The 57,671-nt window shown below is 40.9% G+C and carries 62 protein-coding genes and 4 tRNA genes (1 of these 66 only partly in view); 41 read left to right on the top strand and 25 right to left on the bottom strand.

Going from position 1 to position 57,671, the window contains the following annotated elements:
- The first annotated feature begins 41 nt into the window (after positions 1-41).
- Together QXR92_06505 and QXR92_06500 are read left to right on the top strand one after the other, a co-directional pair.
- On the top strand, positions 42-1,298 hold the full coding sequence (locus QXR92_06505) for an ABC transporter substrate-binding protein (protein MEM0319648.1): 1,257 nt from the start codon (positions 42-44) through the stop codon (positions 1,296-1,298).
- A gap of 58 nt (positions 1,299-1,356) precedes the next feature.
- On the top strand, positions 1,357-1,818 hold the full coding sequence (locus tag QXR92_06500) for a hypothetical protein (GenBank protein ID MEM0319647.1): 462 nt from the start codon (positions 1,357-1,359) through the stop codon (positions 1,816-1,818).
- Here QXR92_06500 and QXR92_06495 read toward each other — a convergent pair whose 3' ends face one another.
- The 5 genes from QXR92_06495 to QXR92_06475 all read right to left on the bottom strand — a co-directional run bounded on the left by QXR92_06495 (position 1,819) and on the right by QXR92_06475 (position 6,206).
- Positions 1,819-2,253 (bottom strand): universal stress protein, encoded by a 435-nt coding sequence (locus QXR92_06495; GenBank protein MEM0319646.1) that lies wholly within the window; start codon positions 2,251-2,253, stop codon positions 1,819-1,821.
- 16 nt (positions 2,254-2,269) lie between these two features.
- Positions 2,270-3,514: a phosphoglycerate kinase gene (gene pgk / locus QXR92_06490; protein ID MEM0319645.1), complete on the bottom strand. Its 1,245-nt coding sequence runs from the start codon at positions 3,512-3,514 to the stop codon at positions 2,270-2,272.
- A 113-nt stretch (positions 3,515-3,627) separates the two neighbouring features.
- Positions 3,628-5,178 (bottom strand): hypothetical protein, encoded by a 1,551-nt coding sequence (locus QXR92_06485; GenBank protein ID MEM0319644.1) that lies wholly within the window; start codon positions 5,176-5,178, stop codon positions 3,628-3,630.
- A gap of 112 nt (positions 5,179-5,290) precedes the next feature.
- Positions 5,291-5,566, bottom strand: coding sequence for a winged helix-turn-helix transcriptional regulator (locus QXR92_06480; protein ID MEM0319643.1), 276 nt, complete (start codon positions 5,564-5,566; stop codon positions 5,291-5,293).
- A complete protein-coding gene (locus tag QXR92_06475) occupies positions 5,523-6,206 on the bottom strand; it encodes a hypothetical protein (GenBank protein MEM0319642.1) in 684 nt (227 codons plus the stop codon). Before QXR92_06475 ends, QXR92_06480 begins: the two co-directional genes overlap by 44 nt.
- 109 nt (positions 6,207-6,315) lie before the next feature.
- Between QXR92_06475 and QXR92_06470 the strand changes: the two genes are divergently transcribed.
- The 9 genes from QXR92_06470 to QXR92_06430 all read left to right on the top strand — a co-directional run bounded on the left by QXR92_06470 (position 6,316) and on the right by QXR92_06430 (position 16,174).
- Positions 6,316-8,715 (top strand): DNA polymerase II, encoded by a 2,400-nt coding sequence (locus QXR92_06470; protein ID MEM0319641.1) that lies wholly within the window; start codon positions 6,316-6,318, stop codon positions 8,713-8,715.
- Positions 8,716-8,761: 46 nt separating this feature from the next.
- Positions 8,762-9,490 carry a purine-nucleoside phosphorylase gene (locus QXR92_06465; GenBank protein ID MEM0319640.1) on the top strand — a complete coding sequence of 243 codons (729 nt, stop codon included), beginning with the start codon at positions 8,762-8,764 and terminating at the stop codon, positions 9,488-9,490.
- 10 nt (positions 9,491-9,500) lie between these two features.
- On the top strand, positions 9,501-10,685 hold the full coding sequence (locus tag QXR92_06460) for a class I SAM-dependent rRNA methyltransferase (protein ID MEM0319639.1): 1,185 nt from the start codon (positions 9,501-9,503) through the stop codon (positions 10,683-10,685).
- 144 nt (positions 10,686-10,829) lie between these two features.
- On the top strand, positions 10,830-11,717 hold the full coding sequence (locus QXR92_06455) for a RimK family alpha-L-glutamate ligase (GenBank protein ID MEM0319638.1): 888 nt from the start codon (positions 10,830-10,832) through the stop codon (positions 11,715-11,717).
- A gap of 49 nt (positions 11,718-11,766) precedes the next feature.
- Positions 11,767-12,747, top strand: coding sequence for a hypothetical protein (locus tag QXR92_06450; protein MEM0319637.1), 981 nt, complete (start codon positions 11,767-11,769; stop codon positions 12,745-12,747).
- Between the two features lie 240 nt (positions 12,748-12,987).
- On the top strand, positions 12,988-13,845 hold the full coding sequence (locus QXR92_06445; GenBank protein ID MEM0319636.1) for a phosphoenolpyruvate hydrolase family protein: 858 nt from the start codon (positions 12,988-12,990) through the stop codon (positions 13,843-13,845).
- A 2-nt stretch (positions 13,846-13,847) separates the two neighbouring features.
- The gene (locus QXR92_06440) at positions 13,848-15,272 is read left to right on the top strand and encodes a Tm-1-like ATP-binding domain-containing protein (protein ID MEM0319635.1); all 1,425 of its coding nucleotides are present in this window, start codon (positions 13,848-13,850) and stop codon (positions 15,270-15,272) included.
- A gap of 114 nt (positions 15,273-15,386) precedes the next feature.
- Entirely contained in the window at positions 15,387-15,980 is a 594-nt protein-coding gene (locus tag QXR92_06435; GenBank protein MEM0319634.1) for a hypothetical protein, read from the top strand.
- Between the two features lie 119 nt (positions 15,981-16,099).
- Positions 16,100-16,174, top strand: a tRNA-Val gene (locus QXR92_06430).
- 85 nt (positions 16,175-16,259) lie between these two features.
- Here QXR92_06430 and QXR92_06425 read toward each other — a convergent pair.
- From QXR92_06425 to QXR92_06415, 3 genes are all read right to left on the bottom strand, one after another.
- Complete coding sequence (locus QXR92_06425; GenBank protein ID MEM0319633.1) at positions 16,260-17,723, bottom strand: hypothetical protein; 1,464 nt, start codon at positions 17,721-17,723, stop codon at positions 16,260-16,262.
- Positions 17,720-19,282, bottom strand: coding sequence for a hypothetical protein (locus tag QXR92_06420; protein ID MEM0319632.1), 1,563 nt, complete (start codon positions 19,280-19,282; stop codon positions 17,720-17,722). The genes QXR92_06425 and QXR92_06420 overlap by 4 nt, the downstream gene beginning before the upstream one ends.
- Positions 19,283-19,381: 99 nt before the next feature.
- Positions 19,382-20,638 (bottom strand): M20 family metallo-hydrolase, encoded by a 1,257-nt coding sequence (locus QXR92_06415; protein ID MEM0319631.1) that lies wholly within the window; start codon positions 20,636-20,638, stop codon positions 19,382-19,384.
- Between the two features lie 210 nt (positions 20,639-20,848).
- On the opposite strand from QXR92_06415, the gene QXR92_06410 reads away from it, so the two are divergent.
- The 4 genes from QXR92_06410 (at position 20,849) to QXR92_06395 (ending at position 23,079) form a co-directional block, all read left to right on the top strand.
- Positions 20,849-21,265 carry a hypothetical protein gene (locus QXR92_06410; GenBank protein MEM0319630.1) on the top strand — a complete coding sequence of 139 codons (417 nt, stop codon included), beginning with the start codon at positions 20,849-20,851 and terminating at the stop codon, positions 21,263-21,265.
- Positions 21,258-22,034 (top strand): DUF72 domain-containing protein, encoded by a 777-nt coding sequence (locus QXR92_06405; GenBank protein ID MEM0319629.1) that lies wholly within the window; start codon positions 21,258-21,260, stop codon positions 22,032-22,034. Before QXR92_06410 ends, QXR92_06405 begins: the two co-directional genes overlap by 8 nt.
- A 1-nt stretch (position 22,035) precedes the next feature.
- Complete coding sequence (locus tag QXR92_06400) at positions 22,036-22,269, top strand: hypothetical protein (protein ID MEM0319628.1); 234 nt, start codon at positions 22,036-22,038, stop codon at positions 22,267-22,269.
- 66 nt (positions 22,270-22,335) lie between these two features.
- A complete protein-coding gene (locus QXR92_06395; protein MEM0319627.1) occupies positions 22,336-23,079 on the top strand; it encodes a hypothetical protein in 744 nt (247 codons plus the stop codon).
- 61 nt (positions 23,080-23,140) lie between these two features.
- Here the strand turns inward: QXR92_06395 and QXR92_06390 are convergent, their stop codons facing one another.
- The 4 genes from QXR92_06390 to QXR92_06375 form a co-directional block, all read right to left on the bottom strand.
- Positions 23,141-23,788 (bottom strand): 30S ribosomal protein S3ae, encoded by a 648-nt coding sequence (locus QXR92_06390; protein MEM0319626.1) that lies wholly within the window; start codon positions 23,786-23,788, stop codon positions 23,141-23,143.
- Between the two features lie 4 nt (positions 23,789-23,792).
- Positions 23,793-24,092, bottom strand: a complete 300-nt coding sequence (locus QXR92_06385; protein ID MEM0319625.1) for a KEOPS complex subunit Pcc1 — start codon at positions 24,090-24,092, stop codon at positions 23,793-23,795.
- A 16-nt stretch (positions 24,093-24,108) separates the two neighbouring features.
- Positions 24,109-25,284 (bottom strand): hypothetical protein, encoded by a 1,176-nt coding sequence (locus QXR92_06380; GenBank protein MEM0319624.1) that lies wholly within the window; start codon positions 25,282-25,284, stop codon positions 24,109-24,111.
- 85 nt (positions 25,285-25,369) lie between these two features.
- The gene (locus QXR92_06375) at positions 25,370-25,690 is read right to left on the bottom strand and encodes an NADH pyrophosphatase zinc ribbon domain-containing protein (protein ID MEM0319623.1); all 321 of its coding nucleotides are present in this window, start codon (positions 25,688-25,690) and stop codon (positions 25,370-25,372) included.
- Positions 25,691-25,869: 179 nt separating this feature from the next.
- Here QXR92_06375 and QXR92_06370 point away from each other — a divergent pair, with 179 nt between their 5' ends.
- From QXR92_06370 to QXR92_06355, 4 genes are all read left to right on the top strand, one after another.
- Entirely contained in the window at positions 25,870-26,817 is a 948-nt protein-coding gene (locus tag QXR92_06370; GenBank protein MEM0319622.1) for a sulfite oxidase-like oxidoreductase, read from the top strand.
- 66 nt (positions 26,818-26,883) lie between these two features.
- On the top strand, positions 26,884-28,161 hold the full coding sequence (locus tag QXR92_06365; GenBank protein MEM0319621.1) for a sugar phosphate nucleotidyltransferase: 1,278 nt from the start codon (positions 26,884-26,886) through the stop codon (positions 28,159-28,161).
- Positions 28,158-29,549, top strand: a complete 1,392-nt coding sequence (locus tag QXR92_06360) for a radical SAM protein (protein MEM0319620.1) — start codon at positions 28,158-28,160, stop codon at positions 29,547-29,549. The genes QXR92_06365 and QXR92_06360 overlap by 4 nt, the downstream gene beginning before the upstream one ends.
- 6 nt (positions 29,550-29,555) lie before the next feature.
- Complete coding sequence (locus QXR92_06355) at positions 29,556-30,779, top strand: redox-regulated ATPase YchF (GenBank protein ID MEM0319619.1); 1,224 nt, start codon at positions 29,556-29,558, stop codon at positions 30,777-30,779.
- Between the two features lie 3 nt (positions 30,780-30,782).
- Here QXR92_06355 and QXR92_06350 read toward each other — a convergent pair whose 3' ends face one another.
- The 6 genes from QXR92_06350 to QXR92_06325 form a co-directional block, all read right to left on the bottom strand.
- Positions 30,783-31,328, bottom strand: coding sequence for a DUF359 domain-containing protein (locus QXR92_06350; protein MEM0319618.1), 546 nt, complete (start codon positions 31,326-31,328; stop codon positions 30,783-30,785).
- 8 nt (positions 31,329-31,336) lie between these two features.
- Complete coding sequence (gene spt4, locus QXR92_06345; protein ID MEM0319617.1) at positions 31,337-31,546, bottom strand: transcription elongation factor subunit Spt4; 210 nt, start codon at positions 31,544-31,546, stop codon at positions 31,337-31,339.
- 1 nt (position 31,547) lies between these two features.
- Positions 31,548-32,081, bottom strand: coding sequence for a DNA-directed RNA polymerase (locus QXR92_06340; protein MEM0319616.1), 534 nt, complete (start codon positions 32,079-32,081; stop codon positions 31,548-31,550).
- An 88-nt stretch (positions 32,082-32,169) separates the two neighbouring features.
- Entirely contained in the window at positions 32,170-32,601 is a 432-nt protein-coding gene (locus QXR92_06335; protein MEM0319615.1) for a hypothetical protein, read from the bottom strand.
- Positions 32,583-33,821 (bottom strand): translation initiation factor IF-2 subunit gamma, encoded by a 1,239-nt coding sequence (locus tag QXR92_06330; GenBank protein ID MEM0319614.1) that lies wholly within the window; start codon positions 33,819-33,821, stop codon positions 32,583-32,585. Before QXR92_06330 ends, QXR92_06335 begins: the two co-directional genes overlap by 19 nt.
- Before the next feature lie 20 nt (positions 33,822-33,841).
- Positions 33,842-34,498 carry a S6e family ribosomal protein gene (locus tag QXR92_06325; GenBank protein ID MEM0319613.1) on the bottom strand — a complete coding sequence of 219 codons (657 nt, stop codon included), beginning with the start codon at positions 34,496-34,498 and terminating at the stop codon, positions 33,842-33,844.
- Between the two features lie 133 nt (positions 34,499-34,631).
- Here QXR92_06325 and infB point away from each other — a divergent pair, with 133 nt between their 5' ends.
- From infB to QXR92_06295, 6 genes are all read left to right on the top strand, one after another.
- Positions 34,632-36,431, top strand: coding sequence for a translation initiation factor IF-2 (gene infB, locus QXR92_06320; protein MEM0319612.1), 1,800 nt, complete (start codon positions 34,632-34,634; stop codon positions 36,429-36,431).
- Positions 36,432-36,757: 326 nt separating this feature from the next.
- The gene (gene rpl18a / locus QXR92_06315; GenBank protein ID MEM0319611.1) at positions 36,758-37,045 is read left to right on the top strand and encodes a 50S ribosomal protein L18Ae; all 288 of its coding nucleotides are present in this window, start codon (positions 36,758-36,760) and stop codon (positions 37,043-37,045) included.
- Complete coding sequence (gene pfdA, locus QXR92_06310; GenBank protein ID MEM0319610.1) at positions 37,042-37,464, top strand: prefoldin subunit alpha; 423 nt, start codon at positions 37,042-37,044, stop codon at positions 37,462-37,464. The genes rpl18a and pfdA overlap by 4 nt, the downstream gene beginning before the upstream one ends.
- A gap of 8 nt (positions 37,465-37,472) precedes the next feature.
- Positions 37,473-38,414 (top strand): signal recognition particle-docking protein FtsY, encoded by a 942-nt coding sequence (ftsY, locus tag QXR92_06305; GenBank protein MEM0319609.1) that lies wholly within the window; start codon positions 37,473-37,475, stop codon positions 38,412-38,414.
- On the top strand, positions 38,411-38,710 hold the full coding sequence (locus QXR92_06300; protein MEM0319608.1) for a ribonuclease P Rpr2/Rpp21/SNM1 subunit: 300 nt from the start codon (positions 38,411-38,413) through the stop codon (positions 38,708-38,710). The genes ftsY and QXR92_06300 overlap by 4 nt, the downstream gene beginning before the upstream one ends.
- A 2-nt stretch (positions 38,711-38,712) precedes the next feature.
- Positions 38,713-38,964, top strand: a complete 252-nt coding sequence (locus QXR92_06295) for a YhbY family RNA-binding protein (GenBank protein ID MEM0319607.1) — start codon at positions 38,713-38,715, stop codon at positions 38,962-38,964.
- On the opposite strand, the gene QXR92_06290 is transcribed toward QXR92_06295, so the two are convergent.
- Positions 38,933-39,829: an isoaspartyl peptidase/L-asparaginase gene (locus QXR92_06290; GenBank protein ID MEM0319606.1), complete on the bottom strand. Its 897-nt coding sequence runs from the start codon at positions 39,827-39,829 to the stop codon at positions 38,933-38,935. The two genes, QXR92_06295 and QXR92_06290, sit on opposite strands and share 32 nt — an antisense overlap.
- 180 nt (positions 39,830-40,009) lie before the next feature.
- On the opposite strand from QXR92_06290, the gene QXR92_06285 reads away from it, so the two are divergent.
- The 10 genes from QXR92_06285 to QXR92_06240 all read left to right on the top strand — a co-directional run bounded on the left by QXR92_06285 (position 40,010) and on the right by QXR92_06240 (position 45,007).
- Positions 40,010-40,690 carry a hypothetical protein gene (locus QXR92_06285; protein MEM0319605.1) on the top strand — a complete coding sequence of 227 codons (681 nt, stop codon included), beginning with the start codon at positions 40,010-40,012 and terminating at the stop codon, positions 40,688-40,690.
- 46 nt (positions 40,691-40,736) lie between these two features.
- The gene (locus tag QXR92_06280; protein ID MEM0319604.1) at positions 40,737-41,171 is read left to right on the top strand and encodes an archease; all 435 of its coding nucleotides are present in this window, start codon (positions 40,737-40,739) and stop codon (positions 41,169-41,171) included.
- A 209-nt stretch (positions 41,172-41,380) separates the two neighbouring features.
- Positions 41,381-41,456: transfer RNA gene (locus tag QXR92_06275), tRNA-Gly, on the top strand.
- Positions 41,457-41,487: 31 nt separating this feature from the next.
- Positions 41,488-41,799: a hypothetical protein gene (locus QXR92_06270; protein MEM0319603.1), complete on the top strand. Its 312-nt coding sequence runs from the start codon at positions 41,488-41,490 to the stop codon at positions 41,797-41,799.
- A 123-nt stretch (positions 41,800-41,922) separates the two neighbouring features.
- Positions 41,923-41,997: transfer RNA gene (locus tag QXR92_06265), tRNA-Glu, on the top strand.
- 46 nt (positions 41,998-42,043) lie between these two features.
- Positions 42,044-42,250 (top strand): protein translocase SEC61 complex subunit gamma, encoded by a 207-nt coding sequence (locus tag QXR92_06260; GenBank protein MEM0319602.1) that lies wholly within the window; start codon positions 42,044-42,046, stop codon positions 42,248-42,250.
- Positions 42,251-42,254: 4 nt separating this feature from the next.
- Positions 42,255-42,740, top strand: coding sequence for a transcription elongation factor Spt5 (locus tag QXR92_06255; GenBank protein MEM0319601.1), 486 nt, complete (start codon positions 42,255-42,257; stop codon positions 42,738-42,740).
- Positions 42,733-43,239 carry a hypothetical protein gene (locus tag QXR92_06250; protein ID MEM0319600.1) on the top strand — a complete coding sequence of 169 codons (507 nt, stop codon included), beginning with the start codon at positions 42,733-42,735 and terminating at the stop codon, positions 43,237-43,239. The genes QXR92_06255 and QXR92_06250 overlap by 8 nt, the downstream gene beginning before the upstream one ends.
- 58 nt (positions 43,240-43,297) lie before the next feature.
- Positions 43,298-43,957, top strand: a complete 660-nt coding sequence (locus QXR92_06245) for a 50S ribosomal protein L1 (protein MEM0319599.1) — start codon at positions 43,298-43,300, stop codon at positions 43,955-43,957.
- 6 nt (positions 43,958-43,963) lie between these two features.
- Positions 43,964-45,007 (top strand): 50S ribosomal protein L10, encoded by a 1,044-nt coding sequence (locus QXR92_06240; GenBank protein MEM0319598.1) that lies wholly within the window; start codon positions 43,964-43,966, stop codon positions 45,005-45,007.
- A 133-nt stretch (positions 45,008-45,140) separates the two neighbouring features.
- Here the strand turns inward: QXR92_06240 and QXR92_06235 are convergent.
- The 4 genes from QXR92_06235 to QXR92_06220 form a co-directional block, all read right to left on the bottom strand.
- Positions 45,141-45,241 (bottom strand) — tRNA-Arg (locus QXR92_06235).
- Positions 45,242-45,298: 57 nt separating this feature from the next.
- Positions 45,299-46,021: a DUF5616 domain-containing protein gene (locus QXR92_06230; GenBank protein MEM0319597.1), complete on the bottom strand. Its 723-nt coding sequence runs from the start codon at positions 46,019-46,021 to the stop codon at positions 45,299-45,301.
- A complete protein-coding gene (alaS, locus tag QXR92_06225) occupies positions 45,982-48,726 on the bottom strand; it encodes an alanine--tRNA ligase (GenBank protein ID MEM0319596.1) in 2,745 nt (914 codons plus the stop codon). Before alaS ends, QXR92_06230 begins: the two co-directional genes overlap by 40 nt.
- 53 nt (positions 48,727-48,779) lie before the next feature.
- A complete protein-coding gene (locus tag QXR92_06220) occupies positions 48,780-49,571 on the bottom strand; it encodes a metal ABC transporter ATP-binding protein (GenBank protein MEM0319595.1) in 792 nt (263 codons plus the stop codon).
- 85 nt (positions 49,572-49,656) lie between these two features.
- Here QXR92_06220 and QXR92_06215 point away from each other — a divergent pair, with 85 nt between their 5' ends.
- From QXR92_06215 to QXR92_06205, 3 genes are read left to right on the top strand one after another with little or no spacing between them, the layout of a single operon-like run.
- Entirely contained in the window at positions 49,657-50,661 is a 1,005-nt protein-coding gene (locus QXR92_06215) for a zinc ABC transporter substrate-binding protein (GenBank protein ID MEM0319594.1), read from the top strand.
- On the top strand, positions 50,658-51,539 hold the full coding sequence (locus tag QXR92_06210; protein MEM0319593.1) for a metal ABC transporter permease: 882 nt from the start codon (positions 50,658-50,660) through the stop codon (positions 51,537-51,539). The genes QXR92_06215 and QXR92_06210 overlap by 4 nt, the downstream gene beginning before the upstream one ends.
- 1 nt (position 51,540) lies before the next feature.
- Positions 51,541-51,966: a hypothetical protein gene (locus QXR92_06205; protein ID MEM0319592.1), complete on the top strand. Its 426-nt coding sequence runs from the start codon at positions 51,541-51,543 to the stop codon at positions 51,964-51,966.
- Here the strand turns inward: QXR92_06205 and QXR92_06200 are convergent.
- Positions 51,923-52,936 carry a hypothetical protein gene (locus QXR92_06200; protein MEM0319591.1) on the bottom strand — a complete coding sequence of 338 codons (1,014 nt, stop codon included), beginning with the start codon at positions 52,934-52,936 and terminating at the stop codon, positions 51,923-51,925. The two genes, QXR92_06205 and QXR92_06200, sit on opposite strands and share 44 nt — an antisense overlap.
- Positions 52,937-52,984: 48 nt before the next feature.
- Positions 52,985-54,010, bottom strand: a complete 1,026-nt coding sequence (locus QXR92_06195; protein ID MEM0319590.1) for a phosphate uptake regulator PhoU — start codon at positions 54,008-54,010, stop codon at positions 52,985-52,987.
- A 267-nt stretch (positions 54,011-54,277) separates the two neighbouring features.
- Here QXR92_06195 and QXR92_06190 point away from each other — a divergent pair, with 267 nt between their 5' ends.
- The 3 genes in view from QXR92_06190 to QXR92_06180 are tightly spaced (each overlapping or abutting the next) and all read left to right on the top strand, a layout consistent with a single transcriptional unit that may run on beyond the window.
- A complete protein-coding gene (locus tag QXR92_06190) occupies positions 54,278-55,633 on the top strand; it encodes a CoA-binding protein (GenBank protein ID MEM0319589.1) in 1,356 nt (451 codons plus the stop codon).
- On the top strand, positions 55,614-57,491 hold the full coding sequence (locus QXR92_06185; GenBank protein ID MEM0319588.1) for an indolepyruvate ferredoxin oxidoreductase subunit alpha: 1,878 nt from the start codon (positions 55,614-55,616) through the stop codon (positions 57,489-57,491). The genes QXR92_06190 and QXR92_06185 overlap by 20 nt, the downstream gene beginning before the upstream one ends.
- Positions 57,475-57,671 carry the 5' portion of a 2-oxoacid:acceptor oxidoreductase family protein gene (locus tag QXR92_06180; GenBank protein ID MEM0319587.1) on the top strand. Its footprint extends 445 nt past the window's final position, so 197 of the gene's 642 nt are visible here — the first part of the coding sequence; it begins with the start codon at positions 57,475-57,477; its stop codon lies off the right edge, out of view. Before QXR92_06185 ends, QXR92_06180 begins: the two co-directional genes overlap by 17 nt.

The raw sequence follows: 57,671 nt of genomic DNA, 5'->3' as shown, positions 1-57,671 counted from the left end.
CAATATTGTCTACTGTTCATCCTGTGGGGGAATGATTGATCATGAAGGGAATAACACTTGGAATAGTACTCCTCGTAGTAGGTCTGGTAGCTGGATTGGGAGTAGGTTATGCAGCTTTTTCACATCAAACTGCTTCGCCGACAAGTACAACAACATCAAATACTACAATAGAAATACCGATTGGTGTTGAAGTCTCTCTCTCGGGCTCATTGCAGGGATATGGTCCCCTCTACAGAACTGCTGCTCAGCTCGCAGAGAGCGATGTAAATTCCTATCTTTCACAGATAGGGAGCAAATACAGGGTAAAACTGTACTTCGAGGATGATAAATCAACGCCTGATGGGGCTCTGGCTGCTGCTCAGACACTGGCAGCTAGGGGAATAAAAATTCTCTTCACATACACAAGCTCTGCTACTTCAGCTGTAATGCAGTTCTCAAGGCAAAACGATATGATTGTGATATCATATGCTTCCACAGCTCCTCAGCTAGCAATTCCAGACAATGTTTTCAGATTGGAAACACCAGATACAGGACAAGCGAGAGCTATAGCCAGCCTTATGTGGCTACAGGGAATAAGAAATGTTGCTATTATATATAGAGGAGATGATTGGGGAGATGGACTATTCAATGCTACAAGACAGAACTTCGTTGCTCTTGGAGGAACTATTATTGGTTCAATTAGGTACGATCCCAATGCTAAAGATTATTCTGCTGAAGTTCAAAATCTAGCAAATCTCATATCTTCCTCTCAAAATAGGACTTCAACTGCCGTTCTAGCGCTGAGCTTTCCTGGAGACTTCATTGCCATATTTAATGCAGCCAAGAACTATCCAGTCCTCATGAGCGTCAGATGGTATGGTTCAGATGGAACTGTTAATGATGTACAGGTTAGAGATGTAATTGGCCAAGATATCGTAAACAGTGGAGTTGGATATATAAATGTAGCATATACTGTCCCTTACAACGAGCTTCAAGATAGCTTCATTGCCAGATATGAGAATTTGACCGGGAACAGACCAAGTGGAGCGACATTTGCTCTATACGATGGAATTTGGGCCATAGCACTCACAGTTGTGCAAACAGGAACCACAAGCGGAAGCGTGCTGACTAAGGCATTTCCTCTATTTGCCCAGCACTATTTCGGATTGAGCGGATGGCTGAAATTTGATCAGAACGGAGATAGGCAGTATGGAGCATACTCTTACGTTGAGCTCCAGAAAGATAATAGCGGGAAGGTAACTTGGAATGTTGTTGGAACCTTTGACCCAATCACTGGAACTGTAACTCTCAACTCTTAATTTTTTTCAATTGATAAGCTATATAATTGGGTTGTTTTAAGTTTAATTGGGGAAAGAAATGTCTGCGTCCGGCACACAGGAAAAGAAGAGCAAGGAAGTAAAATTTGAAACGAAGCAGGTAATAACAAGAGAACAGGTAATGCAGAACCAAAGATTGATGAAGCTACTTAAGATAATCGATATGGTTGGCGAAATTTCGGAAAAAGGATTGAACTTTCTGATGTATAAATTGAATGAAAAAGGAATTTCTTTTGGCTATAAGTTCTTTGCAGTTGGGAACTCCGTTGTGAGCAAGAATTTAAAAGATGATGTTATATCTCTGCTATATGTTGAGTTTCTAGAGACAGTGGGGAGATCTAAGAAACTGAAGCCAACAAGCATGGGTAAAGAGGCAATTTCAATGACACAATTTCATGAGGCCGAGATAGAGGAAATCAGAAAGGCTTTGGACGAGCTCAAGGGAGAGCTTGTAATGATCGAGGCAGAATCGGAGCTAGGAGGCATGCAGAGAAAGAAGTAGCTACTTCACGAACAGATAGCTTATATTAGTGTTGACGAAGAGGCTGGCTGCTACAGATCCCTTTTCAACTCCTTCATATTCTGTTTTCCCTCTTACACCTACAACAACAAGGTCATATGAATTGTTGTTCACTTCCTTAACTATTTCCGAAGCTTCACTGCTTTCCTCTGGATTATATTCTATTATTTTTGTTTCAATTTTAACCCCCCTGCTTTCTGCTATCTGCATTGCTCTTTTTAATAGCTGTTCGTCACATCTTCCTACTTCGCAAGCATAAGCTAAGGTTATTTTCGAGCCTAAAATGAGGGAAAGCTCCAAAGCCACTCTCAGTCCTTTTTCGCTATTTGCCGAACCATCATAGGGAACAAGTATTTTTCTGAACATGTAGCTTAACAGGAATGCTCTGTCTTGGAATTTTTCTGCTATGTTTCCCATTTTTGTTCTACCTCCTCTAGGGAAGTTCAATTCCACTCAAATTAAATCTTTCAGCTGAATAGGAGAGGGCATCAATTGCTGGAAGGTCTTCCCCTCCCAAAAAGAGAAGGAGAGCCCCTCCTCCGGTGCTGTTGTGAGCTTTTCTTCTTTCCTCTTCTGGGAGATCATCCAGCAATGAGCTAAGATGTCCTCCTCCTATTATTACTTTCGCATTTCCTCTGAGAGCTGCTCTCATTAAACTGATTGTTCCATTTCTAAATTCTTTTTCCTCTATGACACCTGCCGGACCCCTTATGACAATTATTTTTCCTTCCCGCATGATATCTTCATAGAAATTAACAGTTTCTGGCCCTATATCCTTGATCTGCTTTTCATCAGCCCTATTGCTGCCAACGCTTATCATACTTCCATCTTCCAGAACATAGTCAACAGGAAGATAAATTCTGTCTCTGTATTTTAGATAAAGTTCCCTGACATTGCCAATCAATGCAAGCGCACCTGCTTTTTCGAGCTTTTCCTTGCTTGATTTGCCGAGATATTTTCCAGCGGATAGATAGAAAAGCTCAGAGATAAGACCTGTTAGTAAAACTATTGACTCCTTGCTGTTACTTAGGATATTCTTGAGTATTCTTATACTATCAGACAATTTAGCTCCGCCTAGAACAAAGACTTTTGGTGAAATCGAGGGATCTTTTATACTGCTCAGTGCCAGAACCTCTTTTTCCATTATGTCTCCAGCAAACGAGGGAAGGACAAACGGAAAGCCGACCATACTGGCATGCTTTCTGTGGGCTGTAGCAAATGCATCGTTGATGAAGAAGTTGAAGTGGGGTGCAAGCTTTCTAACTAAGTACGACTTTGCGTGAAATTCACCTGAGGCCTCTATGCTTTCTTCAGCTAGAAATCTAACGTTATCCAGCATAAGTGCTTCTCCTGGCTCGAGCTTTTTTATCCTGGAAATGCTTTCAGGACCTATAATGTCATCCACAAACTGTATATCTGTGCCAACAATCCTGCTCATGATGGTGGAATGCTGAGAAAGGTCTATGAAGTCATCCATTCCTGGTCTGCCTTGATGCGCAAGGATTACGACAGCTGCATTTTCCTCAATGAGCCTCCTAACAGTACTCGAATGTATTCTTATTCGATAGTCGTCGAGGATTTTTCCATCTCTTGATATTGGACAATTTATATCGACTCTGAGAAGAACTTTCTTTCCAGAAACATCCTGATCTTTTGCTATTGCGATTCGCCTGCGCAATAGGATAACACCAGTAAAAAGTATTGGAAATGAATGTTCATATATAAATTGCTAGTTGATTAGAGAAGTAAAAAAGATTTTTAAAATTATAATAGAAAAATAGAGTTCTTGGTTTAGTCCTCATTGACTGATTCTTCTGCTAGGGTATTATTTATTGTAAATATCTTGCTGGCATAGATTACATGGTTTACTGAGTCAACTATTACTCCCTGCACTTTTATTGGAGCATATGTGGATAGCTCCCCACTTATCTTTGTTGTATTTGTCACTACTATCGTCCAGTTAGTAGGAAGCATTACTATACTTTGCTTATTGTATATTCCGTTCATATATCCTCCCATTACTAGAGAGCCTGGAGAAATGACCCCTAATACTGTTAGGTTATTGCCGTTTATTTCCAGTACTATTCCCTTCAGCAGAACATTCTTGCTAAGCATTTCCAGCGAAGTTGATATTCTCTGCAGTGAGGTCAACTCCCTAATGAGCTGCTGCAGTGAATTTACAATCAGAGCCTTCACGTTCTGAAGCTGCTGAGGAACCTTCATGTTATTGACTTGGCTAAGGAGCTGCTGGGCCTGGGTTATACTCTGGTTTATGATGGATATTGATGAGGCATTTCCTTCCATCAATCCAGTTGCGGCGCTTATTGATTGATTAATAATTGCTTTCTCCTGTTGAATCATGTCCTGCAGGCTTTGTATATATGACTGCATATCCTTGTTCATTTTTCCTGTCCTTTCGAGGCTCGCCTCAGCTGTTCTGAGAAGAACTGAAGATGTCACAAAGAACATTTCTGGTAGCTCCTTGGCCTTTCCTATCATCACGTCTCCCATCTGGTGCTTGAAAACATCCTCATCTGATGTGTTGAGCACCCAGGATATGTTCATATTAGCAAATGATTCCTTTACCTCTCTCTCGATCATCCCTAGCCCTCTGACTTTTAATGCCAACTTTGTTATTTCACTCTCGTTCAGCTCGAGCTTTCTCTCATCAATGATCTGCCTTCCGCTCAAATTGTTTATTTCATTCGCCCTCTCTATAGCCATGGTTGTCAGCATTGTCATGACTCTCTCTCTATTTAGAGCATTGCTCATCTCCCTCAACTGAACCATTACTCTCTCCATGAGCATGGCTGCTCCTGAATAGTTTCCACTTTGCAAAAGTTGTGAAGCTTGCTGCAACATTTGAGTTAGGTTTGTTCTAACTTCGGATGATAGGAATGTCATATTTGAAATGCTCTGATTCAGTTCAGCAATTCTGTTCTGTATTTGCTGCTGAACTCTGAGCATAAGCTCAGTCTGATTATATATGAGGGTCCCTGCCTCTAGCTTGTAAACATAGTCAACAGCCTTTATGAACAATGATCTTCCTAGAGCATAGTTTCCACTCTGTATTGCTTGAATCATCTGTGAAACTGTCTGCTCCAGCTGTGTTGTGTTATAACCCTGCTCCTTGAGTTTGGAAATTATTATTGAAAATGTATTGTTTATACTTTCTATGGAGAGCTGAACAGTGTCCTGAGAGCTGCTCTGAGTAGTTGTTATTGGGCTTGTTGTTGAAGTAGCAGTTGAAGCAGCATAGGCAATTCCGGAAAGAGGAGATACTAATATTACTAGTAATAGAGATAGCAGTCCTGCTGGGTATATGATTTTTCCTGGATTCATCAGGTTCACCATGAACCTTTTATCGACCACCATTTTCGTCGACCAAATATTCTTGAAATAAGACTGTTTTTAATAAACTACTCCGGAACATATTCGGAACAAGGGCGGGACGCTATTTCTCCTTCAGACGATAATATATCTTGCCAGCTATTGATATCTGCTCTATTATTCCCTCTTTCTTCAGCCTGTTTATCCTTCTGTAAAATGCCGATCTAGGTATCCCAGTTGCCTTTATCAGATCTCCTGGGGTCATTAGCCCCCTCTCTCTCAATAGAGATATTATGGCTCTATCTCTCTCGTCGAGGAACTCCTCTTTTATTACTTCTTTTTCCTCTGTATCCTCCTTATCCTTTGCTGCGAAAAAATCGCCCCCTAAGCAAAAGCACAATAGCTATGATAAGAGCAATTATTATGAAAAGAAGAGCATAGATGAATTGGGAGAAGATTCCGACGCCGCTTGTCTGTGCTTGAGTTGTTGTTTGAGTTGGGGGACTAGTTGTTGTCTGACCTGCGGCAAGAGTGTAACTAATTGAGATATTGCCTGGAGGGAACATTAAAGCTAACCTGTTGTTGTTTGTTATTGAGAAGTTGCTGGGGATGGGGTTTACATCGAGTGGGATGGCTCCTATGGGAAGAAGTACCGTGCAGTTCGTGAGGGCTGTGAAGTTGGATATCCATGCATTGCCAGAAGGAAAGGCAAGCTGTGAGACATAGTCGATCTCAGCTGTCCCAGTGAATCCAGAAGGGGGAACAAGAACTATGGTGTTATTTTCAACATAATAAGTTAGATTTGAAGGAGAGACTGCATTAATGTAGAGAAGCTTTCCTAGAGCTTCAACAATTTCAATATCATTTACATTTATCGTTTGCTTTACAGATGCTATACCAAACCCATTGAAATCTATGAGTATATATTGAGATGAATTTGCAGAGGACTGAGCGTTCACATTCGAAGCACTGAGGAAATAGAACAGTGTAAATATAAGTATTGATGCTATAAAAATCATTCGTAAATTTCTTTTACTCAAATTCATCAACCCTTCGCTGATTAAGCTTTTATATAGCTTTACTTTAAAAAAGTTATTTTGACAAGGTATTTATAGATTCTTTTTCTGAGTGCTAGGGAAGGGATTCGAATTGTCCCAGGAAAGTGAAATTGAGTTTCAACCGCTCGATGTGAGCTATGAAATTGAGGGAAAAAAGCCAAAGATAGTTATATGGTCAAAGCTCAGAGATGGAAAAAATGCGGTTATAGAAGATTGGAGATTTCGTCCATATTTCTATGCGCTTCCGGTGCAGAAAAGTGAAATCATAGAGAAAGTCAAAAAAGATATAGAGAGAATTTGCAATTCGAAGAGAATTTCCTCCAAGATTTCTATCGAGAAAAGAAAGTACTTTGGAAAAGAAATGGATGTGTTGAAAGTAGAAGTTGAAATTCCAGAACAAGTTAGGTTATTGAGAGACAGCATAAGGAGCATACCTAACATATATGATGTGCTAGAAGCAGATGTTAGATTCTCATTGAGATACATGATAGATCACGATATGAAGCCATTCAGATGGTACGCCGCAAAGGTGAGGGAAATTGAAAACAATGATTATAGAGTCGAAAAAGTTTTCGAAATGCTTGATGGCCCCAGAGAGCTTCAGGCTGAGGCAACTCCTCCTAAGCTGAAAATGCTGGCATTTGATATTGAGGTATATTCTCCAGCAGGCACTCCGAGGCCTTCTTCAGATCCTATTATAATTATAGGAACGATGGATGGAGGAGTAGCTCAGTTTTACTCGAGAGAGAAGGTTGATAGAGAGATTATTGAGAAATTTGCCTCGTATATTAGAGAGATCGATCCCGATCTAATTGTAGGATATAACACTAATTCATTCGACTGGCAATATTTGATGGAGCGAGCAAAGAACTTGAAAATTGACCTTGATTTAGGAAGGAAGAAGAACTCACCCCCTTCAATGAGCGTGATGGGGCATATAAGCATACAGGGAAGATTGAATGTTGATATCTTCAATTTCGTTGAGGAAATGACTGGCACGAAGAGAAAGACGCTGGACGAAATAGCAGAATATATGGGAGTTATGAAAAAGAGCGATAGAGTTTTGCTGGAGTGGTATGAAATACCAAAGCTCTGGGATTCCGGGGATAGGGAAGCAAACAAGGTTCTAGCATATAATAGAGATGATGTTGTTTCAACGTATAGATTGGCTGAGAAGTTCATTCCATTTGGAATACAGCTGTCTGGACTGACAGGAATTCCATTGGATCAAATAATGGCTGCCAGCGTTGGATTTCGTCTGGAATACTATCTAATGAGAAAGGCTTTCAGGTATGGAGAGCTTGTTCCAAACAGAGAGGAGAGAGGAAGAGAGAGCTACAAAGGAGCTATAGTGCTTTCGCCAAAGCCTGGAGTTCATGAAAATGTGGCAGTTCTGGACTTTGCTAGCATGTATCCCAACATAATGATAAAGTACAATGTTGGTCCAGACACGCTAGTAAAAGATGAGGATTGCTCCCCAGAAAAATGCTTCATAGCCCCTGATGTTGGGCACAAATTCAGGAAAGAGCCGCAGGGATTCTTCAAGAGTGTTCTCACAGAACTGCTTCAAGCAAGGAAAAAAATGAGAGATGAGATGAAGAAGCTCCAAATAGGTTCTCCCGAATATTCTATCTTAGATGAAAGGCAGAAGGCTGTGAAGGTGCTTGCTAATGCTACATATGGATACATGGGATGGCAGGCAGCTAGATGGTACTGCAGAGAATGTGCAGAGGCGATCACAGCGTGGGGGAGGGCAAACATTACCTCTGCAATTAATGAGGCCAAGAAAATTGGACTTAATGTGATCTATGGTGATACAGATAGCCTCTTCGTGGAAAACAAGCCAGAGCTTGTTGAGAAGCTAATTGGCTGGATAGATAAAGAGCTAGGACTTGAAATAAAGGTAGACAAGATTTACAAGAGGCTCTTCTTCACTGAAGCTAAAAAAAGGTATGTGGGACTCACTGTAGATGGAACAATTGATATTGTTGGGTTTGAGGCTATAAGAGGGGATTGGTCAGAGATTGCCAAGGACATACAGGTGGAAGTATCGCGAGTCATTCTGGAAGAAATGAGCACCAAGAAGGCGATAGCCTACGTGAAGGATGTAATAGCAAAACTTAAAGATAGAAAGATTCCTATGGATAAATTGATAATTTGGAAGACTATCACAAAGAAGATTGATGAATATGAAGTAGATGCTCCTCATGTCACAGCAGCAAGACTTTATGAGAGCTATGGGCTTAAAATTTCTCCGGGAGACAAAGTTGGTTATGTTGTAACAAAGGGTTCAGGAAAAATTAGTGAAAGAGTTAAGCCCTATTTTGCAGCATCAATAGATGAAGTAGATACTGAATATTACTCGGATCACCAAATAGTGCCAGCAGCAATGAGAATCTTAGAATACTTTGGGGTTAAAGAAGCGGAGTTGAAGGGATCTGGAAAGGATGCGCAAAAATCTCTGATGGATTTCCTCGGTAAGAAGTCTTGACATTTAAAAAGTGCTTTTCCTTTTCTTTTCTTTGGTGATGTTAGATTTGGAGATAAGGGAACCTGTTCATCTTAAGATTCAGAAGGGGCTATTGGCAGAAAAAGTGATAGCCGTTGGAGACCCAAACAGAGCCCAGATTTTCTCAGAAGCCTTTCTCTCGGAGGCAAGAGTAGTCAATACAAACAGAGGCTTACTTTCATTCACGGGAAAATATGGAGGAATTCCTCTGAGCATAGTTACTCATGGAATGGGGATGCCAAGTGCTATTATTGTATTCGAGGAGCTGAATATGCTGGGAGCAAGAACAATAGTTAGAGTTGGCACAACCGGATCCTTGAGAAAAGAAGTAAAAATTGGAGATGTGGTAGTGGCAACAGCGGCAGGACACTTCAATTCAAGTGCTCTGAAACAATATTATCCAAGAGACGTAATTCCACCGAACTCAACATCTCATGAGCTAACAGCTCCTCTTAGGGAAGAGCTGGAGAGAAGCGGATTTTCCGTCCATGTGGGACCAATAATTAGCAGTGACGCATTCTATGCTGAAAGCGAAGAACAAGCAGAAGAACTGGGTAGGCTGGGATTTATTTCAATAGAAATGGAATGCGCTGGATTGACGGCTCTCGGATGGATGAGAGGTTTCAGGACAGCTTGTGTTTTGTACGTGACAGATAGTCTAGTCAATGGAGCGAAGGGGCTCTTGGGAAGTGAGAAAGTCAATAGAGATATGGTAAAGATAGGGGAATCTGTGGCGAAGGTCCTTTCCACATATTGAGGAAATGAAAATGGATAAAGTTGTTCTCAAGGAAAAGGCTGAAAAGTTCCTTTCTAGAAGAGCTTATACAATATATTCGAAATGGATTAAGGAAGACCCAGCAGTTCCTCAGGGAAGCTTTGTTGAATTTGTACTAAGAGATGAAATCGTGGCAAGGGGTTTTTACGAGAGAATTGGCCCCATTGGAGGAAGAATTTTGGCATATGTCTCAGAGAATGACTCCAGAAGCCTCGAGGATATAATTGAATGGAGATTGGAAAAGGCATATAAGCTGAGAATGATGGGGGGAGAAAGGCCAGAAAAAGGATACAGGCTTCTTTATGCTGATAGCGATGGGACTCCAGGTTTGATTGCTGATGTTTTTGGAGACACTGCAGTCCTACAGAGCTCAAGCTTTGGATGGGATAGCAGCTCGTCTGTTTTAGCGAGAAAAATTGTAGAGCTTGGAATAAGCCAAAGAGTATACTTGAAGAATGATCAGCGAGGCAGAAAGGCGTTTGGTCTTCCTGTTTTCAGGGAGTTCTTAATCGGAGCACCCCCGCCTGAAGTAGTGATCGAGGAGAATGGATACAGAGTAATCGTAAATTATGGGGAGGGGCAAAAAACTGGCTTCTATATAGATCAGAGAGAAGCTAGAAGAAAGATAAGTGAGATGAACTTGAAGGACTTCAAAGTTCTTGATCTCTTCTCATATACGGGATCCTTTTCCCTGGCGGCCCTTACAGCTGGTGCTTCAAGTAGCATCCTTGTAGATGAAGATGAAATTGCTCTGGAGATTGCTAGAAGGAACATGATTGAAAATGGTTTTCAGGAAAGGTTTGAGATTATAAGAGGAAGAGTTGAAAAGATTCTGGAAAACTTAGTAGCGAAGAGAAGGAGATTCGACCTGATAATAGCAGATCCCCCTGCTTTCATACCAACTCTATCGCACAAGGAAAGAGGGATGAGGGCCTATGCTAATCTGTTTAGAAATTCAATGAAAATAATACAACCAGGCGGTCTACTATATGCCTCCAGCTGCAGCCATAGTTTAAGGGAAGAAGAGCTCTTGAAATTGCTGAGAGAAGCTGCCAGAAGCAACGGCTTCACCCTGAGGGTCATTTTTCATGCTTCAGAGTATAATGCTATTCCATATGTAAGAAGCGAAGACAGCGGGCTTCTTTACTTGAAGGGTTTTCTCATGAGGGTAGAGTGAATTTTCCAAGAAAGGAATATGTTGAACTTTAATTTATTCAAACTCTTCCTGATAAAATGAGGAAATTTTTTATTAGAGAAATAGGTTAGCTTATAAATGCTGAAATAAAGTATCATTCAATGGATTATGTGAAGTGACAAAAACATGAGAATAGCGGTGATGCATCCAAGCGCTACGCCACCTCCTTCATGCAGAGAGATATTGTTTGAGGCAAAGAAACTGGGTGTTGGGGGAACATACTTTAGACCACAGGATATTACAGTAGCATATAGCAACGGCTCGCTTGATATTTTCAAAAAAGGTAGGGAGCTGAATGCAGATATTGTGTTTGTGAGGGGGACAAGCTCTCCTTCCTCAATAGAGCAGTTCACCTGGATGACAAATATCGTTAGGATAATAGAATCAAAGGGAAGCATGACGATAAATAGCTATGATTCAATCATACTTGCTAGAGACAAGTCAATGCTGCCATCGATACTGCAAAAAAGAGGAATTAACTTCCCTAGAACTTATGTCACAAACGACCTCCAGGTTGCTCTAAATGTGGTTGGAAAGCTTGGAAAAACGGTTGTAAAGCCAATAATAGGCAGCCTGGGAAGGGGAATAATGCTTCTTGACAATGAGGACATTGCATATACTGTGCTGAAACAGCTCTTAGCGTGGGGACAGCCATTGCTCCTTCAAGAATACATTGAAAAAAAGGAGGGAAGAGATATTAGAGTTCTGGTGATCAATGGAGAAATCTATGCTGCTTATTATAGAAAAGCGCAGCCGGGGCACTTCAAAACAAATCTGGCTCAAGGTGGTGTACCTGAAAAGGCAGAAATTGATAGTGAAATTTCTGAGATAGCACTGTCTACAGCAGATGTTCTGAAGCTGTTCTATGGAGGCATAGACATTGCTGAATCCGTTGAGGGAGAAAGATTTGTGCTCGAGGCCAATGCTTCTCCTAATTGGAAAGGAGCACTATATCTTGGATTGAATCCAGCAAGAAAGCTTGTGGAAGAGGCCATTAAATTAGCAAGGAAGTGAAATTGCTTTGTATATTTCTCTTTTCCTATCTCTTTTGGCTGCCCCCTTTTTGACAAATATATTCACTAGAGCAGTTGAGCGCTTTGAAGTTAGAGTTGGTCTTGTAGGGGAGGATGCTCACAAAGAGGAGGGAAGATATCTTCCCAAGTCTGGTGGATTGGGGTTTCTCTTAGGATGGACAGCTTCCCTAATTTTATACATGGCAGGAGCAAAAATTGAGGGGACGCCCATTTCAATGAGGTATTTAGTTGTCGGAACAGTGCTGGTTTGGATCGCAGGGTTAATAGGGCTGTATGATGATGTGAAGAGGCTTGGTGGAAAAGAGAAGGTTCTACTAACTGCAGTGCCTGGAATAATTGTTGCTGCATTGGGTCTCTACGCTCCATGGGTTTACATTCCGGTAATTGGGAATGTTAGAATGACAATTGTTTATCCTTTGCTCCTTCCAGTAATTTTTGCTGTAGCCTCAAATGCTATAAACATGGCTGATACCTTTACAGGGATAGCTCCTGGAATAACGATGATTCTGTTAAGTTCAATGATGGCAACAATTTTTCTTCTTGAAGGAAGGGGCCTGAGTTGGGATGGTGGATTTGATTCCTCAATAGTTCTTATTACGATTGCTTTGCTCTCTCTAATAGGCTATATTCCGAGAAACTTTCATCCGGGAAAAACATTCAACGGAGACACTGGATCTCTGTCTTGGGGGACACTGTTAGCCCTTGTGGCAATTTGGGGAAAGGTTGAGATCTTTTTGGCCCTTTCGGCAATGCCCATTGTTGCCAATGGATTCACAATTTTGAGCAGTATAAAAGGAATAATTGAGCATCATAATCTGAAGGAAAGACCAACCGTTCCAAATAGAGAGAGAAATACTATTAGAGCTAATTTGAACAAAGAGGCACCAATAACACTCGTTCACATATTGACTATTACAGATGAACTGTGCGAAAAGGAAATAGTAATTGTTGTTTATATCCTGGTTGCAATGACGAGCTTCGCTTCATTGTTAATAGCAGCTTTTCTCTGACCTCCTATTTTACAATTTTTACAATGCTGAAAGCTTTCTCTTTTTAGATAGGAATAGGAAATCAGGAAAGGAAAGAACGAAGCTATTTGATTATTATATTAAGTAGGATTGTTTGCTATCCTTGATCTTCTAAATGTTTTTTTATAATGTTAGAATATTCTATCCTGTTCAGAAAAAGGAGAGAGACAAGGGGCTTTAATTTTTTTATAAGTTCATATGCAATTATAATCGGTAATAATCATGGCAGATTATATACCTAAAAAAATAATCTTGGAAAAAATGCATGAAAAGATTTCTAAAGGAGAACCCATATTGGGGGTCGGGGCAGGTGTAGGTATAATAGCTAAAGTGGCAGAGATCGCGGGTGCTGATCTGATAATCATATATAATTCTGGCAGATACAGAATGGCAGGCTTTGGTTCGCTTGCTGGATTGATGCCATATGGGGATGCCCATGAGGTGCTCCTTGATCTTGCTCCGGAGGTGCTGAGCGTTGTTAGAGCAACTCCCGTATTGGCTGGTGTGACTGGAACCCATCCTTTCTATCAGGGAACTCGAATGATGAAGTTCATTCAATATTTGAAGGAATTGGGCTTTTCCGGTGTTCAAAACTTTCCAACTGTAGGGCTTATTGATAAGGGGTCTCTGTTCAGAACAAATCTTGAGGAAACTGGCATGGGGTATGATAAAGAAATTGAGGCCATAAGAATAGCTCATGAACTTGATATGCTCACTGCTCCCTATGTATTTGATGAAAATGATATCTCTGCTATGTTGAAAGCGGGTGCCGACATATTGGTTCTTCACTTTGGGCTGACCTCCAAGGGTACAATTGGTGCTAGAACTACGATAACTTTGGAAGAAGCAGCAAAGAGAGCGAGCGAGTGGGCAGAAATAGCTAGAAGTCAGAAACCTGATGCTATTATCCTTGTGCATGGAGGACCTGTATCAGATATAGATGACTGGAAATACATAGCTGAAAGAGTTAAGGGAATTCACGGATTCTTTGGAGCAACAACATTTGAGAGACTGCCAACGGAAAGGGCAGTATCTGAACAAATCAGAGCATTCAAAAATGTGAAGATAAAGGTGCAGTGAAGTTGAGCAATGAAAGAGCGAGACCGAACATCGCAATACTGGTAACCTTGGATACTAAGGAGTGTGAAGGATATTACTTGAAGGAAAGAGTTGAGTCAAATGGAGGCAGAGCATTTCTCATAGATCTATCTATGAGAAAGTATGTTCCGAAGCTTGGAAGGCCGGATGTTAGCAACGAAGAGGTTGCCCATGCAGGAGGCTCTTCAATGGAGGAAGTAAGCTCTCTTGATAGATCGAAAGCACAGGAAATAATGATAAAAGGAGCTAGGAAAATCCTTAGAGAATTGCTTGCTAGAAAAGAGTTGGATGGTATAGTAGGGCTGGGTGGTTCCACGGGATTGTCATTAATTGCTTCTATCATGAGAGAGCTGCCTATGTTTATACCCAAGTATATTGTCACCACGGTCATAACTGAGGCAGGATCACTCATAGCTGGTTCAGACATAGTCCCCGTATGGTCCATCTCTGACCTAGCAGGAGGAGAAAGGGTAAATGCTATAGAAGCAGAAGTTCTCAATAGAGTAGCAGCAGCAGTGATCGGAGCATCTCGTCCAATTCCATATGAATTCAGACAAATGCCCACAATATTTGCCACGCAGTTTGGAAATACAACGCCTCACATTATTGTGGCCAAGGATTATTTGCAGAAAATGGGCTATGACGTTATACCTTTTCATGCTCTGGGGAAGACAGGTGGATATGTCATGGAGAGGCTGATTGAGTCCGGTCTTGGTATTGGAGTTCTGGACGTTACAACCCATGAGCTAGTTGATGAAGTAGCAGGAGGTGTGCTCAATGCTAGTGAAGAGAACAAGCTTCGACTCACTGCAGGGGGGAAGAGAGGCATACCTCAAGTAGTTCTCCCTGGTGCTGTAGATATGATTAATTTCTGGGGTCCAGAAACAGTTCCAGAAAAATTCAGAAGCAGATGCGTCTATGAGCACAGCAGAGGGCTTGTGACTTTGATCAGAGCTACTGGGGAAGAGCTCTATTATGTTGGAAGCATCATGGCAAAAAGGCTAAATCAGAGCAGGGGGCCAACAGCTGTGATATTCCCGCTCAGAGGATTTAGCATCATAGACAATGATCCGCAGGCTAATCCAAAGTACGCTCCACCTGGAGCTTATTGTCAGAGAATGATCTATGAGGAAGATGGGAAAATCAGGTTTGAGAGGACTGATACTCCTTGGTTTGATCCCCAAGCTGACAGAAGGCTTCTCAAGGCACTATTGGAGCAATTAGATCTGTCAAATGAAAATTTAGATCTCATTGTAGTAGATTATAATATAAATGACCCCGAAGTCGCTCTGCTTAGTGCTAGGATGCTGGATGATATGATAAAAGGTAGCTGGAAAAAAGGCAACATACCAGAAGTTGAGGGACTGGATAAGGAAAAAATAATCAAAGATCCTTGGAAATTGATATGATTTTCAATCCTTTTAAAAAGCATTGGATGAAGTAAAGGAGGAGCCAGAATTTCAGCTTTAACATATTAATGCATTTTATTTTTCAAAAAATATTTAAACTATTGATGCTGTTAAATGATTGAGGGATTCTTATTGAGTATAAATCCTGAAGAGCCTTTTATGCTATTTCTCAGCAAGGGCTTCATAGATGAGGCCTCAAAAACATTTTCTCTGGGTCTCGTTAAAAGAAAACCGCTGGTAGATATATGCAGAAAAATGAATTTGAATTTCGTAGAACTTAGCAGAGATGAAGCACAAAGATCGCTTATGAAAATTGCTGAAGCAAAAGGCATGAGTGCTTCAATCTCCTCGCTCATTAAGAATCTTGCTCTCGCTTTTTTCCTACCTACAGGAGTGCTTGTGGCCATGATGAAAAAGGTTCTATATAGAGATGGAGTTGAATTGAATGACTTCGTTGTCCTCGACTTCTTCGCCGAAATTCCCAGGGCTTTTAGACCGGCTATCATCTATCACATATGGTTGTTCATACCAAAGTCAGAAGAGGGGGGAAGAAAGGCAGTGCATTTTCTAAAAGAGCTGAAAACGAAGGTAGGTCGCGATCCACTGAGTGAGGAAGAATGGAGAGATGCTGAACCAATAAGGGAAAAGCTTTCTGGAAAAATAGAAATAAAGGGGCTAAACGAGAATCTTTGGAACCAGCTTGAGTAGCTCTTATTGCTTATATTTTTTAAAAAAAGCATTCCTTTTCTTGAAGGGATGATCAAACTAGAAAAGCATAAAGACTGAAAATACTTATTAGACCTTACTAGCAGTGATTGTTGATCGGAGGGCCCGTCGTCTAGTTTGGTTAGGACGCCGCCCTCACACGGCGGAGGTCCGGGGTTCGAATCCCCGCGGGCCCACTGAGCATGAATCTTTTTATTCTGAAACTTTGATGTGGTTATGAAATTCGCATATAGCTTAGATTATCGCTGCATAATGCAAAAATCAATTATGCATGAAGATCCTCTCAAAGAGCTCTCTAGCGAAGCTGGTGTATGAGGGTTTTCCTGGAATTATTCTGAAAGTTCTTGTTCCATCTTCCTTCCTCTCTGCTATCAAGAATGCTGCTAGTTCTGGTTCTCTCATATATTTTTCCGCTAGCATGTAAAAATGAGTTACAATTCCTACAACGACTCCTCCTTCTAATAGAGAATCTATGAGTTGCTTTGCCAGCTCACTCCCCTCAACTTCATTTGTTGAGGAAAAAGGTTCATTGAATAGAAAGAAGCTATTTGGGTTCATTTTCTCCACAATGTTCTTTATATTGACAAGTTCATTTTCTAGCTTCCCCACATCCATTTTCGTGCTTTCCTCTCTTCTAAAATGAGTGTGGATTTCTCTGAATAGAGGACCTTCATATTCCTCTGCTGGAACGAACATCCCAACTCCCAGCATTAATTGGGCTTGACCCAGGCTCCTCAGAAATGTTGATTTTCCTCCGCTGTTGGGTCCTGTTATTATTATTAATTGCTTATCAATGTAGAGAGAGTTCTTCACAGTCCTTCCATTGTTCGATATGCTCAGAGCAATATCATACAGCCCTTTGAATCTGAAGGTTTTGGAGATTTTTGGAAAAGTCAATGGTTCTCCCATTGATTTGAGCTTTCTGTACAAGTTCACACAACCTATATAAAATGCAAGCTCTGTTTTAGCATTGTGCAAGAACTTAAGCGCTTTATCAGCAGCATCCTTTATGATAGATGCTACGTTTGCTACTGCACTATCAATCATTTCCTCGAGAATTTGACCTCCTGCTTCATCCATTGGGGCCAGTGTAAACGAATATTCTCTTTCGAAGATGTGAAGAAATGACAAGCGGCTCTTTTCTCGAGGTACTAACAGAACGAAGTTTCCGAGCCTATTTCCTCCTAGTATTTCACCCCTAAGGTTTACACCGTCTTCGAACTCCAAGTTCCTCAGATGTGTGCGCAACTCATTAATATAATCTTGATTGAACTCTTCTAGCAGTATGTGAAAGAACGATTTAAAGCCATCAGAGCTAAAGTTCCCCTCCTTCAAGGAAATTGCTCTTTTCATCCGCTCAATTGCCTCTAGGAAGAAATTGAGAATTGTAATCGATTCGTGGAGCACATATGATGGGCGTTGAACAGCAGTTATGAAGAACCTGCTTCTGATTTTTTCTATAGTTTCACTGACAATTTTATACATTTCCAGAACAGTTTCATAGTTTGATATGGCATCCTGGAGAACTTTTTGTCTATATATAACGGTTTCCTCATCTTCCCCTCCAGATAGTAGAACTTTTTTAGAGATCGACTCTATGAATTCATCTCCTCCCCCCATTATCTTGATGATTATGTCGAGCCCTAGGTCAATAACAAGGTTTTCAGAATCAAATTGCACATTCTTTTCAAACGTCTTATCTCTATACATCAAACCGGGAATCATTTTCTCAACCTCGCTCTTATAACTTCCTTGCTGAGGCCATACTTTCTTGCAAGAGCATACGCATATGCTGCGCTCGAAGGCTCCTGCGGAACAATCTTGAACGTTCTTATGCTTGGATCTTTCGGATCAACTTGCGCCACCATGCTCTTCACTCCATCCATTCTAGCAAGTTCATCGATAAAAGTGACGAAAACACAGAGAGAGCCTTTCTCAATTATTTTTTTAAGTACTTCTCTCCCTATTGATGTGGCATCATAGACCGTAGTGGAGCTCAGCATTTCATTAAGTATTATGACGCTCCTGTCGGTAATGCTGTTTAGTATATTTTTTATTCTCATAAGCTCATCTTCAAGCTTTCCTCTTAGATTTTCAACTCTCTCTATTCTCTCAAAATGAGTGAATATCCCATCAGCGAGTAGAATTTTGACTTTGCTTCCAGGAACAGGAAGACCCAAAAGCCCCAATGCATGGATCTGACCGATCGCTCTAGCGAAAGTTGTTTTTCCGCCAGAATTTGGTCCAGTAACCACTATAATTCTTTTTCCTGGTTCAAAATGAAAGTCATTGACTACGGTTCTTTTTCCTTGCTCCAGTTGTTTTTTTGCTAAAACAACATCAAATGTGTTCTCAGCTGATACCTCTTCTGCTGATTCGACGAGCTCTGGAAGAGAGAAGTGCATTCCAATTTTTTTCAAGGGTTCGATGTAATCTAGATATGATAAATAGAAGTTCATTTCAGCAAAAAACTTCAATATCATGGGATGTATGAAGTTTTTATAATTTTTATAAAAGAGTTTCAATTCATTGAACTCTTCTTTATATATAATTGCTAGCAAATGCAAAATATTTGCCTCAATATGATTATAGTATCCTGGATACTTTTTCCAGGATTTGAAGACATCCTCAGTCTCTGTTTCATTTTCAAATTTTCTGAATGCTATCCTTATTTCATTAGTATATTCCATCTCTCCCTCATATTTTCGGACAATAACCTTATCTCCTTTGATAGTTATTGAAAAATTCAACGATGTGAGCTTTTTACTAATGCTTTGTGCTTTTTTCTTCAATTCATTGAACCCTGGAGAGTTTACATACAACTGAATAAACTTGCTAAATTTTCTCAAGCCCTCTGAAGCTAGAGAAACCCTGCTTAGACCCTCTGCCAGTTCTGTTATAGCATTGCAATATGTTTCGACGTTTTCGATAAAGATGCCTTCCCTCTGATATTCATATTGTTCTTCTTGGTATTTGCGAAATCTGAGAATTTCTTTCATTTTGCTTTGGAAGTTTTTTATTATAGAGAGAATTTCATCGTTTTCTAGATCTCTAAAGATCTCCTGTCTGTACAATATTTCTTCTTTCCTCTTCAAAAGGATATAGAAGAGCTTTCTCAGATCTTCATCATCCCTAGCTATTTCGTTTACTGCTATATCTAGAAGCAGATCTCTGAAGAATCCCGGTTCCGCTACATCTCTCAATGAATTTTCCTCTAGAAATAGGAGAGAGAATGGTTCCATTGATTTTTCTTCATAGTTTGAAAAAAAGGTTTCCTCTTCCATAATTTCACTCGCTAGCTGGTCTTTATATAAAAGTTTATACATTTTTCTTTTTTTATAATTCCTTCTATGTATTGTGATTTTAATTTTAAAAATAGTGAACTATAGGAGAGGTAGGAGAGAGAAGACTTTAGCATCCGACAGGATGTTGTCAATTACAGCATATTCATTGGGCTGATGGGCTGTTTCATCAATTGTTGACCAAACTGCTGCTGGAATCCCCCTCTTTCGGAGAAACGAAGCTACAGTCCCCCCACCAACACCGCCTATCCTCGGCTCTTTGCCCTTCACAATCTTTATTGACTCCCTTAGCAATTTGACAATTTCGCTATCCGCTGGAGTTGGAGGGGGAGCATCAAATCTCTGAAGAATATCTACTTTAATTTTTGGGAATCTTTCCCCGTCAATAATTTCCTCATTTATTTTTTCGATGTAGCTTACTACATTATTTATGAGCTGGAGCACCTCATCCAAGGGATAAACTGGAAGTACTCTGCTATCCAGCACAAATTCGTATCTGCCTGGAATTATATTTGGTGAGTTGGAGCTGGAAGATGCCATGGTTAACTCAAATGTGCTTTCAGGAGGATCAAATAGAGAGTTCTGAGAGAAGTACTTATTTTTGAGAATTCTGTCTAAATTTGAAGCGAGTTGAACCCCAACTCTATGGGCATTGAAACCCTTGTTTGGTGTTGATGCGTGCGTCTGCTTTCCCTCAATGGAGAACTTAAGCCATAGAATGGATTTCTCCGCTATTTCAATGAATAAGCCATCGGGACTTCCAGCGTCAGGCACTACAACGAGATCATTCTTTCTAATTAGATCGGGAGAACTGTTTAAAACATGCTGTAAGCCATATTTAGATCCGCATTCCTCATCGCTCACTAGCAGAACACCAATAGGTCTTTTTAGATTTGCCTCGGTTTCAATTAGAGCTTTGGCAGAAAATAAAGTTGATACAATACCCTGTCCATTATCTTCCGATCCTCTGCCGTACAGCTTGTTATCTCTTAGGACCGGTTCAAATGGATTGGATATAGTCCAACTAGAAATTTCTCCTGGTTGTACGACATCTAAATGAGATATGAACCAAACCCTGCTCTCCCCTTTTCCGTGAAGAAATGCTATGTTTGGTCTTATGCCTCCTTCGGCTCTCTCGTCAACTGAGTTAACCTCAATTACTTCATCAAATCCCCAACTCTTCACAAGCTGTTTAACTCTCTCTGCTTTTCTTAACTCGCCTTTTCCTCCATAATCAGGACAAATCGCAGGGATCCTTATTATTTCTTTTAGAAAGTTCACAATTTCTTCTCTGTATTCATCAATTTTATTGAATATTGAACCATAAGCGGGCTCCATAGATTTTTCGCCAATTTGCAATAATGTAATAACGATCATTAAAGCTTTAACGATTTTTCAAAGATGTTTTCTATTATGCTTACCAATATGGAAGAGTTTCTAGGTAAATATTAATTCATTATAAGAAAGAGGTTTTGAAAGGAGGTTCCTCATTGTTTATATACCTTTTAACACGAATAAATGTGTTGAATAAACGAGGGGTTATATACCATGAAGCTAACGAGCATAGTAAAGATAGATCCGAAGGGAAGAGTAACTATACCATTGTATATAAGGGAAGCCATGGACGTTCACGAAGGAAAATATCTAGTAATAATAGCTGATATCGAAAAGAAGGAAATTGTACTGACTCCCATAACAAGAAGCGCTGAAAATATATATGAGATCAGAGTGGAGCTACAGGATAAACCAGGAGCACTGGCTGAGTTCAGCAAGGTACTGGGCGATATGAAGCTAGATGTATTGATCTCAAAATGCTCCACCGTGAAGAGAGGTGAAATAGGAGAGTGCTCTGCTGTAGTTGAACCTTTGGATCCCAATATTGATATAAAAATGGTAGAAGAAAAAATAAAGAGTCTCGATGTAGTATATATGGTCACAGTTAAACCGGTAGAGAAGGTTGGATAGAACACAAAAAAGCAATAGGCCAGATATAGGTGTCTGCGGCTTCCCTAAGGCGATGGCAAGTGTTTTTTTACAAGTGGATATTGTAGAATTGCAGCAGACATTCTATGACCTTCTCAGCAAAAGAAGGATAATGTCGATAAAAAAAGCGAAACCAGAAGAGAAAAAAATTTCAATGAAAGTTTGGCAGGTTGTTACTCACCCACCCGAATCTCCTACTTGGAAGAAAATCAAAAAACTACCAGAGGATGGGGAGAGGAGTAACTACGGATATTTGAAGCCTACTGAGGAGAATTTCACAGCATTGAAGCTCTCTCTTTTTCAAGCGAAAGAGCTTGGAGCATTTGCAGCTATTCTTCAAACCCCTCCATCGATGCCCTACAATTTAGGACATCTCGAAAATATAACTGAGTTTTTCAGAAATGCTCTGTCTATGTTCTCAAGAGAGGGGATCTTGCTAGTTTGGGAGCCCAGAGGAGCATATGCAGAGGATGTCCGTTTTCTCGAAAAAATTTCAGATTTGGGAGTAGTTATTTGCTCCGATGTTCTCAAGAGGGGTATGCTAGTTGAGAATGATGTAATATATACGAGGCTTCATGGTCTGGGAGAGAAGGAAGTAAATTATGCGTACAAATATACAAATGAAGATCTCGAGAGGCTAAAGAGGATAGTATTGAAGTATCTAGAAAATGGGAAAAAGGTTTATGTTTTGTTCAACAATGTGTATATGTTAGATGATGCTGTTAGATTTAAAAAATTGTTTGGTGAATAGTTTGAGCATATACTGGTACAGGTGCGATATCTGCGGAAGGAATGCTCCAACGACATACGTGGAATTCAATGGAAGAAAGTTGAGAGTTTGCTACAGATGCAGCATAATACTAGAAAAATGGAGCTATAAAGGAGAGCCCGCCTGGAATGTTCCGGTTCGCGAAGAAACAGCAGAGAAAGAGCTCAATAGGAAAATAAAAAGCATAGAAGATATGCTTGAAGGGAAAAAAGAATAAAACTAAAAAGATCTATATTTTATTCCCGGTTTGAAAGGTTCAAATCGTAAAGTGAAGGGAAGAGACATGAGGATAATTTTTGGAAAAGCCACGGAGTTCAGGGAATTCATGACATTGGCATCGAAAAATTTGGATGAAATGCCTATTGTTGTTGACGAAAGCGGTATAAGTATAAGAAGCTTGAGTGAAGATAAAACAACGATGATCATTCTCAAGATTCCTGCGGAATTGTTTGATGAGATCGAGCTAGACCAAAGAACGGCTTTCTTAGTTAGATCAGCAGATTTAAACAAGGTTTTGAAAAGGGCCGTGAGGGGAGACTCATTGGAGTTATCTATTGAAGGCAGTGAATTGAACGTAGAATTCAAGAATGAGAAACAAATGGTTAAGAGATCATTCAAAATTCCAATTACTCTGACTGAACCTGAAGAGATTGGAGAGCCTAAGGTTGACATGCAGGTTGAAGCATCTCTAGCGACAAAAGACTTGAAAGAGATAGCTGAGGACCTGAAGAGGGTTGGTGGTGATTTTAGAATCCTTTTTGAGCAGAACGAATTGAAGTTCTTGGCCGAATCTTCTGGAAGAAGCTATATAGCTGTACTCAAGGAAGGAGCTCCCCTTTTATCGTTAAGCTCTAAAGTCGAAAAGGCTGAATCAAAGTATAGCGTTGATTTATTCTATTCTGTTGTTAGGGGTCTTACTTCAGAGGGAGTTGTTTCACTGATATTCGGTGAACAACTTCCGCTAAAGCTAAGTTCCGAGATCTCCAAGCTAGGAAGCTTAGTTTATTGGATTGCCCCAACTGCTTGAAGCTACATGTGAAATAAAATGAAAATCTATTTGTCAAAAACTGGATAGAGTATTATTAAAATTATTGATGTAGTGCTTGGCTCCCTGGAACGATTACTGCTTTTTGAGGGCCGTGAGGGCCAGGAACCAACAGCAATTTTGATTTGAATATTTCCACCTTTCTAATAGGATATATCTTCTTTGCCTCCGAAAATATTTCGGAGGTTATGGTATCTCCCATGAATGCCTGAATCAATTCATCAAAGGTCATTTCCTTTGCCTTTTCTGCTATAATTTTTTCCATTATCTTCCTTATGGCTCTCTTCTGACTGCTTTTCGCCTTGAACGATGTAAATGCAGCACTGGAAACCCTCAAGACATATCCGTCCTTTGTCTGAACTTTGAAGATTCCCTGAATCTTGCTACTTTTTCTTCTTGTAAGCACCTTCAAGTAATCTCTTGCTAGCTCATGACCCTTAAAGCGAGTTTTTGCCGTATGCCCATCGACGCTAGTTATTTGGAATTTCAGCTTTATGTGAACTTGGTTGTAATCTCCGGTTATGTCGTATAAGGTCGCTTCTATAGTTCTTCCTATAAGATTGGAGGGTTCTATGGCTGGGATGCTCCCTATTGAGACTTCCCCAAACACTGGAGGAGCTAGGACCTCGTACCACTTCTTTTGCCTCCATAAGTCCTTAATCTCCTTCCTTCTTCCCTTTGCAGCTGACATATATTCATCCTCCTACGTTCTCTGTTTTTTCCGTTTTCTCTGTCCCATTTTTTGATGCAGTTAAGGCATTAATAACCGTAGCTATTGATCTAAGATATTCCTCAATAGTGTTCCTTAATGTTAGGACCTCGGGATTCTTGGTTTGCATTTCAACAATTACCTTATTTCCCTTCCTGTAAGCCTTCGTTTTTATCTTTTTTCCCTCTGGTTCATCATCAGCTGATATCCCGTCAATTATTGCCTTTGCTACTTCCTCATCATCTATAACAAGCTCAAGCGTGGCCCCAATTTCCTGTATTGACAATGTTTTTACCCTCTTTTTATTCGATTGATACAAACGGGAAAATATTTGTTGCTTGATAGTTCTTTATTGAACTTCTCACTTCCTTCGAAGCCTGTGACAGTTCAAAAAGAGAGGTTATTCGCTTTCCATTCTGAACACAGGCAAAGATGCTCCCAGGACCAGCAACTTCCATCTTTCTAGCCAGGTTTCCAATAAAGTGAACTGGGGCAGGAAGATCGCATTTTAGAAGGAAGAAACCATCTTTATCTTGTTTTATTTTACCGTTGATTATCTCCCTCATCATCTGTCCAATCCAACCTATTTCTCGTGCCCTGATAGCTAGCAGGCCATCCAGTGGAATTTCGTTGGAATAGAGAGAGAAAAGAGAGCCAGGTGCCACTTCTAACGCTATATCCAATGCCTCTCCTATTTCCTTGAGGTCATACTCTCTCTCTCCAACCTGGTATATGAGAAGGGGTCTCATGAGCTCCTTCTTTGGCTGTTTCTGTGTTCTATAGCTCAAATTTAAAAGAAGTGCTTCAACCAACTTCTTCATTTCATCTTCACTGAGCATAGCGAGGGGGATATCTGCTTTGATTCCCATCTCTCTCAGCTTGTTCAAAATTGCGTCATGTCCTGCTGCTGAAAATGATGGATAGAATGGATCAATTGTGTGATGAAGGGAGTCCAAGAGGGATCTCTTTGAAGTCTGAATCACAGAAATTGTCTTTTTCTGTATTTTGAAATATGTATTTAATTGAAGAAAAAGAATTAGCGGATCCTCTTCCTGCAATATGTTTAGATTTTGGTATATAGAGGAATAAGCAATGTATTGTTTACTGCTCATTAGAGAGATATTCTCCAGAGCCAAAAAAACCTGAATAACTGGATTTAGTGATATGGTCTCAACTTTGTTTTTCTGGGAGATGGTGATCTGCTTTCCTATGCTAATTAGCTTTGTCTGTTGCTCGTTTCCCTTCTGATTGAAGCCAACGATCACTCCTTCTTTAAGTTCTTTTGGAAGTGTCTCGGTTAAAGTGATCCTTACATTGAATTTCTTTTCTGCAGCAACGGATGCTATCAAAATTGAGGAGTGAAATGAGAGAGGATCAGGGTAGGCAAAAATCTTCACTGTGTCAGTTTTGCTCAAATATTCCACTATTTTTTCAGAGAGCCCTTTAAGATTTGCTTCCAAATACTTAGAATCGCTCAATTGGACTTTCCCCTGTAAAATCGAATTTCCCTTACATGAAATAGGGAAATTCTATTGAGAAAATTGCTTGATCATTTATTTAATTCTATTCCTCTCCTCCTTCCTCTCCTCCCTCTTCTCCTTCCTCCTGCATTAGTTCGAGAGCTATCTCATAGTAGTCTTCAACGCGCTGCTGCTGTTCCTCATCTGAAATGCCGAACTTTGAAGGCTCTGAGACTAGGGATGTTGTCTTTGTTCTTTCCTTTTCGCTTACTTTCTCTTTCAAAACATACGATTTCTTCTCCTTTCCAACTTTTGTCTCATAGCCGCACTTGGTGCACCTAAGTATAATATGGCTTCCTTTCTTAACAGGGACCATTACGCCGCCACATTTGGGGCAGAATTTCGTGGTTGATCTCCCCCTGATTCTTTTTCCTCAAGGTGATAATAACTCTCTTTCTAAACTGAATAACTGATATATAAATAAATCGATTTTATTTGCTCAATCGATATAATTTTTTAAAATGCTCTGATCACCGAAGAGCTTTTTCCTTCATAAAATCCTTATTATTAACTTTTAAAGAAAAGCATCTTTTAGGATGAGCCATGCAGCTAAAATGCTTCATAAGCGAAAGCGCTTCGTTAAGTGCAAAAGGTATAGATAAGACGCTCAACTGCTATCCAACTGAAACAATAGTATTTGAAGATATCAATACTTTGAAGAAGTTCATTGAGACTCAGCTAAAAGAGAATATAGAAAATTCTTCGATTGTTTTTTCAGAGAACGAAAGCCTCGGAGAGCATCATATGCTATATAAATTTAACCTGATGATTGGTGATGCGAGATGCGCATCTATAAGGGCCGTTCTTAAGAACAAAAAACTGATCTCAATTGTTATTGCAACCTCAAAAGATTGCTCAATTGATCTAGCAGCTCATAGGCAAAAGGGGAATATTATGATAGATGGAAAAAATCAGGTAAATAGAACAGATATTCCTCCTGGTCAATATGTAATACAAGATTTTGTCATATACAGAATACTCGGTGAGCCAAAGATTGATTTAAGAAGCTGGAAGCTGAGAGTAACAGGTGAAGTAAGGAACCCCCTTGAGTTAAGCTACGATGATTTGATGTCTCTAGGAATAAAAGATTTTATTTCTGACTTTCACTGCGTCACTGGATGGACTGTAAAAAAAGTCCACTGGAGCGGAGTCCCCGCAAGTGAATTAGGAAGGATTGCTGTTGTGAAGAAGGAAGCAAAGTGGGTGCTAGCTAAGTCCGCCGATGGATATACTACAGTAATTCCCATAGAAAATTTTCTCTCCGAAAACAGCATAATTGTTCTAAAGATGAATGGAAAAGTATTAACAGAGGAGCAGGGATTTCCAGCAAGGCTCTTTATCCCAGACCTCTATGGATGGAAAGGCGCCAAATGGCTAACCGAGATAGAGTTTAGAAAGGACTATGAAGACGGATATTGGGAAGCTTTGGGATACCACGAGAGGGGAAATGTTTGGAACGAAGAGAGGTTCAAAGAGAAAATTCAGCAGTAGAGCAGAATAATATATTTTTGAGCAGCAGTATTTTCTTATGATGAAGGGTGAAAAAAGCTGGGTGAATTGACCGCTATTCTTCTAGCAGCAGGAAAAGGAGAGAGGATGTGGCCGATCACATCCACGAGACCTAAGCCTCTTGTTGAGATTCTGTGCGAGCCGCTCATAAAATATCATTTGGAAGCCATAGCCGAAGCTAATATAGGAAAAGTGGCTGTAGTAGTTCATTCACATGAAGATTTGATAAGAAATAGAGTGTTGGAAATGACAAAAAGCATTGGCCTAGAAGTCAGCTTCATAAAGCAGAGCTTGCCACTTGGCACAGGTCATGCTGTTCTTGAAGCGCTGGAAAAGGGAGAAATTGAAGGAAAAATTCTTGTAATATATGGCGACATTTTTCTGCCTCCATCGAGGTTGAAAGAAGCTGTGAGGAACATAGCAGGTTCTTCTTCTCAGGTCTTAGCAGCAGCTGAGGTCAGTGAAGTCTCTAGGTATGGAGTACTTGAGGTGGATAAAAATGGAATGCTTCAGAGAATCATAGAAAAACCAAGCAACTTGCCAGCAAAAAATAGACTTGTAAATGCTGGAATATTTAAGCTGGAATCGGAATATTTGCTCCCCATTCTTAAAAATACGCAAATTTCCGAAAGAGGGGAAATTGAAGTGACATCGGCTTTGGAGCAGTTGGCAAAAAAGAGTGAGCTCATTGTAAGCAAAATCGAGGGTGAATGGATGGATGTAGGAACTCCATGGGATCTTCTAAAGGCAAATGAAGTTTCATTGAGGGAAATTTGCACATTGAGGAGAGTTCCAGAAGAAGAATGCATATTGTTTGATGAGGAGAAAATAACAATTGAAGATCCTGTGGTTCTGAGAGGCCCAGTTTTTATAAGGGGAAATGTAGAGCTTGGTCCTTGCTCTCATATCAGAGAATACAGCATAATTTGTGGAGAGAACAAAATTGGATTCTCGGTCCAGATAAAGAACTCAATAATAATGAGGGGTGCCAAGGTTCCTCACCTAAACTACGTCGGGGATTCGATAATTGGAGAGGGAGTCAATCTTGGTGCAGGAACGATTACAGCGAATGTCAGACATGATGGAAAGAACGTCAAATCTATGCTCAGAGGTTCAATTGTAGATACAGGGAGAAGAAAGTTTGGAACGGTCATAGGGGACTGGGCAAAAACAGGAATAAACACTAGCATCCTTCCGGGGGTTAAGATTGGAGCTAGAGCATGGATAAATGCAGGTTGCATAGTGAACACGGACGTTCCAGACAATTCTCTTCTCACATGCGAGCAGGGCAGAACTATCATAGAGAGGCAAGCTGATGGGAGTTGAAGCCAAAGTTTAGAGAAAGAAATGCTATTTTCAAGAGAAGGTTTCAGCATAGGATAGCTCTTCTTTTTCCATCAACCTATAGAGCTAGCATTTCAAGCCTAGGATATCAGATAATTTACTATTATCTCAATAGCTTTGATGATATCTATGCTGAAAGAGTTGTGGCAGATGGAGAGCTTCCTATTAGCATTGAGACGAGAACTCCGCTGAGAAAATTTGATTTGATACTAGCTAGTGCCCACTATGAGCTAGATTATGTGGAAATCGTGAAATTACTATATCGGGCTGGGCTTAATCCACTAAAGGAAAAAAGAGCTGAGGATCCTTTTCTGATTGTTGGTGGTCCAAGCATTTCAGCTTGGCCCTATCCAATGGTGAAAATTGCCGATGCAGCATTCCTTGGAGAATTTGAGGCTTCTGGTGAAAAATTCGTAGAAGCTTTGCAGTATATTGATAAAAAGGAAAAGAAAAGGTTTCTTGATTCTCTTCAGGAGGTCAAAGGAGTTTGGCTGCCTGAAAAAGGCGAGAGAGAAATTGTCAGGGTTTCCGATCTGGACAGGGCCTTTCATCCAATTCAGCAGATACAGAACGAGAATGTTGAACCTGTTTGGGGAAGATCGTTTATGCTTGAAACCTCTAGAGGATGCAGCAGAGGCTGTTTTTTCTGCTTAGAGGCAGCTGTTTCTGGAGGAAGAAGAGAAAGATCCCTATCTATACTGAACCAGCTAATTGAAAAAGGAGTAGAAGCAAATGAGGTTAAGAAAGTAACATTTTTCTCGCTCAGCTTTTTCGATTCAAAGACTGGAGATGAGCTGCTGAAGAGGCTTGTTGAAATGGGAATCGAGGGAAGTATTCCAAGCGTAAGAGCTGAAACGATAAGTGAGGAGAGAGCTGAACTTATTAAGAAAATTGGGCAGAGAACTGTAGCTATTGCCCCCGAAACAGCAAGACAAAGTTTGAGGTTTGAGATTGGGAAAATGATGAGGGATGAGGATATATATGGAGCATTGAATGCTTTGGCTGGTCAGGGTCTCTCGGTTAAACTTTATTATATGATAGGTCTTCCTAATGAGTCTCAGGACGATTTGGGAGAAATTGCTTCACAAATAAGGAATGCAGTGAAGATAATGGGAAACAACAGAAAAGTCAAAGTTTCAATAAATCCTTTCATTCCTAAGCCGGGAACCATTATGTGGAAATATCAGATGCTTCCGCTTGAGGAGTTAAAGAAAAGAATAGAGTACTTGAAGGGATCGCTTAGAGGTTTTGTCAACCTCGAGATATACGATCCCTCTGAAGCCAGGAAGCAATATGAAATAAACATTAAGGGAGAAGATGCATACACATTGATAGTTGATGAAGCTTTCAGAAGACATATTGAGGATTGATGCTGCTTGGTCAATTACGCTCCTCCATTAATAGGGATAGTTGGAAAGACTAATGTCGGGAAATCCACCATATTTTCCTCAATCACTATGGCCACAGTGGAGATAAGCAATAGACCCTTCACAACGATAGATCCGAACAAAGGAGTAGGATACGTAAGAGTTAATTGTCCTCATGTTGAGTTTTCTCTTCCAAGCTGCAACCCAAGAAGCGGATATTGCACAAAGGGCAACAGATTCGTTCCCGTTGAATTAACTGATGTAGCTGGACTCATTCCAGGCGCATATATGGGAAGGGGGCTCGGAAATAAGTTCATGGACGATCTCAGAAGGGCTGATGCTTTTTTGCTCGTAGTTGATGCATCTGGCTCAACTGATGAGAGCGGAAATCCAGTCCCCCCGGGAACCAATGATCCGGTCAAAGAAGTTAAGGATATATTATTCGAGATTGACATGTGGCTAGCTAGAATAATTTCATCGGACTGGCAAAAATTTTCAGTTGCTGTAGAAACTGGAAGAAAGGATGTTCAAGAGGCACTTTATGAGAAAATTTCTGGATTATCTGTGAAGCGTGCTGCTGTGCTTGATGCTCTTGGAAAAAGTGGCTTGGAGAGCAAGAGACCCTCTATGTGGAAGCAAGAAGACTTTGTAGCATTTGCAAGAGAGCTGAGGAAAAGTGCTAAACCCCATGTTATAGTGGCAAACAAAGCCGATATACCCCAATCGATGGAAAATATACGAAGATTGAAAGAAGCGTTCCCAAATGATAAGGTATTTCCTGTTAGCGGTGAAGCTGAACTCGCTTTGAGGAGGGCTGCTAAAGCTGGAATTATAGATTACATACCTGGAGATTCAAAGTTCGAGGTAATAGATGCCTCGAAAATTACTAAGGCCCAGCAAAATGCTTTGAAATACATACAGGAAAGGGTTTTCAACGTCTATGGTGGAACTGGAGTTCAACAGAGCCTCAACTCTTTGGTTTTTGATGTGCTGAAAAAAATTGTTGTCTATCCAGTTGAGGATCAGAATAAGTTGACTGATAAAGAGGGAAGAATTCTTCCAGATGCATTACTGGTGGATTTCGGCTCGACTGCAAGGAGTGTAGCAGGAATGATCCATTCTGACCTGGAGAAAGGATTCATATATGCTATTGATGTGAAAACCAAGCAGAGATTGGGAGCAGATTCAAAACTCCACAATGGAGCAGTATTGAAAATTGTATCATCCCTCTAGGAATCAGACGCTGATTTCTCTTCCTATCGAGGGAGAGAGAAAGGAGAGAAGAGATGTCAAATATTCTCTCATTGGATAGTAGAGCTGAAGGACTACTGCTCCCATGTTCGGCTGACCATAGATGAGGACAGAGTCTGGTGATGAAAAGAAAAGAGGGGTTGCTAGAGAGAGCAAATCCTCTTCCCCCTTCACAAAAACCAAAGTTGAAACTCCCTGTTGAAAGTTTATTGATATTTGACTCAGCGCATCTTCAATTAACTCCAGATCAACCTCTCCTCTCTGGTTCGATATCTCAATGTGGTCCTCAAACTCCTCTTCAAGGCTCGTTTCTGTCTCAATATCTCTCTTTGTGAATCCATCAATGAATCCGATGAGGGGTGGTGCGTTCTTGATTCTTATGTACTCAAAAGTTACTACATCACCTACAGTAATCACTCTCCTTCTACCTAAGCTCTCAATTATTGCTCTGAATGCTTTCTCTCTTGACACAGGAGAAACGGGGTGAGATAGGATCTCCCTCAAGTCTCCTCTGCTGAGAATAAGAGGCAAATTTATATTCACCTTACTTTTATGGCATATCTTCCTGGCACTCTGGTTCCAATTATATGAGCAACGGCGCTTTTTTCCGGATCTATTACTATAATCATTCCCTCCCAGTCATTACTGAACTCTTTAGAACCGCAATTGGGACATACCTCAACTTTCGGATCTACAAGCAACTTGCATCTCACGCATGCTTTATAAACTGCCTTTGATCTGTTCGGCATTTCAATCACTCCTTCTTCTAATGGATATTTTTCCTAGGTATGGCTGTCTCATTGTTAATTGTAGCCTGAGCTCCTTCCTCTCCAAATTGTAGCCAAACGCTACTACCCTAGCTCTTACTATGTCTCCTTTCTCAATTATTCTGTTGCTCTGCTTCAATATGAATGCTTGTCTACTTGAGTCATATTCAACGAATTCATCGGATAGCTGTGATTTATGTATGAATCCATCTATTGGACCTATAGATACGAATATTCCAAAGTCTCTTACAGAGTAAACTGTTCCCAGAACCACTTCATTCATTTGAGGTTTTATGGAAAGGACGCTTGCCTCAACCCAATGATAAGAACCTCCATCACCGTGAAGAATTTTGCCGATTGGTTCAGCAGAAACATCATAGACCCCTATAATGATTCCGAGACGCTCATCATAGGTGCCGGAATATTGTGAGTTCAAGATGTTCCTCGCAACTTCATCCAAGTTCTCATTCAGTCGCTCCGGAGGTAATCTTATTATTTCCTTTATCCTAGAAACCATGAACAATGCGCATCACCTGTACTTTTCTTCCTCCCATAATGAGCCCAAATGCCATGTTTCAAAGGAAGACTTAAAATTCTTCCTCTCCCTATAGGACATCCCTTGCTTCCACCTCAAAGCGATGTTGAGTTTCTCTGTAATAAGCTGTTTTTATTCCCATTGAACGCAACTTACTGCGAAGCTTTCTGTCGCTTGTAGATACAATTACTGTTTTTCCTTCTGATGAAAGCTCTATCGAAGCTTTGAGAATTGCCCTGTCTCCGCTCTTTTCTCCTGTTATATAGGGAACGCATGCGTTATTTGCGTACTCGATTGCCAATTTTGCTGCTCTAGATATTTCTCCTTCTTTCTCCGATATTTTCTTCAGTTCATTCAATACAGCATCAGGACAAATATATACAGGCGATATGTCAAGGGTTTCCTCGATTTGATCGAAAATAGAAACTCCCCTATAAATCTGTAAAAGGGCGTTTGAGTCGAGAATAACAAACAGTTTGGTGTTTATTTTATCGTTCCCCATCCTATGAGCCTCCATCTTCCAAGTACTTGTCTACTGAAAGCTACCCTGCTGTTTGGAAGAGCCACAATGGGCTTCCTGAGGGAAATTGTAAATGTTGAAGAGGAAACTCTACTAACGCTTCCCAGAGTGACAGATGTTCCAACTGTGAGCATAAGTGGCTCTCTTATTTGAATTGGCTTAACAGTGGTCATTTCTCTTAGACCAACAACCCTCTCGAAGAGATGATACTCTACCTCAACTTCGCTGACTACAGGAAGCTCAATTCCAGCCTTAGTTACTACGCTCCCAACAAGAGAATCTCCTTTAGTGAGAGATGGATCAAGTTGTGTTCCAATAGCTAGCAATCCTCCTGGGAGAGCAGTATCAACGCTCGTCTCTCCGAACCTGAGGCTAACAACCTTGGTTATCATTGGCTCATAATCCTCTTTTCCTCCAGCTTTTTTGACTTTTATTCCAGGAAGTATGACTATTTCGTCACCAACGCTCAGTTTTCCTTGTAGAAGTGTTCCACCAACTATACCTCCAACCATTTTTTCTGGGGGAGTTCCCGGCCTGTTGGCATCGAAACTTCTAACAACATGCATCAGGGGAGGTTTTGATAGGTCCCTCTGAGGCGTTGGAATATATTTCTGTATTGCTGCCATTAGAACATCGATGTTTCCCTTCTTCAACGCGGAAACTGGTATAATGGGGGCCCTTTCGGCCCATGTCCCTTCTATCATTTTCTTTATCTCTCTGTAGTTTTCCTTCGCCTTTTCTGGAGGCACAACATCGACCTTATTTTGAACGATTATTATGTTCTTTTGACCTATAACGCCAAGAGCGGCAAAGTGCTCTGCTGTCTGAGGTTGTGGAACCCTCTCGTTGGCAGCTATAACTAGAAGAACTCCATCCATTATAGCAGCTCCTGTTAGCATGGTGGCCATGAGAATTTCGTGACCAGGCGCATCAACATATGAAACTCTTCTAAGAAGCTCAGGAGTACTTCCTTCTGGACACTCAGGGAAAGGTTGATAGGCTTCCGGAAAGGGGATGTTGCTGCATTTGTATACTGCTCCATCAGCATATCCTAGCTTTATGGTCATCCCTCTCTTCAGTTCTTCACTGTGCCTAGAGGTCCATATTCCAGTTAGAGCTGATACTAGGGTAGTTTTTCCATGATCTACATGCCCAGCTGTTCCAATGTTCACCTCTGGTTGCTTTTTTTCTGCATAGCTCATTTGCTATCACTTTCCGGAGGCTATCTTTCCTTTGCCTCCTTTTCTCTCACTAGCACAACATTTATCTGTACTATGCTGTCATCAATAGTGTTTCCTCTCACTATCTTTCTTCTTCTCTCTCCTCTGTTCCTTGGATGGTATCCTGGCGGCCCTGACAGAAGAAGTTTTTTCTTCACAGTTCCCGGGACATCGGCCCTCATAGGAAAGCCGCTGTTGTCACTTCCTCCTCTAATAACTAGTTTTCCATTCAATCCAATTATCGTAGCATCTATCTCGTCTCCTATTTTCATTCCCACTAGCCTTCTGCTAGTTAGCTCATCTAGAGTGAGCTGAAATGCTCTAGATCTGAATGCTTCTCCCTCTGCTTCTAGCTCTCCAACTTTTTCAGCCAGTAAGTCCTGAGGTACTTTCACTGTGTTTTCCTCGATACCCTCTTTTATTACTGGCTTCAGGTGCATTTTCACCTCTTTGCTTCCTTCCTTCACTAATCTCAAAGCCAATACGCCATCTTCGATGTTTAGTTTTTCAGCCAGCGCTTTTGATATCTCGCAGGTGGGGAGCCTTCTACCTTCCTTTTGCTCCTTGCTTAGGGGAATTTTTTCATCCCCTATTACTTTTACCTTTATCTTTTGTGTTGATTGAAATCTATCCGAAACTATTAGCTTGAACTCTGGCATGGAATATTCTCCCTCTCATCCAGAATTCCCGCGGTGCGGTTCATTCCCGGATATTCAAATCTGTTTATCTTTGAATGGTTATAAAAGATATTGTTTTTAAGGCTATTCACAGATGCTTTTCTTGGAGATTATCATGGAGAAGGCTGAAAAGCCGCTGAGACAGCCAATTGTAGTCGTCATGGGACATGTTGATCATGGAAAAACTACTCTTCTCGACAAGATAAGGGGGACGAGTGTAGCCAAGAGAGAGCCGGGCGAAATTACTCAGCATGTAGGTGCAAGCATTGTTCCATCGAGAGTAATAGAGGAAATAGCTTCTCCGCTGAAGAAGATGTTTCCAGTTAAGCTCAAAATTCCTGGTCTTCTCTTTATCGATACTCCAGGACATGAGCTCTTCATGAATATGAGAAGGAGGGGTGGAGAGATCGCTGATTTTGCGATACTTGTAGTTGACATTATTGAAGGGTTTAAAGAGCAGACAATCGAATCTCTGCAGCTCATAAAATCGAGAAGGGTCCCCTTTTTAGTTGCTGCCAACAAGATAGACAAGATATCGGGGTGGAAGAGCTACCCTAATGAGCCCTTTATCTTCTCTTATCAAAAACAATCACAGCATGTTAGAGATGCCCTCGATGAGAAAATATATTATTTGATGGGTGAACTGGGAAAATATGGCTTTAACAGCGATAGATTCGACAGAATAAGGGACTTTACTAGAACGGTAAGCATAGTTCCAGTCTCGGCAAGAACAGGAGAGGGGATAGCTGAACTTTTAGCTGTTCTAGCTGGACTTGCTCAGCAATACCTGAAGGATAGATTAACTTTTGCTGCTGGTCCAGCAAAGGGGGTAGTTCTGGAAGTCAAGGAAGTAAGTGGGCTGGGACATACAGTTGACTGCATAATTTATGATGGGGTTCTTAGGAGGGGAGATACTGTAGTTCTTGGAGGAGTGGATGGAGTAATTGTAACAAAGGTTAGAGCAATTTTGATGCCCAAACCTCTCCAGGAAATCAGATCTCCGGAGGACAAGTTCATGAATGTGGATGAAGTATATGCTTCGAGCGGAGTCAAAATAGTTGCTCCGGATTTGGAGAAGTCGCTTGCTGGAAGCCCCATACTGGTCGTAGGAGAAGATCAGAATATCGAAGAAATAAAGAGGAAAATCATTGAGGACATCGAAAGTGTCAAGGTTAAAACCGATAGGTCTGGGGTAATCGCAAAGGCGGATGCATTGGGATCCTTGGAGGCACTTGTTGAGGCGCTGAGAAGAGAAAAAATACCAGTTAGATTGGCTGATGTTGGCTCAATCTCGAAGAGAGATGTTGTGGAAGCATCAATTTCTAAACAGGAAGATGAAAGCCTGGGAGTGATCTTGGGATTCAATGTGAAGGTTCTCCCTGAAGCAAAAGAAGAAGCAGAAAGGGCTGGAATTCATATCATGCTTAATAATGTAATTTACAGACTGTTGGAAGATTACTTTAACTGGAGGAATGAGCTAAAAAGAAAAGAAGTAGAAAGAAAGCTTGAATCCCTTGTATGGCCAGCTAAGGTTAGAATCCTTCCAGGTTTCATTTTCAGAAGAAGTGATCCAGCAATAGTTGGAATAGAAGTGTTGGGTGGAATTCTCAGGCCCGGAGCACCATTAATGACTGAGGATGGAAAGAAGGTTGGTGTTGTCAATCAATTACAGGATAGAGGGCAATCTATAAAGGAAGCAAGGGTTGGAATGCAGATTGCCCTTTCAATAAAGGGGAATGTCGTAGTTGGTAGGCACATCAACGAGGGTGATATCATGTATACTGATGTTCCAGACCAGCATGCTAGAATGCTGCTGACAGAGCTAAAGAGCTATATTAGCGAAGACTCTCTCCAGATACTCAACGAAATTATTAAGATAAAGAGAAAGACTGATCCATTATATGCATTTATCTAATCTCGCAAGGAGACCCATGCTTAGAAAGGAGACAAATTGTGTTGATTTTAAATCTGCTATATTCAAATGTATTATGATGCTTTCGCGCATAGCAGCATCTATGTAATGTATTTGCCATGCTTCAGAAAGGAACACAGCAGGATTTAAAAGCATGAATTAATATAGCTCAAGTGCTGGAATATTCTCGCTATAGGAAGGAGTTCACATGAAGCTATCTGTGATTGCTCCTCTTAGCAAAATACTGAACAAAATAGCGAATTTGCTGTTTAGCAGAAAGTTTGACCAGACTCAGACAGGTTTAATAACCTTATCTTCAATATGAAAATTTGCGCAGAAAGGTAATAGCTAGAGGAGGAAAAGCACAGATGCCCAAAATCTTCATTGTAAAGGGAAAAATGCTGTTATCACATGACCATTTCCCGAAAGAGCAACCTTTCATGTTGGAAGTTACAGGAATTTCGGAAAAAGATGTAAAGGAAAAAGTGTATTCTATCCTTGGGAGCAAGCATAAACTGAAGAGATATCACATAAAGATTGAAGAAATAAAGGAAACTGAGGAACCAATGAGCAAGAATACTTTAGAGCTTCTCGAGCTGAAAGGGTGGAGCGCTTGAGCGAAAAAGTGCAGATTGATGCAAGTGCACTACTGCAAACAATAGATAGGCTAGAAAAATACATAGCAGGGCTGAGAGAGATAATTGAGGATCTAAACGAGAGGCTTATAGAAACAAGAACTGCCATTGAGGGGATAAAGAAATTGCAGTCTGGAACGCAGGGGGAAATGCTGATATCCATTGATAAGCATGGAAACTCGCTAGTTAGGTTCAGAGGAGAAGTAGCACCTGCAGCAATAGTTCATCTGGGACTAGGAATATATGTTGAGGATTCTTTTGGAGATGCTGTTAAACTGCTCGAAGATAGGGAACAGACTTTGAAGAGTGAAATAGAGAGAGTAGCAAAAGAGCTGGAATACAGAACAAAGGAGTATCAGCGTTTGCAGGCTCTTGTATATTCACTCGCCTCACAGAAGTAGGAGACTGTGTGAAGCTAAGAATGTTCAATGCGCTCAAGAATACCTTTTCGAAGTTTATAGAGAATGTATCTACCAGAGTTGGAACTAGAGAAATTACCGAGAAAGATCTAGAAGAGCCTCTTGATTCTCTTTTAATTGAACTTGTTCAAAATGATGTGGCATACCAGACAGCAGAAAAAATAGTTGAAAGATTGAGATCTCAACTTCTTGGAAAGAGAGTTAAAAAGGGGGAAGATTTTGGGAAAATTGTGAGGGATTCCCTTAAAAATATCATCATGGAAGAAGTAAGAGAATCAAACTTCGACCTTGTTAACGCAGCATTTCAAAAATGCGAAGAAAGGAAGGAACCTTTCGTTGTTGTCTTCATGGGAGTCAATGGTGTTGGAAAGACTACAAGCATAGCAAAAATAGCATATATGGTCAAAAAGAGGGGAATGACTCCGCTCATAGTTGCTGGAGATACATTTAGGGCCGGATCGCAGGAGCAACTTGAGACTCACGCAAATAGGTTGGGAGTTCCAATAATCAAAGCTAAATATGGTAGCGATTCAGCATCAGTTGGATTTGATTCAATAGTTTATGCTAAAAAGAGGAATCTTTGCCTGATCCTCTTGGATACAGCGGGTAGAATGCATATAGACAGAGACTTAATCGAGGAATTGAAAAAAGTAGTGAGAGTAGTTAACCCGGATCTCAAATTGCTGGTTGTGGATTCGCTGACAGGAAACGATGCCGTTGAGCAGTCTATTACTTATGATAGAGAGATTGGTGTCGATGGATTTATACTTACAAAGGCAGATGCTGACACTAAAGGGGGTAGTGCCCTGAGTATAGCCATGGAGACTGGCAAGCCAATATTCTATGTAGGTACAGGTCAAAAATATGAGGATCTGAGGCCTTTCAGCAGAGAATGGTTGATTTCAACATTGCTTGGCGGCGATGGTAGTTGAGAAATGAGAGAAGAAAAGCTGAAGTTTATAGGGCCTTTGACAAATCAATAATTATTGCCCTGAAGAACAAAGATATCGATGAAAGGACGCTTGGAATGAATGTTTTGATGCTTTCACGGAAGCTTAATGTAAGATTTGACAGAAGCAGATCAATCTTCATATGTCGAAAATGCGGCTCGATATTAATTCCAGGCAGAACGGGCAGATATAGAATACATTCCAAGGGAAAGATAGCTTATTTAGGTATAAAATGCTTAGTCTGCGGCTGGTACAGAAAAAAGATGTTGAGGGAATGAATATGGGAAAAAATGAAGTAAGAGTAGGAAAAGGTGGAATAACGGAAGGCATAATCAATGAGATAAAGAGAAGGTTGGAAATTGAGAAAGAAATTAAAGTTAGGATAAATAGAAATCTGCTAGAACAGGGAAAAAACAGAAGGGAAATTGCAGAACAAATTGCTTCGCTCTGTGGAGCAGAGCTAGTTGAGATAAGAGGTCATACATTTGTTCTCAGATCCGCTAAATTGAAGAACGTGGGAATCCTCCAATAATAGGCTCTTTCATTGATTTTTTAAACAGAGCAAATGGCATGGATTCCGTGTTGTATATTGCTAAATAGTTTCCCAGGATATCTAATCCTATCAAGCCAAATGTTTCACTCTTGAATCTGCTGTTGACGTATTGCAGGAGCGTCCTTCCAGAAATGTTAATTGACCCAAGCAAAGTGGCCTCCTCGACAACTGCTCTGGAAATGCCAAGAAGAGTTATAAGTTCTCCGATTCCGGTCGAAGCTGCTGCAGCAAAGTGATTAGCGAAGAATCCTGCTCCAGGTATTGGAGTGTCTCCTATCCTACCAGGTAGCTTTCCAGATATGCCTCCAGTGCTAGCTCCAGCAGCAGTTCCACAATTGGAATCTATCGCGACTGCTCCAACAGTGTCGCTTCGCCATTTTGCCCTCTCCATTGAAACATTTGATATAATAGCTCGTTTGAGAAGATCGCTCTCCTCTTTAAATCCATTTTCGAGTGCAAATTTTCTAGCCCCTTCACCAGAGAGGATAACGTGAGGAGTTTTTTTCATGACCAAGAGAGCCACTCTTATTGGATTAGCTATTCCCCTCAGAGCTGCAACTGCACCTGCGTCGAACTTTTTTCCGTCCATTACTCCGGCATCCATCTCAATGTAGCCATCAGCATTGAAAACTGATCCCCTTCCAGCATTGAATTCTCCCGAATCTTCTAGGTACGAAATAGCCTCCACTACAGCTTCAACTGCAGAAGATCCCATGCTCAATCTATTGAAACCATATTGGGCAGACTCGAATAGCACCCTTCTTGCTTTTTCCAATCTATCAGAAGAGATTAGACTCCATCTTCCTGCCCCACCGTGTACTATAATCGATGGCTCACATTCCATAATCCTCACCATCAAAAGGTCTTTATTTTTTTAGACCAGTTAAAAAGATCTTTGAAAATTAATAATAGAATGTTATTTTTGATTATGTCGTTTTCTCAAATAATTAACAAATTTTCGATATACTATGATATTTTAGAGAGTCTCCTAAAATGAAAATTCAGGCAGAGGCTGTTCCGTTGTATGGAAAAGGAGAAATATGTGTTGCTGTTATTGGAAAGCTCTCTAGAAACACTTCCTGGAAAGCTGATAAAGACAAAGAAGGCAAAGGCATTATCGAAGAGATATGGAATACCTCCTGAGTTTCTTTTGTTGGATGTCAGTGTTTTTCACAGAGAGATGAAACGTTTTGGAATATCAATGAATAGGGGAAGGCCGGATATAGTGCATCAATTCCTATTGGCGACGCAGTACTCACCATTGAATTTGAAGGGTAAGCTCAAGGTATATGTGCATACTAGGAATGGAAATATAATAGATGTGAGGGAAGATGCACGAATTCCAAAAAATTATTTTCAATTTGTAGGTCTGATTCAACAGCTGTTTATGAAAGGTACCGTTCCCTCTCCTAGCTACCCATTGCTAAGCCTCAAACAAGGTATGAACTTGGAAGATTTTCTGAAGGATATTGGAGTTGAAATGCTAGTTCTTCTGCATGAAAAGGGAAGAGATTTGCCAAAAAATGAGCTTAAAAAGTATAAGTTTCCTCCGTATGCTTTTGGTATTGGAGGATTTCCTAGAGGTGATTTTTCTAGCAAAGTCTTCTCAATTTCAAGAGAAAAAGTAGCTTTCTATGAAGGAATGAAGTTGGATGCATGGATAGTAACGAGTAGATTGCTCTGCTTTCTGGAAAACTTAAGTTGAATCAATTTTAATCTGGAGGGTCTAATTATTATTCGGGGGGTCTCAGATGCAGGGGGAGAGGTGCTTCGATTATGAGGAGCATACTGCAGATGTCATAGTTCTGGCCTGGGGAAAAACTCTTGAGAGGGCTTTTGAATGCGCAGCAGAGGGAGTAACAGAGATTATGGTTGATAGAAGCTCGCTGAATGAAAAGGATGAAAAGAGGATAATTGTAGCTGGCTTCGATCTCGAAAACTTGCTTTACAGATGGATTGAAGAAATCTTATTTCTATTTGATTCCCAGAGATTCCTCATGAAGAGGGCAAAGATAGAGAAGCTTGTACTGGATAATGATTTTTACCTTGAAGCAGAACTAAAGGGTGAAATCTTCGATCCGAAAAAGCACGAGCAGAGAACGCATGTGAAGGCTGTAACATACTCTCTTATGAGCATAGTAAAGGATAATGACCTATGGAAGATAAAGTTTACAGTTGATATATAACCATGGAAAGCAAGAACCTAGTCGTAAGGAGGCTATGATGAAAAGAGGGTCTCTCGAGCTATGCTGTGAAGATAGCCGGAAATGCTGAGCCTCAAAGGAATAGCTTAGACCTTCCCAAAGTGTTTTAGCATGTGTGCTTTCTAAACATTCAAAAAGTGTTAAAAGCTTAAAAGGCAATTTTCAAAATTTATTCCAAGATTGAAAAATATGCGGCGGTCGTCTAGCCTGGACTAGGACGTCGGCCTCCCAAGCCGGTGATCCCGGGTTCAAATCCCGGCCGCCGCACCTAAAAAATTTGAATGAGCAGGGGGTATGAATGGCGCTGGTTCAGGCTATTCTCGCATTCCTTTTCTTCTTCTTTCTCGCCTTAGTCCTCATGGATTCGGATAATCCAAAAATGAAGAAGAAAATGGTTTTTCTCACTATTGCAGTTGGAGCAATCTTTGCTGCATCCTTTTATGTTTATATAGAATCGTTTGGAACGAAGCTCTCAATTTATCCTCTGTTCATATTGGAAAGTAAGGGGGGATATTCAACAATGTTGATTGATCTATCTCAAATAGTTCTCATAATGATGATGTACAAAGCTCTAACATATCTCAGGAGTGTCCGCTTCCATAAGAAGTAGAATAACAGCAGTTTCATGCTAATGAGAAATTGTTAAAGAAGTCCAGTCTTCTTGCAAAGAATGTTGAGCAGTTCAGTTGAAAAATAAACTATTATAAACCCTATTACGGAAAGTTTAGAGCGAGCCGCGGTAGTATAGCCCGGTCAAGTATGCGGGCCTTTCGAGCCCGTGACCCGGGTTCAAATCCCGGCCGCGGCACCTCTATAACTGGCGCGGGCTTCAAAATAGATATGAGAGGAGAAAGATGAGTGAGGAGGAGGGGCTAAGCAGAAAAATAAAAGATATGCTGGCAATGTGGAGGAGAATACTGAAGCTGTCCAGAAAGCCGGATAGTGAGGAGTTCAAGCTGCTGTTGAGGCTAAACCTCCTAGGATTCACTTTAGTGGGGTCAATAGCTTACATAATCCACATACTAGTCACTGTTGTGTTTCCAGCAATAAGGGGAGGATGATACTGTGAGCGAAACGGAGGAAGGTAAAAGGCAAAAATCATCATTTTTTTTAGTTAAAACGAAGGCTAGGCAGGAGCAAAATGTAGCAATGCTTATTGAAAAGAGAGTGAGATCACAAAATTTGGATGTGTATTCAATCATAATACAGCCGGAGATGAAGGGATACATAATAATAGAGGCACAAAAGAGCAGCATTGTTGACCTAGCAACAAGAGATCTTCCAAATGTTGGCAAGAGAGTTCAGGGAATTCTTAGTTTAGAAGATGTTGAGAGGGCTATAAAGCCAAAGGAGGTTATCGAAGGGCTAAATCCTGGAGATATGGTGGAAGTGATAGCTGGGCCCCTCCAGGGTATAAAGGCACAAGTGGTTCAGGTAGATAGGGAGAAGAAAGAGCTCGTTCTCAATATACTTGAGTCTGCCTATCCTCTGAAAATAACAGTAAGCGGAGATTATGTAAAGCCTATCAAGAAGGGGAGTAGCTATGAGTGAAGAAGTGAAGATCCTTAATCTGGTGCTTCCCAATGGGGAAGTAAAAAGTAAAGACGTTGAAGAAGTGAAAAATTATGGGATCGATCCGAATAAGGTGCTGAACGATCTCAATATAAAGCTCACAAGGTTAAAGGGCAAGGAAGTAAAGGTGAGAATATACATATACACGAAGAGCAGAGACTATCTCGTGGAAGTAATTCCTCCGCCCGTTTCTGATGTCTTGCTATGGAAGGCTGGAGCAAAGGAGCCAAGTGGAGATCCGGGCCACAAGAAAGTTGGGGATCTGAGCATTGAATCGCTAGCAGAAATAGCTATTGCTTTGAAGGATGAGCTGAAGGCAAAGACCATAAAGAGTGCAGTAAAGTCTTTGCTGGGGACTGCTAAAAGCATAGGATTAACGATTAATGGAAAGGATCCAAAGGATGTTGTGAGGGAAATTCAGAGTGGAGCTTATGATTCGGTGTTGGATAAATACGCTAAGGAATATGAGGAGGCATAAGCAGGGTTTTTTAACTGAGAAAACTCATATGGATTGAGCTAATAAGCTGGTGATTAGAATGTCGCAGGCAGTTGCACTTTCCTCGAAGCTCGATGAGGCAATCAAAGATTTGCTCAGCAAGGGACAGAAAAGGAAGTTCAAACAAAGCATAGAAATGATAGTAGTATTCAAGGATATAGATCCGAAAAAGCCTGAATTCAAAATTAGGGAGCAAGTTTTCCTTCCATACTCTCCAAAGAAGGACCCGGAAATATGCATCGTAGCTGACGGAGATCTAGCGGTGCAGGCAAAGAATTTAAATGTAAAGAATGTTATAGATAAGCAGTTGCTTGATGAACTGGGAAAAGATAAGAAGAAGGCTAAGAAGCTGGCAAGAGTATGCGATGTGGTTTTAGTACAGACAGATCTCATGGCTTTGACGGGTAGAGTTCTTGGTCCTGTTCTTGGACCAAGAGGGAAAGCTCCCCTCCCCCTACCCCCCAGAGTAGATTTGTCGTCCCTGCTTGAGAGATATAAAAGACTTGCAATAGTTAGAATAAAAGATCAGCCTCAGATCCAAGTGAGAATTGGGAGCGAAGACAATACACCAGAAGAGCTTAGGGAAAATGCTTTAGCTGTATTAAGTGCTATTGAAAATAAACTGAAGTCTCTCTCCAATGTCTCGGCAATTTATTTCAAGAAAACTATGAGCTCTCCAATTAAAGTTAAAATGAGGTGAAAAGTGTTGAGATTACTGCAGAAAAGAAAGGAAATACCGGAAAGCAAGAAAAAGGAAGTCGAGGAGCTCATCAAGCTCATAAATGAGTATCCAGTCATTGCTGCTATCGATGCAAGCTCACTTCCAGCGGATCTGTTGCAGAAAGTTAAGTTCTTCATAAGTAAAAAATATAGAGGAAAAATTGTTATTAGGAGCACTAAGAATAATCTGTTCCTACTGGCTGCGAAACTCTCTGGAGTAAAGGGACTTGAGGAACTCGAAAGAAGAGTAAGAGGACAAAAGATCTTTATCTTCTCCAAGCTAAATCCCTTCCTACTATATAGTTCCATAAGCAGAATAAAGCTACCTGCTCCAGCAAAGGCAGGCATGAAGGTAGAAAAGGAAATAGCTGTCGAGCCAATGGATACAAAGCTGCCTCCGGGGCCTCTGCTGAGCGCATTTGGAAAGCTCAGGATACCCACAAAGGTTCAAGGCGGAACAATTTGGATAGCAAAGAGAACAGTTCTCGCAAAACCAGGAGATATAATAAGTGAGGACCTCGCTTCAATGCTTCAGAGGCTTGGAATATTTCCTGGAGAAGTGGGGGTAAAAATAGAGTTCGTTCTAGAAAATGGGATGGTTTTAGAAGAAGAGCAGCTCAAGCTGGATGTAGATAAGTATGCACAAGAAATAGCTCTGGCTTACTCTTTGGCAATCAATTTTGCTTCAGAAATAGCTTATCCTGAGCCAGAAGTCCTGAAAATATCCATAGCAAAAGCATATAGGAGAGCTCTGTCGATTGCTGCTGAGTCAGCTTTCATCACACCTGAAACAGCAGAGGCTGTCATCTCTGCTGCTGTGAGAAGGGCAAATGTTCTAGTTGCAGCTATGGGAGAGAAAGCTAAAGAAATAGGCATCGAGCCTGTAGCTGCAGCAGTAGCTCCAGCACAGCCAGCTGCAGAGCAGAAACCAAAGGAGGAGAAGAAGGAAGAGAAGGCTGAAGAGGAAGAGAAGAAGGAGCTCAGTGAGGAAGAGCTGGCAAGTGGGCTAGGAGCACTCTTTGGACCATAAGCTCTCAAAGAAGCTGCTCCATCTATCAATAAAATTTCATTTTGCAGACCAATAATAATTTTTCAAGTTCTGGTTTTTTGAGTTTGCTCATGCTGATTTATTTCATTGTTTGAAGTTGAGAAAAAGAAAAGAGCGGGCCCGCGGGGATTTGAACCCCGGACCACCGGCTTTCCCCGAACCCTTCTAGCAAGTGCTTAGAAGGCCGGCGCCCTATCCTGGCTAGGCTACGGGCCCTGTTTATAGAATAATCTATTTCGGTTTTTTAATGTTTTTATCCAGTTAATTGCTGATTCAAAAATGGCTTATTTCTTCTATGTAGAGTAGAGCGTTCATATCAATTGCGTTCTTGCCAAATATTTTTCTACGAACAAGAACTTGTTGAGGGATATCGAATATCTTAGAAACATTTCTTGCTATGAGGCCATCACTGCTAGAGGCTATAATTTCCATTCTCGATAGACGAATGAGCTCAGAATCAGCAGATTCCGACAAAATACCCTCCGTATCAACAGCTTGAGAGAGAACTTCTCTAGCAGATCTTATCCTCTCCGCGCTAAATGAAATTTGTTTGTCCATAACTAAGTACAGCTTGCTTGGTTTAGCATAAGCTATGACTTTCTTTATTTCCTCTATAGCTTCAATAATAATTTCTTCACTTTTTTTGGATCTCCCCAACGCGCTTGCTATGTCTCTTACTAATCCATCTGTGCATCTAAAAACCAAATGACCTTCAAGGGCTTCAGCAATTGTAGTTATAACATTGTAAAAGTCCATGGCTAACGTTTTCCCCTGAATTTCTTCCAGAGAAACAATTTTTTTGAGTATTTTTTCGCTTTCCTCCCTGGAATCAACGCATCTAATCAGCAGCTGCTTTTCAATAGAGTTCAGCTGCTTCTTTGACTCAACAGCTAAAATTGAATGATGAGGGGAGAAACCTAAATCAAGCATATGACGGTATAGTCTAGCTGCTTCAATTACTTTCTTGGGTTCAATCCATTCTCTAGGACTTTCCAAATCTCATCAACCTTGACGGGTTGATCCACTTTGATGAATGCATGTTCTCTTCTACCTCCTCCTCTACCTCCATATTGCTGTTTAAGCAATTCTGCTATTCTTCCTGCATCTAGTTCTTGGGATGCAATTTTTCCAAGGCTAATTTCGATGTTCTTACCTTCACTTATGAGAACTATTGCTGCTTCTGGTATTTTGTCAACTATTTCTTTGAGAATTTCGCTTAATCCCTCAGAATCTCTTACGAGGACCTCAAAGATAACTAGTCTGGCCCCTCCAAAGCTTCTGAAGTTATTATCCAGTGCTTTCTCTATGAGCTTCCCCACTAGTTTTCTATATGAGGATATCAATTCCTTGTATTCAGATAGTTCGCTAGCGATAACCCTTGATCTTTCTTTGAGCTGAAACGTCTTGACGTTGAACATTGAAGCGACATCTTCCATTGTGCTCAATAGCTCTCCGGCATAGTCAACCAGCCTAGTTCCGGCTACATACTCGAATCTCACTATTCCATCCTGCAGCTTTGAGACGCTTGTTATTTTTATTCCGCCTACTTCTGATGTGTTGGAGAGATGAGTTCCGAAGCAGGCTTCTACATCTAACCCAGGTATCTCGACAATCCTTATTTCTCTCTGAAGAGGAACTCCGCCTTGATATATTGAGAATCCATACTTTCTTTCGGCTTCATTTCTATCCAATACATAGGTATTCACAGGCATTCTCTCTTCTATTATTCTATTAGCCTCTTTTTCTATGAGCCTTACAGTCTCCTCGCTTGGAAGTTCGTAGTGAGTAATATCCAGCCTTCCCTTCTCTGGGGTCTTCTCAGCTCCTGCCTGCCAAACATGACTTCCAAGAATCTTCTTCATTGTACCAAGAAGAATGTGAGTGGCTGTATGATGCCTCATATTTGCAAACCTTCTCTCCCAATCTATTTCAAGCTCAACTTCCTTTCCTTCTTCTATTGATACTGTATTCTCTAGCCTGTGGACCACAATATTCCCAAATTTTTGCGCTCCTGTTACTCTGAAGCTTCTCCCATCTGCAGTTATTTTTCCTGTATCGCTTGCTTGTCCTCCACCTGTTGGGTAGAAAATAGTCTTATCCAGGACAATTTCCCTTCCGTTCACTCTGAGCACTCTTGCCTTAGTTTTTCTTAGATAGGGATCCTTGTGAAACAATAGTTCAGTAGGAGGAAGATCTGCTACCCATTCCGGAATAGATTCAGCATCGCTCTTTTTTCCAAGACTGGTTGAAGAGGAGCTCCTGGCTATTTTAGAATAAAAGTCAAATGGAAGAGGTAGAGATATTCCTCTTTTTCCAGCTTCTGACACAATTATATCTGGAGGAATGCCTGATTCCTTGTATATTTTCTCGAATGTTTCAAATGTGGGTGAAGATGACGCTATCTCAATAGACTTTGAGAGCTTCTCCCTTATTAGCTGCTTGAACCTCTCTTCCTCTATCTCCACCACTTTCAGTATATAAAGCATATTTTCCTTTAGCCTTGGGTAATCCGCACTCCAGAACTGTATTTGCTTCTCAATAAAATCGACTATGCTCAACGAAGGATCTATAAGATATAGAGTTTTTAGGGCTCTCCTTATAACTAGTCTCGCTAGGTACCCTTCACCTTGATTGGATGGAACTATGCCGTCTGCAAGCATATAGGAAATTGTCTTGCTATGATCTAGGAGTGTATATAGCTTAACCTCGTTCTCCAGGACCTTTTTCGCATCATTTGTGCTTAGTCCGCTCTCACGTGCAATGGATTCTATAAACGATGAGATGCTCATTCTGTTCGAAGGGTCGAGAAGGCCAGCCCTTCTAAACGACGCCCACAGGAAATTCTCGTTTGGTTTATCTAAATTTAGTTTTTTTCTGAATTCATCCACTAAGCTTCCATAAATTGCCATAAAAGCTGTTGGAGTCTTTCTAGTGAGCCATGCTATCCTCTCAATCCCATAACCTGTATCCACAATTTCCAGGGGGATCCTCTCCAATCCTCCGTTTGTTGTTTTGTACTGCATGAAAACAAGTGTAGCTGGTTCCAGCCCACCTACCGTGACCTCGAAGCTTGGTCCAGCGTTGCCACCTCCTGTCCACCAGGACTCCTTATAGACAAGAAGCTCTGGGGGAATGCCTATCTCCCTGGTGAAGAATTCGAAAGAATAAGCAACTGTTTCATCTTTCCAGTAAATCTTTCTTCCTTCTCTCTCGTTAAATGCATGATGTCCTCCCATCTCAAATAGGGTAAGATGCCTCCCCATAGTAAGACCAACGTTGTCTATGTCCTCTAGCCTAATGCAGGGCTGACTAATAACTAGAGGATTTGCTGGAGGCGGCACAATACCGCTTGTCACATGTGGCTGAAAGACAACAATACTGGCAATTGTGAGATAAAGATCCTCCCTCCATCTAGCAACTACCGGTCTTGGAGGTATTATTTCATGTCCTTTCTTTTCAAAGAATTTTAGAAAGGTCTCTCTAGCTTCTCCTACGCTTAGGGGTCTCCTTACAGGAATTTTGTGGAAGAAGTACTCAACGCAGGGAGCGTCCTGGCAAGTATCAAGTTCTGGATTGAGCGTCCAAAAATAAGTTCCACATTCCTTGCATTTTTTTCTTATAAAGCCATTTTCTCTGAAGAAATTCAGGGCATATTCTCTCTCATCTGCTGTAGCTATCATAGGCACACCTTCCTTTGGCATAATTGGACACTTAATTTTTGAGAATACGGGATTTATAAGACCCTTGTTTTCAACTACTTCTGCTGTATGTGAGCGCAGCTATCATCGAAAATATGCACATGTGTGCCAAGCTTTGTTAACATCTTACCATAGACTTTTTCAAGTACTTCTTCTCTCATTACCTCGCTGGGTTCACCGAAGAAGTATGTCTTCCTATTCAGAATGAGAAGCCTGCTTGTTTTTTCCATGAACACAGCTGGGTCGTGGCTTGTTATTAGAATTAGCTTTTTGTTGGAAAAATCTATAATTTTCTTCGCTAGCTCTTCCCTAGTACTTGGATCTATTGAGGAAAGAGGCTCATCGAGAATGAGTATGGGTCTATCGTGAAGAATTGCTCTAGCTATAAATACCTTTTGCTTTTGTCCTCCACTGAATGATCTTATATCTTTATCTAGCTCACGTTCGCTAAGTCCAACTATTTCGGCGCTCATTCTGATTACTTCTTCTTCGGTCTTCTTGTCAAACTTCTGTCCTGATGCTTTTAGCTCAAAGCTGAGGAGCTCCCTTGCAGATATTGGGAAAACTATGTTCTTTTCAGAGATTGTCAATTGAGGAACAAATGATATATACTTAGAAGCTAGAACAGATTTTCCTGTAATATCTATCCCATTAATTTCAACCTTTCCCTTTTTCGGTTTGACTAGCCCCAAAATTCCTCTTAGTAATGTGCTCTTTCCAGCTCCATTTGGTCCTATTATTTGTATAATTCCAGTTCCTCTATAACCAAATGTCATGTTCTCAATAATGCTTTCTCCATTGTAGGAGATAGTTAACCCCGTTACCGAGATTGACGTCTCAGCTTTCATTTTTTGTGCACACCTCCAGCACAAAAAACATTAAGAAGTGCACATTTATTAACCTTTTCGAAATATTAACATTAGAGGTGTCAGCATGAAGAGTGGGCTGATTTTTCTTATATTGCTATCACTATTCTTGCTAGTTCCTTCAACTTTGACTAGTTCAGGCCAAGGAGAGAAGATAGTCGTGACATTTCCTATTCTCCAGGGAGATGTGGAAAGAATTGTGAATGGTAGTATTGAGGTAGTATCGCTCGTGAAACCTGGCGTTGACCCTCATGATTATCAGCTATCTCCATCGGATGCAGAAAGCTTGAAGTCATCATCGCTAATAATCAGCACTCTGCACACATATATGGAAAATCAGATAGATTCCATGATTAAAAGCGGAGAGATAAAGGCTAAGTACCTAGTTATACCGCAAATAAATGGAATTCAGTATGAAATCAATCCAAATAATGGGATTTGGAATCCTCATATGCCTGTCTATGATCCAAGGAATTACCTTCTTTTTATAGCGAATCTTACACAAACCTTGGACGAAATGTATCCGAATATGTCTGCTGTCTTCAATGCTGAATATAACAAAGTGAGGCAGCAAATAAATCAATTGCTGAGTGAGTACGAAGGCAGAGCATCAGGTTATGCTGTTGCTTCCAGCCCAGAAGTGCAATATGCTGTGGAGTGGACTGGAATAAAAATAGTTAGATTCGTGCTTGTTGATGAAGACGTGGGTGTTCAGCCAAAGGACATCAATGCTGTTGAGGAATATCTTTCCAATGGAACTGCAAAGTATGCAATAGTTGCAGCAACCTACTCACAAAGCACCGGCTCCTGGACCCCCTATTCTAACGTCGATGCAACTCTAGTAAATTTGGCACAGAAATATGGAGCAAAGATAATCTATGTTCCCACTACTTCGGGAAACTTGAGCATATTGGACTCTCTGCAGCTTATAACGAAGGAGATATTTAGTTCGGGAGGAGAGACTGCTACAGTTAGTGGAAGCGGAGACATCGCTGCGTATTATATTCCCATAGTTATGGTTATATTGATTGTTATGGTGGGAATAATCCTATATAGAAGGGGAAAACATTGAGACGCCTAAAGCTCTTCACAGCGTTGTCAATTACAGTTTCTACTGCTATACCTTTCATTTTTAAGTTGATTTTTCCCAGCATGATAAGCTTAGTGTGGATAGTAGTTCTCCTTTCCTCAGCAATTTCCTTCGCTGTGCTAAGCACTTTAATAGCGGCAAGGAATTTGTATTTTCTAGCAGGATCAATTCCGCATTCAGCTCTTTTCTCAGCAAGCTTTGCTATGCTCATATCCTTCATAATGGGAGGAAGCTCTTTTGTTTGGAGCCTTTTGATCAACACAGCTCTTATACTAGCTGTTGGCTACGTGATCCACAGTGGGGCTGACCCAAACAAGGTAACATCTATCTTTGTAGGAATGACGGCGTCCCTCACTGTCACTGTCCTCTATTATCTGGTAAACCACTTCTATGTAGCAAAGAGCATCACATCTGAAATACTTGGGGATCCTTTCCTTTCAACCACAGCGGATGCCTACATATCACTCGCATCGCTAGCCTTCACGTTGATTGCATTTTTCTACAGCTATAGAGAGAATATATTGATAGGGCTGCTTGGTCGTGAATCTTGGCTTTCTGGCATAAATGTTTACCTTCATGATTACGTCTTTTACTTGCTCCTGGCCGTCGTTAGTGCTTCATTTATGAAGGTAATAGGATTCATATTGACACACATATTCATTTTGATTCCTGGAGCCATTGCCTCCATTGCCGCAGAAAGGAGCAATGAAGCAGTTAGCATGGCTTTGGGAATGAGCCTTCTCTCCGCATCTATTGGACTTGTTGCTGGAATAGCTCTGAATCTATCTCCAGCAGGCATTACAGGGATAATTATGATGATAATATATGTTTTATTGGTTTTAATGAAAAAGGTGAAATGAAATGGCCAGGAAAAGAAGGTTTGGTATAAGTCTAAGCGAAGATTTAGCTGAAAAGCTCGATTCAATTTGCACTGTACTCAAAGTAACTAGATCCTCCTTTATACAAGATACTGTACAACAAGGCATAAACTCCCACATGCATTATTTGTCTGAGCATAACTGCGAAGGAATAATTATTGCAATCTGGCCAAGCAGTTGGGAGAGGGGAAGTGAAGTTGAGAAAATAATGGAAAAGTTCAGTGAAATAGTAACATTCAATACTCATATTCACTCTTATGGAAAGTGTGTGCTGTTGGCATCGCTTAAGGGGTCTTCAAAAACCATAGCCAGCCTTCACACAGAATTGAAAAAACTTGGAAAAATAAGTGTTCAATATATCCCTTTCAATGAGATGATGAATAGCGAAGAAGCTCAAATAAATCGGTGATCATAACTCTAGCAGTTCTCCAGGCAGGACCTGCTGGCCCCTCTGCATATATGTACTCCTTTTCCTCGAGCTTTAGCATCATAGCATTGTAGTTACCCGAAACTCTGGACAGAGGATTTTCCTGTGAGAGCAAAACAGGCTGAATCTTGGCCTCCTTTTCTTTAAAGGAGAGAGAGGCAATATATTTATATCTCATTTTTCTCAGCAGAGCTTTTCTTACATCGCTCTCTGAAATGCTGAAAAGAGGAATCCTTTCTACATCTTCAAATTTTATGTTTTGTCCAAGGATGTTTGAGAGTATAACGAGCTTTGCTGCTGGATCCCACCCCTCTATGTCAATTTTTGGGTCTGGCTCGAGCAGTTTTTCAGCCTCCGCTTTCGATATTGCTTCACTCCAGCTGAGACCTTCTTCTACTTGAGTCAAGATGAAGTTTGTGCTTGCATTGAGAATTGCAAGCATTGTCTCAATATCTCTTCCAAAAACTCCTCTAGCCAAATCTGTTAGAGGAATCCCTGCCGCTACGGTGGCTCTGAATCCTATGTATGCTCCTTTTTTTATCGATGTCTCCATTATCTCCGAATAGGCAAGGGCTAATGGTGTTTTATCTGCTGTTATGACTGAAATTCCCTGTTTAAGCAGATCTAAAACAATGGAAATGTTCGGCTCTCCTGTCTTATAGGATGGAGGGATAGCAATAAAGGCCACACCACGTGGATAAAGTTCGTCTATAAAGCTCTGATATGAAATGTCGGTAGAGAAGTTAGGAAGTTCATTTAGTTTTCTTGCTGTACGAACAGCATCTATGAGCAATTTTGCATCGTCTTTTCCTCTTATCCTAATTCCCCCCTTACTTACAACAACACCTCTCACATCGGTTAGATTCCAGAGTTCATCGCGGAGTATGAGCTCCCTACCAACATTGCCAAAACCTAATATTAGAGATGGAATTTTTTCCTCTCTCCTGCTCATAGTTGTTAGCACCTTCGTTGCTTGTAAAGAACTTTCCCTCCCATTATTTCATTTTACTTCATTCTGAATCGAACCTAGATCCTTACGGATAAGTGCTGCTACATCTAGAATGCTTTCGAGAACGTCTATGGAGTAAGCAGCTATCCTTCTGCAACTCTCAACAATATAGCTGTAGTAAATCATTGGCTTATCAATGCTTCTTCTTAGCTCAGCTTCCTTTCTCAGGAGAGAGATTGCCAGCTCGGTTGCTTTTACTAACAATGAATAATCAAATTTCTGGGCGAGCAGTGAAATTTGATCTAGAAGCGCCTTTGTCTGGGTTAAAAATGAAATGAGCTGCTCTAAATGATGCTTTTCTATTTCATTTCTATTGAGGGACTCTACAAGATTCTTTGCTATTGCCGAAACATGATCTCCAATTCGCTCGAGGGATTTCATTATGAGAGCGTAGTGAGGAAGGAGGTGTGGCATTATTCTATCCTCTGTCTCAGAAGAAGAAGCTATGGCTGTTATGTATCTAATCGAATATAAGTAGAGCCTATCTAAAAGATCGTCTCTCTTATAGATATCGCTCAATATTCCCGGATTGCTTTCTGAAACAGCCCTTACTATATCATCAACCATGGAGCAGATAGTTTTGAGCATTTTCTGTTGAGCTGATGATAAATTTGAAAATTTAAAATCAAGAATGACCCCCAAGGTTACCTCACTGGAAGTTTCCTCGATAACCTCGAGACCTAGAACTTTGCTCTTTAGAAATGAGATTACCTTGAGTATTCTTTCCTTGCACTCCACATCTTTCGCTATTATCTTAATCTCTTTAGCTCCTCCGAGATAGTGTGCCAGTATAGCTCTAGACATTACTTCGTCGCTCTCAATACATGAAAAATAGAGCTTTGGAGCTGGAGGTTCAGGTCTCTTCCCAGAGACAGGAAAAATTTTCAGGGAGCCATCTGCCAGTTTTTCTATTCCTACATCGCTCCCCTCCTCTATTCCCATCTCTTCAGCCCATTGCTTCGGTATGCTAACCACATATGTGGAACCACCAACCATCTGAACTTTTCTTCTGTACATGTGAAAGTACCTCAAGAACTATATATAAATAGGAAAAAGATAAATTTTCCTTTAAAAACTTATTATTTCTAAATATTTTTGATAGTCGGACTTCATGTTTACCATTTTATGAAACATGGGGAAGATCTTCAAATTGAGGATTGTTTTTCCTAAAATTTTTTGAGATTTGCCGTAAATATCGAAGTACGTAATTGAGGAGCACTAAGTGTATTTGAGTAATGTTAATAATTAAGCATAATTAATGTTAAATTGTTTATTTGCTTTTCAATGAGGTTGATTGTTCAGATGCTGCTGCTCCGCGATGCTGTGAAAAAAGTAAACTCTGTAGCTATAGTTGGTGCCACGCCGATAGAAGGGAAAATAGGAAACATAATACTGAGGAATATAGTTGATTGGGGGTTTAATGGAGATATTTTTCTTGTAAATCCTAAATACAGTTCCATTCATGGATATAGGGCTTTTCCATCTCTTCTTGACCTTCCCTCTATTCCAGATATTGTTGTGATTGCTATTCCGGAAAAGGATGTTGGAAAAGTCCTAGAAGAATCCGCTGAGATCGGAGCTAAACTGGCGGTAGTAATAACATCGAACGCCGAAATTAGTGAGAATCTGAAAGAAGAATTTAGAGAAAGGATGAGAATTATAGGACCAAACTCTGCTGGAATAACGCTCAGCAAGTATAAGCTGCACGCAAGCATCGAGGTTCCTCCTAGTACAGGAAAAGTTGGGATTGTAGCGCAAAGCGGCGCCGTGGGGGGTGTTGTACTTTCTCGTCTTTCTTTACTCTCTTCAGGTGTATCATTCTTCTTCAGTCTTGGAAATTCCGCTGATATTAGCGTAGAAGATGCTCTTGAATACGCTATTGATGATGATAATACTGAAGCCGTTATAGCATACATAGAATGGTTGAAAAATGGTAGAAAATTCATTGATGTTGCTAGCACTTTGAGAAAAAGAGGAAAACCGCTTTGCGTTCTGAAGGGTGGAAGAGGGGAAGCAAGTGAAAAAGCAGCTAGGTCACATACTGGAGGAATTGCAACCGACTACTCTCTATTCAAGGCAGCTGTAAGACAGGCAGGGGGATATTTAGCAAGTGATTTGGATGAAGTTGTGGAAGTTTGTGAGGTAATGCGGAGAATCAGGATTGCTGACGAACCCAAGCCAATTATAATTACCAATTCTGGAGGGGTTGGGGTGATCTCAGTTTCCCTGATGGATGAGCTTGGAATAAAGGTGAAAATTCCTTCCATTGAAATACTTCCACAGAAGTACGGAGGGAAGGTCAAGCAAGGCAATCCTTTGGACCTAGGAGGAGATGCCTACATAGATGATATCCTTGAAGTTCTGAGCAATAACAGGTTGCCTGAAGAGTTTAACCTCTCTGTGCTCATCTATGTTCCAACAGCATCCGAAAAGCCAGAAAAGATTTCAGAAGCAATCAAGAAGAGGGCGAAAGACTTTTCCCTTCCAACAATTGGAATGTTCGCTGGGGCTGGAAGCGTTGAAATCATTGAGAGTGTTTCCTCAGTTATTCCAGTAGTTTCTACTTCTGCAATCCTTTCAAAGGCGATACATGCACTGTGGATGAATAGGGGGAATAAAGATGGAGATGAATCCTCTTAAAGCAAAAGATGGGGAAAAAATTGCTTTGATGGGAAATGAAGCTATAGCTAGAGGTGCTCTGGAGGGAGGAGTATGGATAGCTGTCGGCTATCCAGGAACCCCTTCCAGTGAAGTTATAATGACTCTCCAGGAGTTTGGAGCAGAAATTTATGCAGAATGGGCAGTTAATGAAAAGGTTGCGCTGGAGATAGGTATAGGAGCCTCCATAGGAGGTGCAAGGAGTCTTGTCACCATGAAGGGGCCTGGGCTGAATATTGCATCTGATCCCCTCCTTTCAGCCTCATACTCTGGAGTAGATGGAGGACTTCTTATACTGGTGGCTGATGATCCGGGGCCCATCACAACACAAACAGAGCAGGATAGTAGATGGTATGGTCCTCTAGCAAAGCTTCCTCTAATTTCTCCATCAAATCCTCAGGAGGCTAAGGACTATACAGTTATAGGATTGGAATTGAGCGAGAGAGTACAGCTTCCGGTTATTTTAAGAACAACCACGAGGGTGAATCATGCTATAGGAGAGGTTGTTCTAGGAAAAATTTCCGAACCTAGAAAATTCAGATCTTTTAAAAAGGACCCCCAAAGATTCATCAGGGCGGGCATGACATGGAATCTTGAAAGGCATAGATGGCTTAACGAGAGGCTTGTTGAGTTTGAAAAGCTAGCTGAGAGCTTCTCGCTCAATAGAGTTGAGGGAAATGGAGAAAAATGCATAATTACTGAGGGAATAGGCTATCAGTATGTAAAAGAATTTCTATTGAATAAAATAGAAAGCGGAGAAAAATTCAGGATCTTGAAGCTAGGTCTTCTTTATCCTTTTCCCAGGGATTTTCTGCGAAAAGCATTGAGAGGCTGTAAGGAAACTATTGTTGTGGAGGAGCTGGATCCGTTTTTAGAAACTTTTCTCAGATCGGAACTATTGACATTTGGATTTTCCACCAGAATTATTGGCAAAGATAGTGGGCACCTTCCCAAAGAAGGGGAGCTGGATTTAGAAAAGCTGCGAAATCTGTTACTGGGAGGTCAGAATGTGAAAGACAGAAGCCTGGACTCAGCTGTACCTATCGAGGTGCCTCCAAGACCGCCACCGCTTTGCCCTGGATGCCCTCACAGAAACTCATATCTAGGGATTCTTGGAGGCATAGCAAGAGCTGGCTTCAGCAGAAAGGACATACCAATATTTGGCGATATTGGATGCTACGCTTTGAGTGCTTATCCTCCTCTGAGTGCTATTTGGACAGAGCATAGCATGGGAGCTAGTATATCGATGGCAATGGGCCTGAAATTAAGCGGCTTTGAAAAGCCTGTAGTCGCTACGATAGGAGACTCCACTTTCTTTCATACAGGAATTCAACCGCTAATAGAAGCTGTTAACAAGAGAGTTGATATGCTGGTCGTAATTCTTGACAATCAAGTGGTAGCAATGACCGGTCATCAAGCCACTCCCTCCTGGACAAAAACCGAGACTGGCAGAGATGTTAAGGAAGTAAAGATAGAGGAAATAGTTCAGGGCATTGGAGTGGATGAGCTGAAAATAGTTGACCCATATGATCTGGATAGTATGGTGAAGGCTGTTGCTGATTCAATAAATAAGAGAGGAGTGAAGGTGATTATCTCAAGAGCTCCCTGCGCAATTCTTGAAGCGAGAAGAAAAGGCAGGCCCGCATATTACACAGTAATAGAAGATAAGTGTACTGGTTGCCTTGCATGCTTAAGAGCAACGGGATGCCCAGCGCTTTATGTCAACGAAAAGGGAAAAGTGAGTATCTTTGAAGAAGACTGCTACGGGTGCGCACTGTGCGCTAGATATTGTCCTACAAAGGCCATAGTGAGAGGTGATTCTGTTGGGAAGAAAGATTAACATCCTTATATCCTCAGTTGGCGGACAAGGAGGGCTATCGCTCTCGAGAATGATAGCTGAGGCTTCAAGACTAGCGGGATATAGCATCGCTACAGGTGAGACTCTTGGAATGGCACAGAGGTTCGGCAGTGTAAAAAGCTTCGTCAGGGTTGGGATAGGTGAAAAAGTATATTCTCCAAT

This window comes from Fervidicoccaceae archaeon, assembly GCA_038734945.1.
In the GTDB taxonomy this organism is placed as follows: domain Archaea; phylum Thermoproteota; class Thermoprotei_A; order Sulfolobales; family Fervidicoccaceae; genus ARK-14.
The sequence above is the reverse complement of the archived record's forward strand: the minus strand, read 5'-3'. Positions and strand labels throughout refer to the sequence as shown.

Bases quoted from the DNA above. Each gene is read 5' to 3' on its own strand.
- QXR92_06505 (MEM0319648.1), top strand. From the start codon at position 42: ATGAAGGGAATAACACTTGGAATAGTACTCCTCGTAGTAGGTCTGGTA.
- QXR92_06500 (MEM0319647.1), top strand. From the start codon at position 1,357: ATGTCTGCGTCCGGCACACAGGAAAAGAAGAGCAAGGAAGTAAAATTT.
- QXR92_06495 (MEM0319646.1), bottom strand. From the start codon at position 2,253: ATGGGAAACATAGCAGAAAAATTCCAAGACAGAGCATTCCTGTTAAGC.
- QXR92_06485 (MEM0319644.1), bottom strand. From the start codon at position 5,178: ATGAATCCAGGAAAAATCATATACCCAGCAGGACTGCTATCTCTATTA.
- QXR92_06460 (MEM0319639.1), top strand. From the start codon at position 9,501: ATGGATAAAGTTGTTCTCAAGGAAAAGGCTGAAAAGTTCCTTTCTAGA.
- QXR92_06455 (MEM0319638.1), top strand. From the start codon at position 10,830: ATGAGAATAGCGGTGATGCATCCAAGCGCTACGCCACCTCCTTCATGC.
- QXR92_06445 (MEM0319636.1), top strand. From the start codon at position 12,988: ATGGCAGATTATATACCTAAAAAAATAATCTTGGAAAAAATGCATGAA.
- QXR92_06435 (MEM0319634.1), top strand. From the start codon at position 15,387: ATGATTGAGGGATTCTTATTGAGTATAAATCCTGAAGAGCCTTTTATG.
- QXR92_06425 (MEM0319633.1), bottom strand. From the start codon at position 17,723: ATGATTCCCGGTTTGATGTATAGAGATAAGACGTTTGAAAAGAATGTG.
- QXR92_06420 (MEM0319632.1), bottom strand. From the start codon at position 19,282: ATGGAAGAGGAAACCTTTTTTTCAAACTATGAAGAAAAATCAATGGAA.
- QXR92_06415 (MEM0319631.1), bottom strand. From the start codon at position 20,638: ATGGAGCCCGCTTATGGTTCAATATTCAATAAAATTGATGAATACAGA.
- QXR92_06410 (MEM0319630.1), top strand. From the start codon at position 20,849: ATGAAGCTAACGAGCATAGTAAAGATAGATCCGAAGGGAAGAGTAACT.
- QXR92_06395 (MEM0319627.1), top strand. From the start codon at position 22,336: ATGAGGATAATTTTTGGAAAAGCCACGGAGTTCAGGGAATTCATGACA.
- QXR92_06390 (MEM0319626.1), bottom strand. From the start codon at position 23,788: ATGTCAGCTGCAAAGGGAAGAAGGAAGGAGATTAAGGACTTATGGAGG.
- QXR92_06370 (MEM0319622.1), top strand. From the start codon at position 25,870: ATGCAGCTAAAATGCTTCATAAGCGAAAGCGCTTCGTTAAGTGCAAAA.
- spt4 (MEM0319617.1), bottom strand. From the start codon at position 31,546: ATGCCGAACAGATCAAAGGCAGTTTATAAAGCATGCGTGAGATGCAAG.
- QXR92_06340 (MEM0319616.1), bottom strand. From the start codon at position 32,081: ATGGTTTCTAGGATAAAGGAAATAATAAGATTACCTCCGGAGCGACTG.
- QXR92_06335 (MEM0319615.1), bottom strand. From the start codon at position 32,601: ATGGGGAACGATAAAATAAACACCAAACTGTTTGTTATTCTCGACTCA.
- QXR92_06330 (MEM0319614.1), bottom strand. From the start codon at position 33,821: ATGAGCTATGCAGAAAAAAAGCAACCAGAGGTGAACATTGGAACAGCT.
- QXR92_06325 (MEM0319613.1), bottom strand. From the start codon at position 34,498: ATGCCAGAGTTCAAGCTAATAGTTTCGGATAGATTTCAATCAACACAA.
- infB (MEM0319612.1), top strand. From the start codon at position 34,632: ATGGAGAAGGCTGAAAAGCCGCTGAGACAGCCAATTGTAGTCGTCATG.
- QXR92_06295 (MEM0319607.1), top strand. From the start codon at position 38,713: ATGGGAAAAAATGAAGTAAGAGTAGGAAAAGGTGGAATAACGGAAGGC.
- QXR92_06290 (MEM0319606.1), bottom strand. From the start codon at position 39,829: ATGGAATGTGAGCCATCGATTATAGTACACGGTGGGGCAGGAAGATGG.
- QXR92_06285 (MEM0319605.1), top strand. From the start codon at position 40,010: ATGGAAAAGGAGAAATATGTGTTGCTGTTATTGGAAAGCTCTCTAGAA.
- QXR92_06280 (MEM0319604.1), top strand. From the start codon at position 40,737: ATGCAGGGGGAGAGGTGCTTCGATTATGAGGAGCATACTGCAGATGTC.
- QXR92_06270 (MEM0319603.1), top strand. From the start codon at position 41,488: ATGGCGCTGGTTCAGGCTATTCTCGCATTCCTTTTCTTCTTCTTTCTC.
- QXR92_06260 (MEM0319602.1), top strand. From the start codon at position 42,044: ATGAGTGAGGAGGAGGGGCTAAGCAGAAAAATAAAAGATATGCTGGCA.
- QXR92_06250 (MEM0319600.1), top strand. From the start codon at position 42,733: ATGAGTGAAGAAGTGAAGATCCTTAATCTGGTGCTTCCCAATGGGGAA.
- QXR92_06245 (MEM0319599.1), top strand. From the start codon at position 43,298: ATGTCGCAGGCAGTTGCACTTTCCTCGAAGCTCGATGAGGCAATCAAA.
- alaS (MEM0319596.1), bottom strand. From the start codon at position 48,726: ATGCCAAAGGAAGGTGTGCCTATGATAGCTACAGCAGATGAGAGAGAA.
- QXR92_06220 (MEM0319595.1), bottom strand. From the start codon at position 49,571: ATGAAAGCTGAGACGTCAATCTCGGTAACGGGGTTAACTATCTCCTAC.
- QXR92_06215 (MEM0319594.1), top strand. From the start codon at position 49,657: ATGAAGAGTGGGCTGATTTTTCTTATATTGCTATCACTATTCTTGCTA.
- QXR92_06205 (MEM0319592.1), top strand. From the start codon at position 51,541: ATGGCCAGGAAAAGAAGGTTTGGTATAAGTCTAAGCGAAGATTTAGCT.
- QXR92_06200 (MEM0319591.1), bottom strand. From the start codon at position 52,936: ATGAGCAGGAGAGAGGAAAAAATTCCATCTCTAATATTAGGTTTTGGC.
- QXR92_06195 (MEM0319590.1), bottom strand. From the start codon at position 54,010: ATGTACAGAAGAAAAGTTCAGATGGTTGGTGGTTCCACATATGTGGTT.
- QXR92_06190 (MEM0319589.1), top strand. From the start codon at position 54,278: ATGAGGTTGATTGTTCAGATGCTGCTGCTCCGCGATGCTGTGAAAAAA.
- QXR92_06185 (MEM0319588.1), top strand. From the start codon at position 55,614: ATGGAGATGAATCCTCTTAAAGCAAAAGATGGGGAAAAAATTGCTTTG.